39 protein-coding genes and 1 rRNA gene are annotated in these 42,406 nt (G+C 37.1%); 19 read left to right on the top strand and 21 right to left on the bottom strand.

What is annotated here, in order from left to right; translation table 11 throughout:
* Both M3627_RS18355 and M3627_RS18350 read right to left on the bottom strand, forming a co-directional pair.
* Window positions 1-125, bottom strand: a 16S ribosomal RNA gene (locus tag M3627_RS18355); the annotation flags it as partial.
* Between the two features lie 467 nt (window positions 126-592).
* Window positions 593-1,459, bottom strand: coding sequence for a nucleotidyltransferase-like protein (locus tag M3627_RS18350; protein ID WP_169360746.1), 867 nt, complete (start codon window positions 1,457-1,459; stop codon window positions 593-595).
* Window positions 1,460-1,588: 129 nt separating this feature from the next.
* Between M3627_RS18350 and M3627_RS18345 the strand changes: the two genes are divergently transcribed.
* Window positions 1,589-1,933 (top strand): YgzB family protein, encoded by a 345-nt coding sequence (locus M3627_RS18345; RefSeq protein ID WP_169360747.1) that lies wholly within the window; start codon window positions 1,589-1,591, stop codon window positions 1,931-1,933.
* A gap of 253 nt (window positions 1,934-2,186) precedes the next feature.
* Window positions 2,187-3,872 (top strand): methyl-accepting chemotaxis protein, encoded by a 1,686-nt coding sequence (locus M3627_RS18340; protein WP_251556938.1) that lies wholly within the window; start codon window positions 2,187-2,189, stop codon window positions 3,870-3,872.
* Window positions 3,873-3,910: 38 nt separating this feature from the next.
* Here M3627_RS18340 and perR read toward each other — a convergent pair whose 3' ends face one another.
* The 3 genes from perR to bcp all read right to left on the bottom strand — a co-directional run bounded on the left by perR (window position 3,911) and on the right by bcp (window position 5,897).
* On the bottom strand, window positions 3,911-4,354 hold the full coding sequence (gene perR, locus M3627_RS18335; RefSeq protein WP_169360749.1) for a peroxide-responsive transcriptional repressor PerR: 444 nt from the start codon (window positions 4,352-4,354) through the stop codon (window positions 3,911-3,913).
* A 112-nt stretch (window positions 4,355-4,466) separates the two neighbouring features.
* The gene (locus M3627_RS18330; RefSeq protein ID WP_251556937.1) at window positions 4,467-5,411 is read right to left on the bottom strand and encodes a D-2-hydroxyacid dehydrogenase; all 945 of its coding nucleotides are present in this window, start codon (window positions 5,409-5,411) and stop codon (window positions 4,467-4,469) included.
* Between the two features lie 3 nt (window positions 5,412-5,414).
* Window positions 5,415-5,897, bottom strand: a complete 483-nt coding sequence (gene bcp, locus M3627_RS18325) for a thioredoxin-dependent thiol peroxidase (protein WP_251556936.1) — start codon at window positions 5,895-5,897, stop codon at window positions 5,415-5,417.
* Between the two features lie 179 nt (window positions 5,898-6,076).
* Between bcp and M3627_RS18320 the strand changes: the two genes are divergently transcribed.
* Window positions 6,077-7,378: a glutamate-1-semialdehyde 2,1-aminomutase gene (locus tag M3627_RS18320; RefSeq protein WP_285841744.1), complete on the top strand. Its 1,302-nt coding sequence runs from the start codon at window positions 6,077-6,079 to the stop codon at window positions 7,376-7,378.
* A gap of 24 nt (window positions 7,379-7,402) precedes the next feature.
* Window positions 7,403-8,482, top strand: a complete 1,080-nt coding sequence (locus tag M3627_RS18315) for an FUSC family protein (protein WP_169360753.1) — start codon at window positions 7,403-7,405, stop codon at window positions 8,480-8,482.
* A gap of 185 nt (window positions 8,483-8,667) precedes the next feature.
* On the opposite strand, the gene M3627_RS18310 is transcribed toward M3627_RS18315, so the two are convergent.
* From M3627_RS18310 to mutY, 10 genes are all read right to left on the bottom strand, one after another.
* Window positions 8,668-9,561: an ABC transporter permease gene (locus M3627_RS18310; protein WP_251556939.1), complete on the bottom strand. Its 894-nt coding sequence runs from the start codon at window positions 9,559-9,561 to the stop codon at window positions 8,668-8,670.
* Window positions 9,562-9,584: 23 nt separating this feature from the next.
* Entirely contained in the window at window positions 9,585-10,589 is a 1,005-nt protein-coding gene (locus M3627_RS18305; RefSeq protein WP_169360755.1) for an ABC transporter permease, read from the bottom strand.
* A gap of 87 nt (window positions 10,590-10,676) precedes the next feature.
* Window positions 10,677-12,284 (bottom strand): ABC transporter substrate-binding protein, encoded by a 1,608-nt coding sequence (locus M3627_RS18300; RefSeq protein ID WP_251556935.1) that lies wholly within the window; start codon window positions 12,282-12,284, stop codon window positions 10,677-10,679.
* Window positions 12,285-12,308: 24 nt separating this feature from the next.
* Window positions 12,309-13,292, bottom strand: coding sequence for an ABC transporter ATP-binding protein (locus tag M3627_RS18295; RefSeq protein ID WP_251556934.1), 984 nt, complete (start codon window positions 13,290-13,292; stop codon window positions 12,309-12,311).
* On the bottom strand, window positions 13,267-14,286 hold the full coding sequence (locus tag M3627_RS18290) for an ABC transporter ATP-binding protein (RefSeq protein WP_251556933.1): 1,020 nt from the start codon (window positions 14,284-14,286) through the stop codon (window positions 13,267-13,269). Before M3627_RS18290 ends, M3627_RS18295 begins: the two co-directional genes overlap by 26 nt.
* Before the next feature lie 190 nt (window positions 14,287-14,476).
* Window positions 14,477-16,228: an ABC transporter ATP-binding protein gene (locus M3627_RS18285; RefSeq protein ID WP_251556931.1), complete on the bottom strand. Its 1,752-nt coding sequence runs from the start codon at window positions 16,226-16,228 to the stop codon at window positions 14,477-14,479.
* A 58-nt stretch (window positions 16,229-16,286) separates the two neighbouring features.
* Entirely contained in the window at window positions 16,287-16,826 is a 540-nt protein-coding gene (gene ntdP / locus M3627_RS18280) for a nucleoside tri-diphosphate phosphatase (protein WP_251556930.1), read from the bottom strand.
* Window positions 16,827-16,961: 135 nt separating this feature from the next.
* Entirely contained in the window at window positions 16,962-17,171 is a 210-nt protein-coding gene (locus M3627_RS18275) for a gamma-type small acid-soluble spore protein (protein WP_169360761.1), read from the bottom strand.
* A 466-nt stretch (window positions 17,172-17,637) separates the two neighbouring features.
* Window positions 17,638-18,381 (bottom strand): enoyl-[acyl-carrier-protein] reductase FabL, encoded by a 744-nt coding sequence (gene fabL / locus M3627_RS18270; RefSeq protein WP_169360762.1) that lies wholly within the window; start codon window positions 18,379-18,381, stop codon window positions 17,638-17,640.
* Entirely contained in the window at window positions 18,378-19,448 is a 1,071-nt protein-coding gene (gene mutY, locus M3627_RS18265; protein WP_446740156.1) for an A/G-specific adenine glycosylase, read from the bottom strand. The genes fabL and mutY overlap by 4 nt, the downstream gene beginning before the upstream one ends.
* Window positions 19,449-19,575: 127 nt before the next feature.
* Here mutY and M3627_RS18260 point away from each other — a divergent pair, with 127 nt between their 5' ends.
* Window positions 19,576-20,556 (top strand): metal-dependent hydrolase, encoded by a 981-nt coding sequence (locus tag M3627_RS18260; RefSeq protein ID WP_169360763.1) that lies wholly within the window; start codon window positions 19,576-19,578, stop codon window positions 20,554-20,556.
* 32 nt (window positions 20,557-20,588) lie between these two features.
* Here the strand turns inward: M3627_RS18260 and M3627_RS18255 are convergent, their stop codons facing one another.
* The 3 genes from M3627_RS18255 to recX are packed head-to-tail and all read right to left on the bottom strand — an operon-like array spanning window position 20,589 to window position 21,979.
* Window positions 20,589-20,843, bottom strand: coding sequence for a YfhJ family protein (locus M3627_RS18255; RefSeq protein ID WP_169360764.1), 255 nt, complete (start codon window positions 20,841-20,843; stop codon window positions 20,589-20,591).
* A gap of 1 nt (window position 20,844) precedes the next feature.
* Window positions 20,845-21,174 carry a YfhH family protein gene (locus tag M3627_RS18250; RefSeq protein WP_169360765.1) on the bottom strand — a complete coding sequence of 110 codons (330 nt, stop codon included), beginning with the start codon at window positions 21,172-21,174 and terminating at the stop codon, window positions 20,845-20,847.
* Window positions 21,164-21,979, bottom strand: a complete 816-nt coding sequence (gene recX / locus M3627_RS18245; protein WP_169360766.1) for a recombination regulator RecX — start codon at window positions 21,977-21,979, stop codon at window positions 21,164-21,166. The genes M3627_RS18250 and recX overlap by 11 nt, the downstream gene beginning before the upstream one ends.
* A gap of 99 nt (window positions 21,980-22,078) precedes the next feature.
* Between recX and M3627_RS18240 the strand changes: the two genes are divergently transcribed.
* From M3627_RS18240 to M3627_RS18200, 9 genes are all read left to right on the top strand, one after another.
* Window positions 22,079-22,978: a TIGR01777 family oxidoreductase gene (locus tag M3627_RS18240; protein ID WP_251556929.1), complete on the top strand. Its 900-nt coding sequence runs from the start codon at window positions 22,079-22,081 to the stop codon at window positions 22,976-22,978.
* Between the two features lie 202 nt (window positions 22,979-23,180).
* A complete protein-coding gene (locus M3627_RS18235; RefSeq protein WP_169360768.1) occupies window positions 23,181-23,990 on the top strand; it encodes a polysaccharide deacetylase family protein in 810 nt (269 codons plus the stop codon).
* 123 nt (window positions 23,991-24,113) lie between these two features.
* Complete coding sequence (gene rlmD, locus M3627_RS18230; protein WP_169360769.1) at window positions 24,114-25,487, top strand: 23S rRNA (uracil(1939)-C(5))-methyltransferase RlmD; 1,374 nt, start codon at window positions 24,114-24,116, stop codon at window positions 25,485-25,487.
* A 133-nt stretch (window positions 25,488-25,620) separates the two neighbouring features.
* Window positions 25,621-26,142 carry a YehS family protein gene (locus tag M3627_RS18225; protein ID WP_251556928.1) on the top strand — a complete coding sequence of 174 codons (522 nt, stop codon included), beginning with the start codon at window positions 25,621-25,623 and terminating at the stop codon, window positions 26,140-26,142.
* Between the two features lie 738 nt (window positions 26,143-26,880).
* Window positions 26,881-28,401: an acetaldehyde dehydrogenase ExaC gene (exaC, locus tag M3627_RS18220; protein ID WP_169360771.1), complete on the top strand. Its 1,521-nt coding sequence runs from the start codon at window positions 26,881-26,883 to the stop codon at window positions 28,399-28,401.
* A 23-nt stretch (window positions 28,402-28,424) separates the two neighbouring features.
* Entirely contained in the window at window positions 28,425-28,784 is a 360-nt protein-coding gene (locus M3627_RS18215; RefSeq protein ID WP_169360772.1) for a DUF779 domain-containing protein, read from the top strand.
* 284 nt (window positions 28,785-29,068) lie between these two features.
* A complete protein-coding gene (locus M3627_RS18210; protein WP_169360773.1) occupies window positions 29,069-30,484 on the top strand; it encodes an alanine/glycine:cation symporter family protein in 1,416 nt (471 codons plus the stop codon).
* A gap of 521 nt (window positions 30,485-31,005) precedes the next feature.
* The gene (locus tag M3627_RS18205) at window positions 31,006-31,599 is read left to right on the top strand and encodes a DNA-3-methyladenine glycosylase I (RefSeq protein WP_251556927.1); all 594 of its coding nucleotides are present in this window, start codon (window positions 31,006-31,008) and stop codon (window positions 31,597-31,599) included.
* Between the two features lie 133 nt (window positions 31,600-31,732).
* Window positions 31,733-32,053: a hypothetical protein gene (locus tag M3627_RS18200; protein WP_169360775.1), complete on the top strand. Its 321-nt coding sequence runs from the start codon at window positions 31,733-31,735 to the stop codon at window positions 32,051-32,053.
* A 276-nt stretch (window positions 32,054-32,329) separates the two neighbouring features.
* Here the strand turns inward: M3627_RS18200 and M3627_RS18195 are convergent, their stop codons facing one another.
* A complete protein-coding gene (locus M3627_RS18195) occupies window positions 32,330-33,025 on the bottom strand; it encodes a hypothetical protein (protein ID WP_169360776.1) in 696 nt (231 codons plus the stop codon).
* Between the two features lie 95 nt (window positions 33,026-33,120).
* On the opposite strand from M3627_RS18195, the gene M3627_RS18190 reads away from it, so the two are divergent.
* Window positions 33,121-33,630 carry a DUF421 domain-containing protein gene (locus tag M3627_RS18190; protein ID WP_169360777.1) on the top strand — a complete coding sequence of 170 codons (510 nt, stop codon included), beginning with the start codon at window positions 33,121-33,123 and terminating at the stop codon, window positions 33,628-33,630.
* 82 nt (window positions 33,631-33,712) lie between these two features.
* Window positions 33,713-34,852, top strand: coding sequence for a zinc-dependent alcohol dehydrogenase (locus M3627_RS18185; RefSeq protein WP_169360778.1), 1,140 nt, complete (start codon window positions 33,713-33,715; stop codon window positions 34,850-34,852).
* A 256-nt stretch (window positions 34,853-35,108) separates the two neighbouring features.
* Here the strand turns inward: M3627_RS18185 and M3627_RS18180 are convergent, their stop codons facing one another.
* Window positions 35,109-36,017, bottom strand: coding sequence for an EamA family transporter (locus M3627_RS18180; protein ID WP_251556926.1), 909 nt, complete (start codon window positions 36,015-36,017; stop codon window positions 35,109-35,111).
* Between the two features lie 165 nt (window positions 36,018-36,182).
* Entirely contained in the window at window positions 36,183-37,358 is a 1,176-nt protein-coding gene (locus tag M3627_RS18175; protein WP_169360780.1) for an MFS transporter, read from the bottom strand.
* Window positions 37,359-37,732: 374 nt separating this feature from the next.
* Between M3627_RS18175 and M3627_RS18170 the strand changes: the two genes are divergently transcribed.
* The 3 genes from M3627_RS18170 (at window position 37,733) to M3627_RS18160 (ending at window position 41,618) form a co-directional block, all read left to right on the top strand.
* Complete coding sequence (locus tag M3627_RS18170; RefSeq protein WP_169360745.1) at window positions 37,733-37,918, top strand: SE1561 family protein; 186 nt, start codon at window positions 37,733-37,735, stop codon at window positions 37,916-37,918.
* A gap of 117 nt (window positions 37,919-38,035) precedes the next feature.
* Window positions 38,036-39,565: a fumarate hydratase gene (locus M3627_RS18165; protein ID WP_277347133.1), complete on the top strand. Its 1,530-nt coding sequence runs from the start codon at window positions 38,036-38,038 to the stop codon at window positions 39,563-39,565.
* Window positions 39,566-39,716: 151 nt separating this feature from the next.
* Complete coding sequence (locus M3627_RS18160; RefSeq protein ID WP_251556924.1) at window positions 39,717-41,618, top strand: heavy metal translocating P-type ATPase; 1,902 nt, start codon at window positions 39,717-39,719, stop codon at window positions 41,616-41,618.
* Window positions 41,619-42,406 lie beyond the last annotated feature (788 nt).

Raw genomic sequence — 42,406 nt, 5'->3', positions numbered from 1 at the left:
CCACGTGTTACTCACCCGTCCGCCGCTAAATCAGAAGAAGCAAGCTTCTTCATCATCCGCTCGACTTGCATGTATTAGGCACGCCGCCAGCGTTCGTCCTGAGCCAGGATCAAACTCTCCATAATAGTCGGCTTCCGATACACGTCGCATTGCGTCGTCAACTTCAGTCGTTCAATCGGTCACGTACGTTAGTACGCTCCCTCACTCACTCCTTCGTTTCCTAGCACTGCTCGTGTCTCGAAACCCTCTAAATAGAACTAGTTTAAAAGCTCATTTTGTTTCGCTGGCATCATCATTAAATGATGTCAAAAATTGTTTTGCGTCAATCAAGCCGAAACTTGTTGATGCTGTATGTCTTAACGTTTTGCATGTTCAGTTTTCAATGTTCATTTTTGCGTTGTCGTTTTTTGCGACTTCTCTAATTTATCACCATTCAACCGGCTAGTCAAGAAGTTTTTTAAAAAACATTTTTTATTAAGTTTCTGCTGTTTTTTAATTCGTTTTTGACGACGCTTATTATAATACCGCACAATTAATACATATGTCAACAAAAAACGAGTATTTTTTTAAAACGTTTTTTGTTGACTCATTTTCACCCTTTAACTTTGTAGTATCTATGCTCGATATGGCTACTTTTCGTCGGTTGTTTTTCGACTATAATTAACCCTTTGTCCACTAAGAATTCTATAAATACTTCTAGGTCTACAGAATAGTTTTTCAATTCCTCTTGTTCATGAATCTCTTGAATGGTCCAATACTCTTTAGTAGAAAGTACTTCTACTATATGACGTGCCCCATCCTTTGTTCTAGAATGAATTAGAAAATCGCTAGCTAAAAATAATAGTTCTAATCTCTTCTCTAATGTTTCTCGACTTGATACTAGCTCATCGTACAATTTATATATAGAAGGATCTAATTGCTTTACTTGCTTCCACACCATAACCTCTGGGTGCATTCCCTTTTCAATAATAGCTAATCTCGCTAAATGATGAAGTGAGTTTACAATATGAGTATAAGCATCTAGATAATTTAGTTGCTCAAAGAACACCTTTGCTTGCATATAACTTCTACTTAACTTAGCAAATTCAATTCCCATCCTTACGTTCCGACCATTTATCGGAAACTCTTGTAGTTCCCTTTTTAGGTTTTCTACATATTCATTTCTATCAAAAACAACTCGGCCGTTGATCATCCAATCTACTAGCTTAGGGTTGGCTCCAACTATAAACCATTTTCGTATTTGTTTTTCTGTAATTATATGCAGGGCAGCTTTTTTGTCGCTATACGTATAATGCTTTGTAAAAACAGGATTAGAGGAATCTTTTGTTATTATAAATAGTATAGAGTCAAAGGTATCCGTAATTGGACTGACCTCTTCTATTTTTTCTATCAATATGATGCCTAAAGTATTTGAATCACTTGCTCTTTCTTGATAAATAGGTCTTAACAATGCTTCCAATGTGAAAGCCTCCTTTTTAAACTTATGTATTATTCTTCGACAATTATTTGATATTTCCTCTTTAAACTTTTAGGACATTCCTTTATATAAAAATATGTTATAGTGTATGTACAATTAGGAGGTAAAAATATGAAACCCTATAAAAACAAAATAAATCGAATCCGTTCCTTTGCGCTTGGCTTAATTTTCTTTGGCTTTATCATTATGTACGGCGCTATATTTTTCAGAGAAAACCCAATCCTAGTAACTATTTTCATGACACTTGGGTTACTTTCTATTATAGGAAGTACAGTTGTTTATGGCTGGATAGGTTTACTATCTACTAGAGCCGTTCAAGTAGTCTGCCCCAATTGCGGAAAACATACGAAAGTTTTAGGTAGAGTAGATATGTGTATGTATTGTAAAGAACCACTTACATTAGATCCTACTCTTGAAGGCGAAGAATTTGATGTTAGCTACAATAGAAAGAAATAAATTTCTGCACTTTGCTTTTAGGCAAAGTGCTTTTTTATATTAACATAGTTCCTATAAAGTAAGATAACTTAAGGTTTAAATTCCCCATGTCAAGCTACTATGAGAGTAAATATCCTCTGAGCATACATAGCATTACGCAAATTATCCAAAAGGCAACTTCAATATTTTTTATCAAAAAAAGACAATAATATTTCATTTGACCTACAATCACACCTACTTTAGACTTAAGTTATAAAGAAGGGAGTGCAACAATATGTCTATCAGAAAGAAATTGAATTTTTCATTACTGTCTATTTTCTCTTTACTACTTATCTCAGTAGTAGTCACTCTTCTCCAATTGCTAACTATAGAGGATAAGTTTGATTACGCATTGGACAACCGTGTTCAGCAACAAATTTTATCAGATGAGATTCAAATAGAACTTGGTATGCAAGGTCTTTACTTAAGGAGTATGATTTTAAATAACACTGAGCAAACAAAAGAAGCACTAATTCTACACCAAGATTTGCTTGATGAGGCTATTCTAAAATTAGATAAGCTCGCCTCATCTGAAACTATGAAAACCTATTTAAGTGAGATTAATAAACATAATGATGCATTTAATGATGCTGCCGATGAAGTTTTGACCAATTTAAATTCCGGTAATAAGGATAGAGCATTGCAGGTGGTTAATAATGAAGCACATCTTGCAAATGAGGGTATATTAGCTGTAGCTCTCGAAATCAATGAATATCAAAAAGATCAATTAAAGATTATTACTGCTGAAACTAAGGAAATCGTTAAAAATACAATTCGAATAGGACTAGCTATACTGGTCGTAAGTATCTTGCTTACAATAGGTATTTCCTTATTTATAAAAAGATCTATTACTAACCGTCTAAAACACCTAGTAGTTACAACTGAAATTATATCAAATGGTGACTTAACAGCATCTGATATTAACAATCAAGTAAAGGATGAAATAGGCGATGTAGCTAGGTCCTTTAATAAAATGAAAGCAAATCTAAAAGATCTAATTATTAGCTTACATGAAAATGCAAACCATTTGTCTAGTGTTTCCGAGGAACTTTCAGCTAGCACAGAAGAAGTTACCGCTGCATCTACCGATGTAGCAAAGCGAGTGGAAATGACATCTGAAGGTGCCCACATTGCATCTATATCAGCAAAAGATAGTGCTACTGCAATGGATGAAACTGCTGCAGGAGTTCAGCGTATTGCTGAAGCTACACAGGTTTTACAGAGCAATGCAACCAACACCTTAGAGTTTGCTAGCAAAGGTGAAGAAGTTTTAAAAACAGCAAAAGGACAAATGAATCAAATTTATAACTCCTCTAGCGAAACAAATCAGTTAATAAAAAAATTAAGTGTTAAGTCTATTGAAATTGAGAATATTACTAAGGTTATTACTGGGATTTCTGAACAAACAAACTTACTAGCCTTAAATGCAGCTATTGAAGCTGCTCGAGCAGGAGAACACGGGAAAGGATTTGCGGTAGTCGCCGATGAAGTAAGGAAGCTAGCGGAGGAATCCAAGTATTCAGCAAATCAGATAGTAGCCCTTATTACAGAAATTCAAAAGGACACAAGAAATGTTGAAGAGTCTGTTCTAATAGGTCTTCATAATACAGAAGAAGGTGTAAAGGTAATAAATGAAGCGAATATCTCTTTCCAATCCATTGCATCCTCAATTGAGCAAGTTTCCTATCAGATTGAAGATATTTCAGCAACCTCGGAGGAAATTGCTGCTAGCGCAGAAGAAGTAGCTGCATCTGTAGCTGAAATTGTAAATCAAACTATTGAAGCTTCTTCGCAAACTACAATGATTTCAGCGGCTGTCGAGGAACAGACAGCAACCATGCAGGAGATTAACAGTGTAGCACAGGACCTAACCCAAAAAGCAGTAGAATTAGAAGAATTAATTTATCAATTTAAAATTTAACCATAAGAAAAACCGAGCGAATAAACGCTCGGTTTTTCTTATTGGACTTTAGTTGCTTGTTCTTTACAGGTAGGACACGTACCGTAGATCTCCATTCGGTGAGAGCTAACATCATATCCGGTCAAGTGAGAGGCAAGATGCTCTACTTCATCTAATCCTGGATAATGGAAGTCAACTATTTTACCACAAGAGTTACAAATCATATGGTAGTGATCATTTGTGATAAAATCAAAACGGCTTGAATTATCACCATATGTTAATTCCTTTACTAGGCCAGCTTCTCTAAACACACGTAAGTTGTTATAGACTGTGGCAACGCTCATGCTAGGAAATTTACTTTCAAGCGCTTTATATATATCGTCCGCGGTGGGATGGGACATAGATTGAATAATAAATTCCAGAATCGCATGGCGTTGAGGCGTTATACGTACACCGGTTGATTTCAATGTATCTAAAGCGTCTCTTAAATGTACTTCCGTCATCGCTATGCACCTCTCTTTATAATCATTATTAAATGATAAGTTTATAATTATTATAAAGAGGAACTGTCCTTAATGTCAAATTTTTCGGCTATTAACATAGTATTATACATTTTTAGTATCCTCGTGTAGCATCTATTACATTCTCAATATCATTCTCTTGTTTTAGAAACGCCACTAAATTTCTAGAGAAAATTTCAAGCGCTCTCACTACGTATTGTGAGGAATGACTAGAAATGTGTGGGGAAACAATCACATTTGGCATACGCCAAAAAGGATGGTCACTTTCTAACGGTTCCTGCTCGAACACATCTAACACTGCGTAAGCAATGCATTTGTCTTCTAGTGCTTTTAATAGGTCCAGTTCTTTCACTAAATCTCCGCGTCCGTAATTCATAAAAATAGCACTCTCTTTCATAGACTGAAAATGCTTATATGTCAGCAGCCCTCTTGTTTCCTCCGTACTTGGCAGAATAGATACTACTATATCTGCTTGAGGTAGCACTTCTTTTAAAGACCCAAAAGATATCATCTCGTCCATGTAGGAAGCAGTATTTCCACTTCGATTACAACCGATTGTCCTAACCCCAAAGGCCTGCAATAATCTTCCCACTTCTTCACCTATTGCTCCTGGCCCTAATATTAAGGCAGTCGAGCCTAAAAGCTCCGAAGAAGGAACTCTTTTTGACCAATTTGCATTGCGTTGATTTTCTGCGACTACTGGCAACGATTTCTTTATAGAAAGTATATGAGCTAAAACGGATTCAGCCATCGGAGTTTTATGGATCCCTCTAACATTTGTGAGTAAAATATTGCGGTCTGCTATTTCCTTTAAAGGCATCTTTTCTAAGCCTGCAGAGGCAACCATAATCCACTTCAGCTCTTTTGCACTGTTTATATGGAAGGCTTTAAGGTCTTCTCCATATGTGACAACAATATCGGCAGTTTCTAACTCTTTTTCATTTAATCCCTTTTGAAAGATAAAATCTATTTGTGGAAACTGATTGGTTAACTTTAACTGTTGCTCTTCCTTTGGTAAAAAAGAAAAAAGTACTTTCATCAATCATTCACCATCTTTTATTAAGGATTTTAATGTATGTAACACTTCTTCTACATGATCTTTTACTTTAACTTTTCTCCATTCCTTCACAACAGTTCCGGTTGGATCTATTAAAAAGGTTGTTCGTTCGATGCCCATATATTCTTTTCCGAAGTTTTTCTTCAATTTCCAAACACCGTAAGCCTCAGAAATTTCATGAGTATCATCTATTAATAATGAAAACGGAAGTCCATGCTTCTCTATAAACTTAGTGTGCGCCTTCTCATCATCTGCACTTACTCCCAGAATAACTGCATTTAAATCCGAAAAATCAGCATTTGCGTCTCTGAATTCACAAGCCTCTGTAGTACATCCAGGTGTAGAGTCTTTAGGGTAAAAGTACAGAACAACATACTGTTTTCCAGCAAAGTCATCCAGCGATATAATTTCACCCTTTTCATTTTTTAATGAAAACTTTGGGGCAACCATTCCTTCTAATTTTTCCATCAATATCCCTCCTCGATTAATTAGTTATATCGTAACTAACTTTATAAGTATGTTCAATTTCTTTAGCCTTTTTCCTCTTTTTTGTCTAAAATATAAAAATACCCAACTATTACTAGAAGTTTTAGGATAGACAAGTTATAATTTTCATCTTACATACATTTATAATGGAGGTAATACATTTGAAACATACACAATCTGAACAAATTCAAGTACAAGCATTAGAACATATCGTTGGTGGGGTAAATAGTCCTTCACGTTCCTATAAAGCCGTTGGTGGCGGAGCACCCGTTGTCATGGAAAGAGCGGAAGGTGCATACTTCTATGATGTGGACGGCAATAAATATATCGATTACCTAGCAGCTTATGGCCCTATCATTACCGGGCATGCCCATCCGCACATAACTGAAGCTATTACAAAAGCAGCACAAACGGGTCTATTATATGGTACTCCTACAAAGCATGAAGTGGTTTTTGCTAAAATGCTAAAAGATGCAATCCCTTCTATGGATAAGGTTCGCTTCGTGAATTCAGGGACGGAAGCAGTGATGACTACTATACGGGTGGCTCGTGCATATACCGGAAGAACAAAGGTAATGAAATTTGCTGGCTGTTATCACGGGCACTCTGATTTAGTGTTAGTAGCTGCAGGTTCAGGTCCTGCTACTCTTGGAACTCCAGATTCTGCAGGCGTGCCACAATCTATCGCAAAAGAGGTTATCACGATTCCGTTCAATGATCCTCAAGCCTACAAGGATGCGATGGAAAAATGGGGAGAAGAACTAGCCTGTATATTAGTTGAACCGATCGTAGGAAACTTTGGAATGGTGGAGCCTAATGAAGGGTTTTTATCTTTAGTTCATGAAATCGCTAAAGCTAAAGGAGCTCTTGTGATTTATGATGAGGTAATTACTGCGTTCCGCTTTCACTACGGGGCAGCATCTACTTTACTTGGTCACACACCAGACTTAACCGCATTAGGAAAAATTATTGGTGGAGGTCTTCCCATCGGTGCATATGGCGGCAAAAAAGAAGTTATGGAGCAGGTGGCACCACTTGGACCTGCCTATCAGGCTGGAACGATGGCAGGTAATCCGGCGTCCATGCAAGCAGGCATCGCTTGTTTAGAAGTACTTCAAGCTCCCGGTTTATACGAAGAACTAGATAGACTAGGTGAACTGTTAGAGGCAGGAATTTTGGATGCTGCTAAGGAAAATAATATTACGATTACAATCAATCGCATAAAAGGTGCACTTTCTGTTTATTTTACCGATGTTAAAGTAGAAAACTACGAGCAAGCAGAGGCTAGTGATGGTGAAATGTTCGCTAAATTCTTTAAGTTTATGCTTGAACAAGGCATTAACTTGGCTCCTTCTAAGTATGAAGCTTGGTTTATTACTACCGCTCATACAGAACATGATATAGTAGAGACAATTAAAGCGGTCAATAATGCTTTTGCCCAATTAAATAATTCAATGAAATAACCGTTAACGAAGGGATAGGATGGAATGAAATTAGGAGCACGTATATTTAAGACTGGAGTGGCTATAGTATTTGCCTTATTTATAGCTGAATTACTTCAGCTTCCTAATCCTGTCTTTGCAGGAATAGCCGCTATTTTTGCACTTCAACCATCTATCTATAGATCTTACTTAACTGTAATTGAACAAATACAGTCTAATCTAATTGGAGCAGCCATCGCCGTCTTGTTTGCATTAGTATTTGGAAACCATATTATTGCCGTTGGATTCGCAGCAATTGTGGCTATTTCTATCATGCTAAAGTTTAAATTAGAAAAAACGGTTTCCTTAGCATTAGTAACTGTAATAGCTATTATGGAGATTCAAAGCGACGAGTTTTTAACCTTTGCATTAATTCGTTTTTGCACGATTCTTGTTGGAGTGATTTCGGCCTTTATCGTAAATCTTGTATTTATCCCACCTAAGTTTGAGACAAAGCTTTTTAACTCCATCCATTATACACAGGACGAAATAATTAGATGGATTCGGATTGCCTCTAGAAATGCTGGTGACCATCAGTCTACCAAACAAGCTATTACGCAGCTGAAGGATAGATTAGAACGTATTGACCAAATATACTCCTTTTTTAAAGAGGAAAGAGTTTATACCAAAAAGGCTACCCATTCAAAGGGCAGAAAAGCCGTCGTTTACCGAGAGCTTATCGAAATCTCCCATAATAGCCTAGAAGTATTGAATAGATTACACCTTCATGAAAATGAACTAAATGATCTTCCTGAGCATTTTAGAATGATGATCACGGAAAGACTTGATCTGCTTTTAACTTACCATGAACAGCTCCACCTCAAGTTTATTGGTAAGCTAAAAACAGACCATACAGAGCTGCATGGTCCCGACGCATTTATCCAAAGGCAAGAGGTTATGAATATTTTTGTTCAGCAGATTGCGATAACACAAATAGATGAGGAATTTTCTACCTACCACCTTCTCCATCTACTATCCTCTATATTAAAGTATGAGGAACAGCTGGAGCATGTGGATAGACTGATTACCTCGTATCAGAACTTCCATAGTAATGAATTAACCGTTCAAATTGAAGAAACATACTAAATCGATTAAGACTCACAGAAAAAATGAAACCCTGAACATTTACATAATGTGAATGCTCAGGGTTTCATTCATTAAAAGGCTCTATTTCAGATTTCTCTTTCTTTAGGTATACTCGCCATGTTCGTCAAAAAAAGTGAAATCGCCTAAACGATTTCACTTTTTATTTTTGGAGCTTTGTTTCTATCTTAATTTTTCATCCGAGGATCCAGTGCATCTCGAAGCCCATCGCCCATCAGGTTAAAGCCTAAAACTGTCAGCATGATTGCAAGCCCAGGGAAAATCATTGTCCACGGAGCAGTTCTTAGGTGATTTCGAGCATCCGCCAGCATTTTACCCCATTCTGGAGTTGGAGCCTGGGCCCCTAATCCAAGAAATCCTAATGCAGCAGCTTCTATAATAGCCGATGCTATGGCCAATGTGCCTGCTACGATTACAGGTGCCATAGAGTTAGGTAAGATGTGCGAAAAAAGGATACGAACATCCTTCATACCAATTGCCTTGGCGGAGGTTATGTATTCCTCTTCTTTTATACTTAACACTTTTGATCTTATCAAACGTCCAAAGTTAGGGATGTTGATAATTGCTATCGCAATTAAAGCATTTTGCAGAGATGGTCCTAGCACAGACACGACTGCAATTGCTAATAGAATACTTGGAAAAGCAAGAAGAATATCAAATAGGCGAGATATAATCATATCAACACATTTTCCATAATAGCCCGCTATAATCCCCAATATACTCCCTACAATGACAGAACCAATTACAGAGAAAAAGCCTACCCATAAAGAAATTCTTGCCCCATGGACGATTCGTGAAAAAATATCTCTACCAAAATCATCTGTGCCAAACCAATACTGGCTAGACGGCGGTAGGAGTCTTTTGTCTGAAATAGATTGTTCATCAATGCCCTGCGGGACTAGAAAAGGTCCTATTAACGCTACTACTATAAAGAACAATACGATAAAAGTGCCAATAAGCGCCACTTTGTTTTTACGGAAACCTCTCCACGCTTCTTTCCAAGGACCAGCTGATATGTCCTTTTCGGTAGCCAATAAATTATCCGGTGCTTTTGGAACCATTTGGGTCATCATCATCTCTCCTTTTAGTCATACTTGATGCGTGGATCAATTAATCCGTATAAAATATCAACCAATAAATTAATCATAACGAATATAAAAGCAACTACTAATATTCCAGATTGTATAACGGGGTAGTCACGATACTGAATAGCATCATAAATGTATCGACCAATTCCTGGCCATCCAAAGATAGTTTCAGTTAAAATAGCGCCTCCTAAAAGTAATCCCATTTGAAGCCCCACTACTGTTAAAACTGGGATGATAGCATTTTTCAATGAATGCTTGTATACTACCCAAAACATTTTTTGTCCTTTAGCTCTTGCTGTTCGTACATAATCTGCTCTCATAACTTCAAGCATACTAGATCTTGTCATACGAGCGATAATGGCCATTGGAATTGTTGCCAAAGCAATGCTAGGTAATATTAAATGTTTAAGCACGTCACCAAGCTGATCAAAACGACCATTCATAATCGTATCAATCACATATAAGTTTGTTACTGCCGAAACTGGATCTCTTGCATCGTCTCTTCCACCTGGTGGAAGCCACTGTAATTCTACAGAAAAAATCCATTGCTCCATCAGCCCTAACCAAAAGATTGGCATGGACACACCTATCAAAGCTATTACCATCGCTAAGTAATCGAACCATGAATTTTGAAACCATGCAGATATAATTCCTGCATTTACTCCTATTACAACAGCTATTAGGATAGCGAAGAAAGCTAGCTCAAACGTAGCAGCAAGGTATGGCCAAATTTCGGTAGCTACTGGCTGAACAGTTCGCATCGACTCCCCAAGATCTCCTTGAAGTAATCCAAATAAGTAATCAAAATATTGCACGTACCAAGGATTATCTAAGCCTAGGCTTGCTCTTAGTGACTCAATTGCCTCCTTAGAAGCTAATTGTCCTAAAATAACCTGTGCTGGATCACCAGGAATTGCACGTATAATCATAAAAACTAAAAAAGTCATACCAAGCAATACCGGTATAAGCTGTAGCAGCCTCTTTCCAATATAGTGAAGCATGTTTCTTCACCCTCTTTATTCTAAAATATGAAATAACCTTATCTTTAAAAGAGGAGGGAATCCATAAGACCCCCTCCACTCTATTCCTTACTTAAATTCAACGTTCCCTAGTTTGTCTGAACCTGTTGGATGTGGTGTAAATCCAGTCAATTCTGCTTTACCAGCTAATAATGGTGTTGAGTGAGCAAGTGGTACCCATGGTGCATCTTCAAATATTATTTCTTGTGCTTGTTTATATAATTCAATACGTTTGTTTTCATCTACTTCTGATTGTGCTTGGATAAGAATCTCATGTAATGGGTCGCTACTATAGTACGTATAGTTATTGCTTCCGATATTATCTTGGTCTAGTAAAACATAAAGGAAGTTATCTGCATCTCCATTATCACCAGTCCATCCAAGTAAGAAAGCGTCTGCTTCTCCTAAACGAGCTTTTTCTAAATAAGTAGCCCACTCATAAGAAACGATTTTAGCATTGATGCCTACTTTTTCTAAATTATTTTTAATTGCTTCTGCAACTTTAGCTCCATCTGGCATATATGGTCTTGGAACTGGCATTGCCCATAGCTCCATTTCAAAACCATCTGCAAATCCTGCTTCTGCTAAAAGTTCTTTTGCTTTTTCTGGATCATATTCATATCCAGGAATCTCATCATTGAATCCACTAATAGATGACGGAATTGGATTTTTAGCTACCTCTGCTCCACCTTCAAAGAAAGCATCTACAATTGCTTGCTTATCGATTGCATAGTTCATTGCTTGACGTACTTTCACATTGTCAAACGGAGGTCTTGTAGTTGTTAAGCCTAAGTAACCAACATTCATAGAAGGACGCTCATACAATTGAAGAGCAGCCTCACCTTCTACTGTCGAACGATCGGACGGGTTCACACCATCAGCCAAGTCGATAGTTCCAGATAGTAGCTCATTAAGGCGACCTGCGTTGTCTGGTATCGCTTTGAATACGACTTTATCAAGCTTAGGCATACCATCTACCCAATAATCTTCATATTTTTCGATTGTAATAGTTGCATTACGTTTCCACTCTACGAATTTGAATGGACCAGTTCCTACTGGATTGTCACCAAATGCTTTTTCATCTTTTTCAAATGCAGTTGGACTTGCAATACCAAATGGACTCATAGCAATATTTTTTAAGAAAGGTGCTTGAGGGCGCTTAAGCTTAAACACTACTTTGTAATCACCGTCAGCTGTAACAGATTCAATTACGTGTCCTTCGTCACCAGCATAACCTCCGAACATAGAACCGTAGTAATAGAATTTTTCCTCTGATCCATTAGCCCAGCGTTCAAAGTTTTTCACGACTGCCTCAGCATTAAAGTCTGTTCCGTCATGGAACTTAATTCCTTCTTCTAAAGTAAATGTATACGTTAATCCGTCATCAGACGGTTCCCACTCTTTAGCGAGTCCTGGCTGAATTGTAGTATCTTCCTCGCCAAAGTTTAATAGTGTCTCGAAAAGGTTTTGTGTTACCTTGAAAGATTCACCATCTGTAACTGTAGCTGGATCTAGAGAAACGGAGTCTCCTCCACGACCAAATACTAATGTTTTATTCTCTGATGATGACGATTCTCCTTTTTTATCTCCATCAGATTCATCACTTGAACAAGCAACGATTGTAAATGCAGCAAGTATCATTAAAAACATAAATGACAATAATTTCTTTTTTCTCACATGGACCCCTCCAAATTTATATTATCAATGCTGTACTGCCTCGTTATATAGATGGCAGGCAACAAAATGACTGTTCTTAACTTCCTCAAGCTTCGGTTTAACGGTTGTACATACATCCATTTTAAAAGGACAACGTGTATGGAATGTACAACCTGTAGGTGGGTTAGAAGGGCTTGGGATATCTCCCTCTAATATAATTTGTTCCCTTTGAAATTGTGGATCTGGTACTGGCACAGCAGAAAGAAGTGCTTTTGTATAAGGATGGAGCGGCTCCGCATATAAACTTTCACTAGGTGCAAGCTCAACCATTCTCCCTAAGTACATAACTCCAACCCGGTCGCTGATGTGGCGTACTACCCCCAGGTCATGAGCGATAAATATATAGGTTAGTTTCAATTCTTTTTGCAAGTCCTGCATCAGATTTAAAACTTGAGCTTGAATAGATACATCAAGTGCTGAAACTGGCTCGTCTGCTATAATCAGCTTTGGATTAGTCATAAGAGCTCTCGCAATACCAATACGCTGCCTTTGCCCTCCGCTGAACTGGTGAGGATATCGTTTTGCATGATAGCTGCTCAATCCTACAATCTCTAAAAAGTCATGAACCTTTTGTTTGCGAGTTTTTGGATCTCCAATTTGATGAACAATCAGTGGCTCCATCAAAATTTTCTCGACCGTGTGCCGAGGATTTAATGATGCATAAGGATCCTGAAACACCATTTGGATATCTCTTCTAACCTTACGCATAGCAGAGTCAGAGATTGACGTTAATTCTTTTCCTTCAAAGGTCACTTTACCTTCTGTAGGTTCTAGTAATCTCATAAGCATTCTTCCTGTAGTAGATTTACCACAGCCAGATTCTCCAACTATCCCTAGAGTTTCTCCCTCGTTTACAAAGAAAGAAATATCGTCTACTGCTTTAACATAGCCGACTTTTTTTGACAACAAACCGGAACGAATGGGAAAGTACTTTTTCAGTCCATCAACTTTTAACAGCGGCTCTGTCATAATCTGTTACCTCCTTTGAATCGTATAAGAAACATCTAGTTTTATGTCCCTCCGATGTTTCATACAGAGGAGGATTTTCCTGAACACAGCGTTCGAATGCAAATTCACATCTAGCTGCAAAGCGACAGCCTGTTGTTATAGTTCCTGGCTTCGGCACATTACCTGGGATGGAATATAATCGTTGCTTTTTATATCTCATGTCAGGAACTGATGCAAGCAGTCCTTTTGTATAGGGGTGTTGTGGATCTTTAAAGATGGTTTCCACTAGTCCTTCTTCTACTACTTTACCTGCGTACATGACCACTACTCGTTCGCATGTCTCTGCTACTACTCCAAGATCATGAGTGATTAAGAGCACTGCTGTGTTTAACCTTTTATTCAAATCTCTCATTAACTTTAAAATTTGAGCTTGAATGGTTACATCCAATGCCGTCGTTGGCTCATCAGCTATCAATACTTCTGGGTCACATACAAGGGCCATCGCAATCATGACTCTCTGACGCATCCCTCCAGAGAGCTGGTGTGGGTAATCCTTCATAAGTGCCTCTGCTCTCGGAAGTCCAACAAGCTTTAGCATCTCAATCGCTCTATCCTTAGCCTGCTTCTTGCTCCAATCCTTTTTATGTAGGGTTATTGCTTCTATCAGCTGATTACCAATTGTAAATAATGGATTTAAAGAGGTCATTGGCTCCTGAAAGATCATTGCAATCTCATTTCCTCTTATTTTCCGCATCTCTTTTTCCGAGAAGGTTGTTAAATCCTTACCTTTAAATAGGATTTCTCCATTGGTGATTTTTCCCGGTGGACTAGGAACTAGCCCCATGATAGATAGAGAGGTAACACTTTTACCACAACCCGATTCGCCAACGATGCCTAAAATTTCCCCTTCTCTAACATGGAAATCTACATAATCGACAGATGGAATGACGCCATCATCTGTAAAAAAGGAAGTTTGAAGCCCTTTTACTTCTAGCACTTTTTTTCCTTGTTCCATGATAACTCTCCTTTTTTACGAGATTATTTAAAATTTTCTTTATATTTGTTCATATTGATATTTTACACATACATACTTTTTATGCAATACTTTTTATATTTTTTGAAACATTTGTCATATTTCAACTTTTTGTAAAATAGGTAAATAAAAACACCCAATAAGAACAGAATCGCCTTATAGGGTGTGTGTGTTAGTCCACAGTATCTAGTTGTTGTATTTGAAATAAATTATAATATACACCTTTACTCTTCATAAGTTCAGAATGAGAACCTTCTTCTGCTAGCTCTCCATTTTCTATCACGCATATTTTATCTGCATGCGTTATAGTGGAAAGTCTATGTGCTACGATAATAGTTGTTCGATTTTGAGCCAAGCGCTCCAAGGAATCCTGAATTAATGATTCGCTTTCTAAATCTAATGCTGAGGTTGCCTCATCTAGAACTAATATTGTAGGATTTTTCAAAAATACACGCGCTATTGCTACACGTTGCTTTTGACCTCCAGAGAGCTTAACTCCCCGCTCCCCAACCTTTGTTTCATATCCTTCAGGTAGCTCCATAATGAAATCGTGTGCGTTGGCAGCTTTTGCAGCCTCTATTACTTCTTCATCACTCGCTCCTGGTTTACCCATTAAAATGTTCGATTTTACAGAGTCACTAAACAAAATATTATCCTGAAGGACAATCCCTATTTGTTGTCTCAGTGATTCAATCGTTACATCACGAACATCCTTACCATCAATTTTCACACTGCCCTTTGACACATCGTAAAATCGTGGGATCAAACTAATAATAGTGGATTTCCCTCCACCGCTCATCCCAACAAATGCAACTGTTTCTCCGCTATTGACTTGGAGATTTATATTGTTAAGGATTGTTTGCCCACCTTTTTCATATTGGAAGGAGACATTTGAAAACGTAACTTCCCCAGAAGTATTTCCTAAACTTTTCGCACCAGGCTTATCGATAATATCGTATTTTTCATCCATCAGCTCAAATACTCTGTCCATCGACGCGAAAGATTGCGTTAATGTCGTGGATGAATTAACTAATCTTCTTAAAGGGCTATATAATCGCTCTATGTAGGCGATGAAAGCAGCCATTGTCCCAACAGATAGTCTTCCATGAATTGCTTCATATCCTGCGTAGGCAATAACTAACAGTGGTGCTATATCGGTAATTGTATTAACGACCGCAAACGCTTTTGCATTCCATATCGTTTGGTCTACAGCCTTATCCAGAAATTCTCCATTCGTCTCATTGAACAGCTTTTGTTCATGCTTTTCGAGTGTAAAGGTTTTAATAATACTCATCCCCTGTACACGCTCATGAAGATAGCTTTGTACTCCTGCTAATGCTTGCGATCTCTTTCTAGTTAAGTCTCGAAGCTTTCCGAAAAAGTACTTTACACTGAATGCATAAAATGGGAATGCGATTAAAGTGACAAGTGTAAGTTTTACATTCATCGTAAGCATTATTCCAATTGCTATAAGAATTGTAGCTAAGTCGAGCCAAACATTCATCAAGCCAATCATGACAAAATTTTTCGTTTGCTCTACGTCATTGATGACTCGAGAAATGACCTCTCCAGCTCGCGTGTTTGAATAATACTTTAAGCTTAGCTTTTGAAGATGTATGTATAGCTTTTGACGGATATCATACAAGATTTTATTACTGACTAATTGTGCTAAATATTGTCGATAATACTCAATTGGTGGTCGAACGATTAGAAACACTAATGCAGTTCCACCTAACCAATAAACAAGCTGTTGAATTTTTTCATCTGTTGCCATATCCTCACCGATAATATCATCTACGACAATTTTAATCAGAATGGGTATAAACAATGGAATTGCGAATTTAATAACCCCTATAATAATCGTCAAAAAGATTTGCCAATTATAAGGTTTTACGAATTCCATATATCTTTTCATGGTGCTCATAAAACTACTTCCTTTCTTAAAACGGAAGAACCTGTTGCAAATTCAACAGGTTCTCCTACTACTCGTTCAGCTGTTTATAAAAATGATAACGACTTGTCCAAGCCTCGATAAAATCCGGGGCAAATGGACCTCTTCTTTGTTTAATCCAAGAAATAAGTTTTTCTATATTTCGATCAAGAATAGAATCCATTTCATCTGGATAATTCATTTCCCTTTTGTGCTGTTCGTATTCATCTTCATCCAAAATTGTGTAGGTCATGTCTGGGAAAACCTTCACATCTAGATCATAATCAATATATTTCAGAATTTTATTGTTATAGACAAATGGCGAACTAATATTAATGTAATAATACACACCGTCTTCTCTTAGCATACAAATAATGTTAAACCAATGTTCAGCATGAAAGTAACAGATTGACGGTTCTCTAGTAATCCATGTTCTACCATCCGATTCGATTACAAGAGTTCGTTCGTTCGCTCCTATTACAATATTCTTGGTCCCCTTTAAAACCATCGTTTCCTGCCAGACACGGTGGATACGGCCATTATGCTTGTAGCTGTGAATTTGAATAATTTCTCCTTCTGTTGGAATCGCCATGATTTAGCCACCTTTTCATCAAGCGCAAAATTGAATATTATACTTATTTTCATATTATAGCAATCCATAGGAAAAAACTGTAGTAAAAAAATCAGCGAGAGCAAAATGCCCTCGCTGATTTTTGGTGAATCCATGTTATTTTGATGGGTTATAAGAACTTTTTGAAAACTTCCCGCTTGCTTGTTGTTTTTTCATTTCAGCTTGACGGTTTTGCTCTTTAACTTGTCGAATTACAGTTTCTGAAGCAAATTCTTGACTTCTGTTTGATGATTGACTGTTATTCTTTTTCATGGATTTCACCTCCGTACAAAATATATCTTGTGCACTTTCGGAGATAATATTCATAAAAAATAAATTTGTGTGTTTTGGTTAATTTGAAATCATTTATTGAAGCACAGACAAGGAAAATTTGGGGCATGTTAAAGAATAGGGTTGATATATGCTACCAAATCTCTAAGTCAGAATGTAGAATTGATTTCCACGCCAGCCGGACGCTTTCCGTGGGGTGAGCGTTAAGCCATCACCCATCGCTTACGCGCGTGGTTGTGATGTCTTAACTGTCTCACTCATCCCACAGGAGTCGCCGTCTGTCGCTCCAATCAATAAATGTGAACATATTTATTTCATACATAAATTTCTATTTATGAAATTAACTCATAAAGAATGATAATGAAAATTAAACAAATACGGCAACCTCGATATTATTTGGGATTGCCGTATTTTTATTTAGTTTAATTTTTTATTAATTAATGTCAAACATTCATCTTTAACATTGTATTGCTCTTTAAAAAGAAATTATTATTTATGAAAACTACATTTTAATCGAACGACCGCCATCTACAATGATAGTTTGTCCTCGGATCATGCTGGCATCATCTGAAAGCAGGAACATAGCTGTTTTTACCATATCCTCAATTTCAACCATTCGTCCTGCCGGAGTATTTACACGCGCATCCTCTAATAATTGTTCTCTATTTGGGAAATGCTTTAAAGCATCAGTATCTAATGCTCCACCAGAAACAGTATTAACGGCAATCCCTTTTTCTGCTAGCTCTACCGCCAAATATCTTGTAATGGATTCAATAGCAGCTTTAGAAACTCCTACTGTCGTATAGTTTTCCAAATATCGAATAGACCCTAATGAACTGATGCCTAATATCTTCCCGCCACTCGGCATTAGCTTTGCCGCTTCCTGTGCTCCAAAAAGCATTGCTTTTGCGTTAATGTTCATCGTCCAGTCCCAATGAGACTCCTCGAGCTCCATGATTGGTCGAAGAACACCGGATGCAGCATTACTCACGAAAATATCTAAACGACCGAACTCCTCTTTTATCGTTTGAAACATTGCCCGAAGCTTTTCTACATCACCAACATTTGCACGAACAAGTAAAGCTTTTTGTCCTAATGCCTCTATTTCTGAAACCGTTTCTAATGCAGCCGTTTTACTGCGAGCATAGTTCACTACAATATCATAACCACTTTTTGCAAGCTCAATGGCAATTGCTTTTCCTAGTCCTCTGCTACTGCCTGTTACTAATGCTACTGGATTTGTCATGTGATGTTCTTCCTTTCCTTCCACGCATTCCATATTTTTAATACTGGAATAGGCATAGGTTGATTGTTCACTTCTTCTATAGAATACCACTGGCTATTCAAGGATAATTTTTTTTCATTTATAAGCTTTGCTTCAAAACTTTCAACTTCCCATACTAGATGTGAAAAAACATGCTTAAAAGAAAGTAATTCATTTCCTTTTTGAATTTCTATTCCATAGTCCAACTCCACTACCTCTTCAACAGTGTGAGTCGCTGTTGGAAGCTCAACCATTGGAAATTGCCACATATTAGCAAGTAAACCTTTAGAAGGTCGCTTCTCTAAAAGAATCTTACCGTCATCTCGTTGGATCACTATTGCCTTCATTTTATGTAATTTTGTCTTTTTGTTAATTGTTTTAACCGGAAGCTCTTCTTGAACTCCTTCATAAAATGCTGAACAAAATTCTCTTACTGGACAAAGTAAACATTTCGGCTTTTTTGGAGTGCATATAATAGCACCAAGTTCCATTAAACCTTGGTTAAAGGCAGAGGGATTTTCCTCATACATCAAGCTCATCACGGCATCTTCAAATATCTTTTTCGTCTTTGGTTTAGCAATATCCTCTTTTATCAGTAAAATCCGAGATAATACTCTCATAACATTCCCGTCTACAGCATGCTCTGGAACACCATAAGCAATACTTAGCACCGCTCCAGCCGTATATGGTCCAACGCCTCTTAGCTTAGATATTTCCTTTCGGTTGTTCGGTATGATGCTATCGTATTGTTCTACAACTTCTTTTACTCCAGCTTGGAGATTGCGTGCTCTAGAATAATAGCCCAGACCTTCCCACTCTTTTAGCAATTCTCCCTCATTAGCTTCTGCAAGAGATTCAAGCGAGGGATATTTAGAGACAAATCTCTCATAATAAGGGATAACTGTATCAACTTTTGTTTGCTGTAACATTACTTCGGAAACCCAAATTTTATAGGGATCCGTGGTTTTTCTCCACGGTAAATCACGTTTTTCTTCTAAAAACCAGGAAACTAATGCCTCGCTCATTTGCTTATTGTATAATTCGTTCACAGTTAGAATCCTTTCTGGCGATTATTGTATGCGATAATAGGGTATAACACTAATAATTGCTTTGTTAATTTATATACTTTATCTTATGATTAAGATAACTTGTTTCCTTAAAAGGAGCTGGTCACACATGGATACAGGCACACATATAGTCATGGGTATTGCACTTGGTGGTTTGGCAATGGCAGATCCTGTCGTTACAAGTAGTTCTTTGACTACTACTGCTGTTATTGCAGGTACTATCATTGGTTCTCAAGCCCCTGATATAGATACTGTTCTAAAATTAAAAAATAATGCCATATACATACGTCATCATCGTGGTATAACTCATTCTATTCCAGCCGTTTTACTATGGCCGTTACTTATATCTGGAGTATTGTGGCTAATTATTCCAGAGGTGAATTGGCTTCATCTTTGGCTTTGGACATTTTTAGCGGTATTTCTTCATGTTTTCGTGGATATATTTAATTCCTATGGTACCCAGGCATTACGACCCTTTTCTAAGAAATGGGTTGCACTAGGTGTCATCAATACATTTGATCCGATTATCTTTGGCTTTCATGTATTAGGATTATTACTATGGATGTTTGGCTTTAACCCAGTGCCTACATTCCTAACCATGTACGCTATTATCGCCATTTATTATATACTACGCTTTGCAGTCCAAAGTGCGGTTAAAAATAGCGTGAGAAAAACAATTCCGGATACCACAGAAATTATTGTGGCTCCAACTATTAAGTTCTTTCAATGGAGGATTGCCGCAAGCTCCGAGACGCATCATTACGTTGGCCGAGCATACGGGCGTTCCATAACGATATACGACAAGTTTGAACGAGAGGAAATTCCAGACTCTCCTTTAGTAAAAGCTGCCTTAAAGGATACAAATCTAAGTGCCTTTACTTCGTTCTCCCCTATTTACAGATGGGAAATAACTCAATTCGATCATATCCATGAGGTTCGGTTAATCGATCTGCGTTACAGAAGTAATGATTACTATCCTTTTGTAGCAGTTGTACATTTGGATGAAGACCTTAATATCATCAACTCTTACACTGGTTGGATTTTCAGCGAAGATAAGCTAAGAAAAAAATTAGACTTTTTACCACATTAAACAGAGACGCTAGGAATTTAAATTCCTAGCGTTTAGTCTGTTTCCAATAAATGCTTGTACTTTTCGTTAGTACCCGCAAACTCGTGTAGTTGTTCACCATATCCATCTATCCACTTTTTAATAACCATCTCTGTTACTGCAGCACCTTTATATTCATAGCCTGCACGTGCATAGGATGATTCAAAGTCAGACCAAAGTAATTCAATCCATGCTCTTGCCTTTTCAAAGGAAAGCTTGTCGTTTTTTTCAAGTAATAACTCTGTTAGTTCATTTATTTTAGTTTCCATATTATTTTCCCTCCTCTAACGGCTGTAGTATAGAAATTGGTAATGCTTCCTCGTACTTGTCTCCACCTAAACGGTAGCCCCAAGCAAATTTTCCCTTTAAGTATTCGACTTGAAAAAACATCCCAGGATCACCGCTAATTCTATACATTTCACCAGGTTTTATAGAATTTACATCTGTTAGAAATGACTGAGCCATCATTGCTTTTCGTTCATATACTGCATACTCATTAACAATGCCTAGTTGCTCAGCCTTTCTTGCTTTTTCCTTTAGGTTAGCAATTTCAGTTCTAAGCTCTTGCTCCGTCATCTGACTATATTTTTTATTGCTCATTTTGTAATTCCAGCTCCTTATTTTCTATATACATATCTATGTGCTCTGACGGGAAACCTTTTATATAAAGGGCCTGTTTCACACGATTTTTCAGATCATAGCCGCTATATTTTGCAGAATACTTTCTCCAAATCTTTTCTCCTTGTGCAGCAATTATTTCAAGCCATTCGTCTTCCTTTTTCTCTAAATCAAAAGATTCGATTGCCTGAGAAATGATGCCAAAGTTATACCCTTTTCTTTGAAGATTCTCCTGGACCTTTTGTTTAATTTGGCGTGGAGTCTTATTTTGGTTTTGATTGATAATTTTTTCTGTAAGTGTTTTAGCAATAGAAACTTGTTCTTCCTCCGAGTAAGCGGCAAGTACTTCCTCTTGAAGCTCTTTTTCTATTCCCTTCTTTTTGAGCTCCTGTCTAATTGCAGCAGGGCCTTTTTTACTGCTATTTTTTTGAGTTTCTACTAAAGCCTTCGTAAAGCTAGCATCATTCAAAAATCCATGCTCATATAGCTTTCGAATTGCCTCTAAAATGACCGCTTCTCCAAACTCACTTTGTAGTAATTTTTGCTTTACCTCATGCTCACTTCTCATCCGAAAGCTCAAATAATTAATCGCCTTATTATATGCTTTTCTTACTTCATCATCAAAAACAATTTCATCTAAGGTAAAGGCCTCTATTACCTTACCCTTTGTAAGCTGATATTTTATCAGTACTGCCTCATCCACACTAAAGGCATACTTTTCATCTAAATATAAATTATACCGTTCATTATTTTTTTTTTGACGTCCTATTTTTGTAATAACCGGCATTTTGTTAATCTCTCCATTCGCTTTCCTTAATTATAGCGTAAAAATTAATATGTGATAAATGATTGAACTGGTATTATTGTGTTAAGGAGGCTGATTTCGATGAGAGTAGCAATTACTGGTGGAACTGGTTTTGTAGGTAGGGCTTTGACTGAGCTACTGCAGCAAAAGGGACATGAGGCTATTATTTTATCACGGTCGAGCTCGCACTCAGCAAACAATGTTACTTATATTAACTGGCTTACAAATAATTCTAAACCTGAGGTATATTTAGAAGGTATTGATGCAATAGTAAATCTTGCTGGAGAATCTATAAACAACGGTAGATGGACAGAAAAGCAAAAAGCAAAAATTTATGATAGTAGGATGGAAGCTACTGATGAAGTCATACGTATTATCCAAGTATTAAAGAAAAAACCCGAAGTTTTGATCAATGCAAGTGCTATTGGAATTTATCCAGCTTCCAATACAGAAGTTTATAATGAACAATCAACACAACAGGGTCATGATATTCTAGCCAAAACAGTTGCAGATTGGGAGCAAAAGGCATTAACTGCAGAGCAGCTTGGAGTCCGCGTAGCTTTAGGTCGATTTGGGATTATATTAGATAGAAAAGAAGGAGCACTTCCCTTAATGGCATTACCTTATAAAATGTTTGTAGGTGGTCCAATTGGAAAGGGAGATAATTGGATGTCATGGGTTCATATCCAAGATGTTGCTAGTTCCCTGTTTTACGCTATTGAAAATAATATTCAAGGACCTTTTAATATAGTTGCACCAGATCCTCGAAGGATGGATGAATTTAGTAAAACATTGGCTAAAGTATTAAATAAACCTCATTACTTCCCAGTACCTGCATTTGCTTTGAAGCTAGTGCTTGGTGAAAAAAGTCAGCTTGTCTTAGAAGGGCAAAAAGTAGTTCCAGACGTATTAATAGCTAATGGCTTTTCCTTTAAATACCCAGAACTTACGAGCGCATTGACTAATATATATAGTCAGTAATCGAGCCAATTTCCACAGACGATGGCTTATTGCTCACCCTATCCTTTAATATAACCTTTTCTTAAAAGGGAATTATGAAATTGCTTCATATAGTAAAACTAACCAACGAGCAAAAATGAATAAATATCAAACCCAAGTGCAATCTACTTTTAAGTTGATTGCATTTTTTTATGCAAATATATAATAAAAAGGAGCAAAAATCATGTGGAAGCATCATGTAATAGGAATTATTATAGCAGCCTTTATTATAAGCCTCGGCTTTTCCTATGAGCCATTTACCGCGGAAGCAAAAGAAATTCACTGGGGTTTTAAAAAAGCCAGAGATGAGGTACCACCAGAGGCCGGAGCAGAGCTGGATGCATTATTAGAAAAGCATGGAGCCATTTATAAAGGGCCAGCTAACAAAAAGGTTATTTACCTGACATTTGATAATGGCTATGAAAACGGCTATACGGAAAGCATTTTAGATACATTAAAGAAAGAGAACATTAGCGCCACCTTCTTTTTAACTGGTCATTACCTCGAAAGTGCCACACCACTAGTAAAACGGATGATTGAAGACGGACATCAAATAGGTAACCATTCCTATGGACATCCAAACCTAGCTAAGCTGTCAAAGGATGAAATAAAAAAGGAATTACAAAAATTTGATAACCGACTAAAAGAGCTCACTTCTTTAGAAAGAACAACTGTCACGAGACCACCGGAAGGAATCTTTGATGAAGATGTGCTAGCAGCTGCAAACGAAATTGGTCACCAGCATTTTTTCTGGTCTGTTGCTTTTATCGACTGGCATAGGGATCAAAAAAAGGGTGGACAATATGCTTATAATGAGCTTATTACACAAATCCATCCTGGCGCTATTATTCTTATGCACACGGTTTCACCTGACAATGCTGAGGGTCTTCCGGCATTTATCAAAGAAGCGAAAAAACGCGGATATTCCTTTGGAAAGATCAATGACCTCAATATATCCAAATTGGATATACCTGAGTATTCTCTTCCACAGTAATTTCCTTTATAATAGATATAATGTAACTAAGGTGCCAGTTTTTAACTGGCACCTTTTGCTTGCAACCAACCCCATAAAAAAGTTATACTGTTTTATTGGTTGATAAAGGACGTGAAGGAAATAATGAAAGAACAAACAGCAATACAGGTGGGACAACAATTTCCACTTACTATAAAAAGACTTGGTATTAATGGAGAAGGAGTTGGCTTCTTTAAACGAAATGTAGTTTTCGTTAAGGGAGCACTTCCTGGAGAGGTAGTAACTGCTGAAGTAACTACTGTAAATCCAAAGTATGCGGAAGCAACGATAAAAAAAATTCGTCAAGCTTCTCCAGACAGAGTAAAACCACCATGCCCTGTTTATGAGGCATGTGGAGGTTGCCAGCTTCAACATATGACCTATGAACGAGAGCTTATTGAAAAAAGAGACATAGTCATTCAAGCCCTTGAACGTTATGTGAGAGACCTTGCTCCGTCAATTGAGGTAAAACCTACACTTGGAATGGAAAATCCTTGGCTGTATCGAAACAAAAGCCAATTCCAAACAAGACAGCTTGGTAATGATGTAATTGCTGGTTTATATGCAGAAGGATCTAACAAGTTAATTGATATTAATGAATGCATGGTTCAACATCCTGCTACCACTAAGATTACAAATGAAATTAAAGCCTACTTAAAAGAGCTTAAAATACCTATATATGACGAGAAAAATCCTCAAGGTATTGTTCGTACTATTGTTGTGAGAACTGGGATGAAAACTGGACAAATTCAAGTAACATTAGTTACAACACAAAAGAAAATGCCCAACAAAGAAGACCTTGTACAAATGATTCGTAAAATCGATTCTAATATCGTATCCATTAGCCAAAATATTAATCCTGGAAAAACATCGTTAGTATTCGGTGACACAACTTTTAATTTATTTGGTAAAGAAATTATTCATGAGAAGCTTGGAGAATTAGCTTTTGACCTATCGGCTCGCGCCTTCTTCCAGCTAAATCCGGAACAAACTGAGCATTTATATGATGAAATTGAAAAGGCAGCCGAATTAACTGGTAAGGAAACTGTCGTTGATGCTTATTGTGGTGTCGGGACAATCGGACTTTGGTTAGCTAAAAATGCTAAAGAGGTTCGTGGTATGGATATTATCGAAGAGTCCATTAAGGACGCTAAGAAAAATGCGAAACGCAACGGCTTTGATAACACAAAGTATGTTCATGGCACTGCAAAGAAATGGTTGAAGCAATGGCAGAGTGAAGGCTTTGTACCTGACGTGCTAACAGTAGATCCTCCTAGAACTGGTTTAGACGAGGAGCTACTAAAAACAGTATTAGAGATAAAACCAAAACGCTTTGTTTATACTTCCTGTAACCCTTCAACTCTTGCAAAGGATCTGCAGGAGCTAACGAAGCTTTATGATGTTCAATATATGCAGCCCGTGGACATGTTCCCTCAAACAGCCCATATTGAAGTAGTTACACTACTTACACTTAAATAATTGCACATTATGTAAGAAGGATCCGAGAATCTGAATGATTTTCGGATTTTCTTCTAATCGTTTATCCCTTTACCGGGAAGGCTATTACATAACTGAGGATGTATTTTGATATTGCTAGGAGGATTCATATAAAATGGAAAATAACGACATATTAGTACGTTTGCGATACGCTTTAGATATCAAGAACAAAGAAATGGTAGAAATCTTTAAGCTTGGTGGTATAGAAATTTCAAAAGAAGATGTGTTGAAGCTTTTAACTAAATCCAAGGATCACTTTGATAATGAATATGAAGATGATATTGAGGATGATGACAATCAAATCAAGTGCAACAATAAAACGTTAGAAGCCTTTTTAAATGGTCTTATTACTTTTAAAAGAGGACCCCAGGAGCCAAAGCCAGGACAACCAGTGGCCCCTCCCTCTACATCTGGTAGTACAGAAAGTGTTAATAACATGCTTCTAAAAAAAGTAAAGATTGCACTTGCTTTAACAAGTGAGGACATGATTGATATCTTGGAGGAAGCTAGAGTGGCTATCACGAAAAGCGAACTAAGTGCCATCCTACGCAAGGAAGGCCACCGTAACTATAAAGAATGTGGCGATAAATTTGCCCGGAATTTCTTAAAGGGATTAGCTATTAAATATAGAGGTTAACTATTGGGGTACGGACAACCAACACTCCGAAAAGAAACAGCCTCGAACATTTTACGACCTGGTAAAGTTTTCGGAGCTTCTATTCCAGTGATCTGTAATTGTTTTCGAGTTGCAGGGGGCGAAGCTTCAATCTCCTCGGCTTGCTCCTGCTTAGGCTTTTACGCTCACGCTATTCCTGCAGTAGTCTCCACCTCCTCTTCAAACAACTAAAGTAGAAAGTTTATGGACTTGCTCTATAAATGAAAACGTGAAATCGGAAATATTCGATTTCACGTTTTTTAAATTGTGAGACTAGTTATGTCTCTCACTTTTCAAAAGAATATTGCAAAATATTTGTGCCAAGGTGGCTGTTGTTGATCTTATGAAATGGGCGAACGCTCGACTAGGGGAAAAAACCTACTTTATGGAATGATTCATTGGCTCATTAGAAACAGCATTAGGAATTAATTAAACTGTATAAAAATACATGTATATTCATTTTTCAACTGTTATAAAACACATATACTCTCCCTTATCTTATTAGCTTAATCTTGTTATAGACCAACTACTTATGGCAATTTGTAGTAATAAAACCAATTGTATATTTTCAATATTAAAAAGAAACTTTTATTTTAAAATGTGAATAAAAATTGAAAATTCATCTTGCATTCTTTTTTTAATTGGTGCATGATTTGATTATTGCTACAACGTCGTCTGACGTCTAGCAAATCGCACTATAAAAATTTGGGGGTAAGATATATGATTTATGCTAATCCTAATACTGCTGGTGCAGTAGTTGATTTTAAAGAACGTTATGATAACTTTATCGGTGGAGAATGGGTAGCTCCAGTTAATGGAGAGTACTTTGATGTAGTTTCACCACTTACCGGTAAAGTATTTACTCAAGCAGCTCGCTCCACTGAAGCTGACATTGAGCTTGCATTAGATGCTGCTCATGCTGCTAAAGGTGCTTGGGCTCAAACATCTGTAGCTTATCGCGCAATTATTTTAAACAAAATTGCAGATCGCATGGAACAAAACCTAGAAAAAATTGCAGTTGCTGAAACTTGGGACAATGGTAAAGCAGTTCGTGAAACATTGAATGCTGACATCCCACTAGCAATTGACCACTTCCGTTATTTTGCAGGAGCTATCCGTGCTCAAGAAGGTAGAATCAGCCAGATCGATAACGATACTGTAGCATACCACTTCCACGAGCCAATCGGTGTAGTTGGACAAATTATTCCTTGGAACTTCCCATTATTAATGGCTGTTTGGAAAATCGCTCCAGCTTTAGCTGCTGGTAATACAATCGTTATGAAGCCTGCTGAACAAACACCTGCTTCATTAATGGTCCTTTTAGAGCTTATTCAAGATATTTTACCAAAAGGCGTTTTAAACGTTGTAAACGGTTTCGGTGCAGAAGTTGGGAAACCACTTGCAACTAACCCACGTATTCAAAAAGTAGCATTCACTGGTTCTACTGGTGTTGGTCGTTTGATCATGCAATATGCAACTGAAAATATTATCCCTGTAACATTAGAGCTTGGTGGTAAATCACCTAACGTATTCTTCGAGGATGTTATGGATGCAGATGATGAGTACTTAGACAAAGCAATCGAAGGTTTAGTATTATTCGCACTTAACTCAGGTGAAATTTGTACTTGTCCATCTCGTGCACTTGTTCAAGAATCAATCTATGAAAAATTCATGGAGCGTGCATTAGAACGCATTAAAGCAATTAAAATTGGTAACCCACTTGATACAGAAGTTATGATGGGTGCTCAAGCTTCTAACCAACAATTACAAAAAATTCTTTCTTATATCGAAATAGGTAAAGAAGAAGGCGCTGAATTGTTAATCGGTGGAACTCAAAATAAATTAGAAGGTGACCACGAAGGCGGTTACTATATTGCTCCAACAGTATTTAAAGGCGACAACAAAATGCGTATTTTCCAAGAAGAAATCTTTGGACCAGTACTTTCTGTTACAACATTCAAAGACTTTGACGAAGCAATGGAAATTGCTAACGATTCTGAGTTTGGTTTAGGAGCTGGTGTTTGGTCTCGTAACATTGACACTGCTTACCGTGCAGGTCGTGCAATCCAAGCAGGTCGTGTTTGGACAAACACATATCACCAATACCCAGCACATGCTGCATTTGGCGGTTACAAACAATCAGGTATCGGTCGCGAAAACCACTTAATGATGCTTGAGCATTACCAACAAACAAAATGTATGTTAGTAAGCTACAATAAATCTGCAATGGGCTTCTTCTAAGAAGTTAGAAATGAGATGACAGAATGGTAGAACGCATCGTAGCAACGGATAAAGCTCTTGATCTAATTCAAGAGCTTGAGGCAAAGCATGGGGCAATTATGTTCGTACAGTCTGCTGGCTGCTGCGATGGTTCTGCTCCAATGTGCTATAAGCAAGGTGACTTCTATATAGGAAGTCGTGACTTGCTTCTTGGTACTGTTGGAAATGCACCATATTATATGCATCAGTCCCACTATACTTATTGGCAGCATACACAGCTAATATTAGATGTTGTTGATGGCATGGGAGCTGCCTTTTCTCTTGAAAGTACAGAAGGAATTTCATTTCATATTCATTCTCGTGTATTTACAGATAAGGAAAGAGCAGAGCTATCTCCTCTTTAACTAATTTATGGATAAAAAGAGCTATCTTTTTATCCATATTTTTTTATATCTCCTGTACATATAATATATTTACGCTTTCCTCTTTGATTTTTTTGTTATAAAATTATTAGTAATTGTAATATTGCAGTTAGTAAATAAAGAGTTGGTTTTTATAAACCAGCTCTATTTATTTATCCAGCACATTTCACTTTATTCTTGTGAGGTGTTATAGAATAGCGTAATAAAAGCAATCTATATATCAAGATTACATAATAAGCGTTACCGATTTTTAGGAGGAATTAATAATGGATTTGTTTGAAAGCATGTTACAGGATGTGAATAATGCTTTATATTCCTACATCCTGATCGTACTCTTAGTAGGAGTGGGATTGTTTTTTACAATAAAAACTAGATTTATTCAGATTAGATTAATACCAGAAATGTTCCGTGTTGTTTCGGAAAAAGCCACGATCGATAGTACAGGAAAAAAAGGTGTTTCCTCCTTTCAGGCATTTACAATATCAGCTGCCTCTCGCATAGGGACTGGTAACATTGCTGGGGTTGCAACAGCTATTGCACTTGGTGGTCCTGGAGCTATTTTTTGGATGTGGATGATCGCTATTATCGGTGGAGCATCTTCTTTAATTGAAAGCACTTTAGCACAAGTATATAAAGTAAAAGATGGTAGAATGTATCGCGGTGGTCCAGCCTATTACATGGAAAAAGGCTTAAACAAGCGGTGGATGGGAATTCTCTTTGCAGTGGTTATCTCCCTCACCTATGGCTTTGTATTCAACGCGGTACAAGCTAATACAATTACTATTGCATTTGAAGAAAGCTTCGGATCAAGCCGAGTAGTAGTTGGAGTTATTTTATCTATTATTACTGCTGTCATTGTTTTTGGTGGTCTTAAACGTATAGTTAGCGTTACGCAAATTTTAGTACCAGTTATGGCAATAGCATATATTGCAGTTGCTCTTCTTGTAGTATTTTTGAATATTAGTGAGCTACCAAATGTATTCATCCTTATATTCAAATCTGCTTTTGGCTTCGAAGAGGCTTTTGCTGGTATGGTCGGAGCTGCTATCATGAATGGGATTAAACGAGGGTTATTCTCAAATGAAGCTGGTATGGGTTCTGCGCCAAACGCAGCTGCTACTGCGTCAGTAACTCACCCTGTAAAACAAGGGCTTATTCAAACACTCGGTGTATTTATCGATACAATCATTGTTTGTACATCAACTGCTGCTATTGTTTTAATGAGCGATGCGTACCTTCATTCAGAAGCTGCCTCGGTCAACCTGACACAAGTTTCTTTAGTTGATAATTTAGGTGGCTGGGCAGGTACATTTTTAGCTATAGCTATATTCATGTTTGCCTTCAGCTCAGTAATAGGGAATTACTACTACGGGGAAACGAACATCGGTTTTATCAAGGAATCTAAAACTATGCTGCTTATTTTCCGTGTGCTAGTAGTGGCTTTCGTTATGTTTGGTTCTGTTGCAAAAGTTCAGTTAGTTTGGGACTTAGCGGATCTCTTTATGGCTGTAATGGCAATCATTAACCTGTTAGCTATTTTAATGCTTTGGAAGATTGCTAAACGTGTTATTAATGATTATGTATCACAACGTAAAAAAGGTTTAGATCCTGTATTCTACAAGAAAAATGTTCCTGACATTGGAGAAGTAGAGTGCTGGGGCGATGAAGATAAAGATCGATAATATGGAATAACAAGAGCTTTGAAAATACTACGAACAGTAGAATTTTCGAAGCTCTTTTTCTCAAAGGCTATGTTATAGGGTTGGGCTGATTTATGGTGCAAAGAAACCACTAAATGAGAAAGTAGAATTAATTTTTCGCACCAGCCGGGCTCTTTCCTTGGAGTAAGCAATTAGCAGCCATCACCCCGAGGAAAGCGCGTGGTTGTTTTGTCTGATCTGTTTCCCCACATCTAGTAGGAGTCGCCGTCTGGTGCTTTATAAATTTACACTCCTAAACTAAGCCAAAAACTGTCATTACCCAATTCATAACCTACTTATGTTCTTAATAGTCATTTGAATCATCACTTTTGTAATGTTTATAGTCACATAAAAAAGAATTCTTTAATCAAAATCAACCATTAACTTTAACAAAGCTATTTCAAAAGGCTTTTTTCATATACACTCTAGTCTATATATATTGCTATTTTTCTGAATTTACCTTACAATAAAAATAGAATATACGTTCCCTTTTAGAAAGGTTGATGACATTGGTTACTAGATGTGCGTGGGTGGTTGGAAAAGATCCTTTATACTTAGACTATCATGACAATGAATGGGGCGTTCCTATTTATGAGGATAGGCTATTATTTGAGATGTTATGCTTAGAAGGAGCTCAAGCTGGTTTGAGTTGGTGGACAATTCTACAGAAACGAGATAATTATCGTCAAGCATTTGATCACTTTGATGCTCATAAAATCATTCAATACACTGAGGATAAAATTCAATCTCTCCGAGAAGACAGCGGGATCGTCCGAAATCGTTTAAAAATACTTAGTGTGTTGACAAATGCACATGCATTCCTCCGAATTCAAAGAGAACATGGATCTTTTTCTAATTACATTTGGAGTTTTGTAAATGGAACCCCTATCCTCAATCATTGGACTTCTATAAATGAAGTCCCTATCTTCAATGAGCTAAGCGATACAATGAGTAAGCGTCTTAAAAAGGATGGCTTTGTATTTGTAGGAAGTAAAGTCTGTTATTCATATATGCAGGCAGTTGGAATGATTAATGACCATACAACTGACTGTCACTGTCATCCTTCTATGAAGTTGGAAAAAGATGAAGCACTATAGAATTATTTATCCTCTAAAAAAGCTTACGAAAAATAGGTTTGAGAGCTTAGTTTTATATTTTTCAGGAGGGAACTTTTTGGTGACATGATACAAACTATAAATAACAAATTAATTGATTTAAGGGAGACAAACAATGAAAATTAAAATGCTCATTTTTCTAACATCTTCGAAAGAACAAATAGAAAATAATAGGACGCAAATGGTAATGAAAACATTTGAATCCACGATTCGTCCTGTTAAAGGAGATATAATTGATGACCCCGGATTTGACGCAAGATTTCATAATGGATATGAAGTTGTGAAAGTTACTATAAATTATGAGACAAATGAATGCTATGTATCTCTACATCCACTTGCAAGTAATTTAGAGGAAATTTGTATCAATGACTATATAGACAAACTTGCAGCAAATGAGTGGCGTATTGTTTCAAAAGAAGAATTATTAACCTACTAAAAGAGACAGACTTACCCCATTACCATTTCTGTCGTCGAGTGCGATTATTCAGCTGAGTAAATTCATTTATAAATTCTCTCTGTTTGGATTGTCCCGATTTCAGTGAGTTTTAGGGGATGAGTGAAACAGATAACCCATCACAATACGAGCGTAAGCTATGGGTGATGGCTTATCGCTCCCCCTTCCCCGCGAAGAAGCGTCCGCCAGAGCGGAAATCAATTCTACTTATTCATATAAAACTCAAGTAATTGCGAAATTGACTCAATTAGTATTCTCTTATACATCATAGAAGTCATTCGTGAGTCTATTCATATATTCTACTTCGCTTTCCCCAACAGCCTGGGGATGCTTTTCCATTAGTATGGGAGTAAGCTTAGACCATAGCACGTCCATTATATAGATGTCCCTATCAAAAACGTTGTCTAGTTCCTCTAAAGTGATCCCTATACTATTCGCATATAGCTTCTTCTCTTCTGGCACTACAGCTTTTACATTTTCCTCTATAAAACTTGTTACCTCTGATTTAGTAACTTCAATATTATACTTTTTCTTAGCGATATCAATTGCTAATAAGTTCTCTTCCACATAGTATTCGGCATATGCCTTTAGTTCTTCACTATTATACTCCTGATTGCCTATAACACGCTCTACCTTTAAGCGAAACTCCATTTTATCTGCATTAAAATAGTTAGCAAGATCTTCTTTTGTACCTCTCTCTATTTCACTTTGAACTGAGAAGCTCGGAATCTCATTTAGGACTTTTGCAATTGCTTCATCTAATTTTTTATAATCTAATTCAACAATATCTTCTTCGTGGTCATGGCCCTCGTGATCATCGTGATTGTGGTCGTGTTCCTCATTTACTTCCTCCGTTATATCAGTTTCAGTTTTGGTACTATTCTCTTTCTGACTACATGCCGCTAATATACAGGAAAGTATTAAAATTAACAAAAACATATAAAATTTTTTCATGAATCCACTCCTATTCTTTAAGTTGTTAGCATTCTTCATGTTTTATTTATATAGATGGTGGTAAAGAAAAATAAACATTTTAAGGAGGCTAATAATTGTTTGATTTAAACTGGATGGAAATTGGACGAATATTCTTGTTAGGGATAATGGCTTATATTTTCTTGATTATCTTATTAAGGGTAGCTGGTAAACGGTCACTTGCTCAGCTAAATGCTTTTGATCTTGTTATTACTGTTTCTATTGGATCCGTATTAGCTACTATCATGCTCGATAGTAAGATTTCCATTTTTGATGGGATAGCTGCATTATTTGTATTGGTAGCCTTACAATGGATTTTTTCTTTTAGTAGTAGGAAAAGTAATACATTTGATGATGTAGTTACTAGCGATCCAGCATTACTCTTTTACAATGGTAATTTTTTCGTTAAAACGATGGAGAAGGAACGAATTCGTAAAGATGAAATGATTCAAGCTGTTCGTTTAGAAAGTAATTTATCTATGGAAGAAGTCCGTGCTGTCATTTTGGAGCCAAACGGAGAGTTATCCATTTTACCTAATAATGAGAATGGAAAAGAAGATACTCTTAACAAAATAATAAAAGACTGATTCTTTCAAAAAAGAGTTTTTTTTACCTTACTTAGGGTAATAATTATTATAGAAAAAGTACTTATTAATAGGAGGAGATCATTTGAAGGCTGTTACTTATCAAGGTGCAAAAGATGTTCAAGTAAAAGAAGTACCAGATGCAAAAATTGAAAAAAGCGATGATATTGTCGTGCGTATTACTACTACAGCTATTTGCGGGTCCGATTTACATATTTACAGAGGTGCAGTGCCAGCTCGTAAGGATTATGTAATTGGTCACGAACCAATGGGAATAGTTGAAGAAGTTGGCCCCTCTGTTACAAAAGTTAAAAAGGGTGACCGCGTTGTAATTCCTTTTAACATTTCCTGTGGTGAATGCTTTTATTGTCAAAATGAAATGGAAAGTCAGTGTGACAATTCCAATGAAAATCCGGTAATAGATTCCGGAGCATACTTTGGATTTACAGAACGATACGGTGACTATCCTGGAGGTCAAGCAGAGTATTTACGCGTACCATACGGAAATTATTTACCATTTAAAATACCTGAGTCTTGTGAGCTAGAGGATGAATCATTATTATTTCTCTCAGATGTTCTACCTACAGCTTACTGGAGCGTAGAGCATTCAGGTATGAAAGAAGGCGATACGGTCGCTGTTTTAGGATCAGGACCTATCGGATTAATGGTACAGAAGTTTGCTTGGATGAAAGGTGCTAAGCGTGTTATAGCTGTCGATCATTTACCATATCGTTTGAATCATGCTGTAAAGATGAATAAAGTTGAAGCGTATAACTTTGAAGAGTATGATCACATGGGAAAATATATTCGAGAAATCACAAATGGTGGTGTAGATGTTGTAATCGACTGTGTAGGTATGGATGGTAAAATGTCTACATTAGAAAAAGTTGGGCAAAAACTAAAACTCCAAGGTGGTACTTTAAGTGCCCTTGATATTGGAATTGATGCTGTACGTAAATTTGGTACAATTCAATTAACCGGTGTATATGGATCGAATTACAATATGTTCCCTCTTGGAAATATTTTCGAGCGAAATATTAATATTAAAACAGGACAAGCGCCTGTAGTACACTATATGCCAAAGATATATGAAATGATTACAAAAGGTGACGTTGACCCTACACAAATCATTACACATAGCGTTCCACTTGAGCAGGCTAGTGAAGCATATAAAATATTCCATGACCATGAAGAAGAAAGCATTAAATTTGTTTTAAAACCGTAATACAAACAAACGAGGCTGGGACATAAGCGTAATTTTCAAAAACAAGTAGCTTTTATCCCTAGTAAGCATCTGATAATCTTTAAATTGATTGCAGTGAAGGGGCGACTCCTGGGGGAACAGCACGAGTGAGAGACTACAGACTCGAGCCGTGCCCCCGGAAAGCGTACCCGGAATGGAAATCAATTTTCTTTATGCAAAAAAACACTATTTTCTCGATGAGAAAAATAGTGTTTTTTTAGTCTTGTCCTAGCATCTTTTATAGTTCATCTGCAATTCCTAATAGTGCAATTCCGACAATCACTACAATAATTACAGCATATTGCTTTTTCGTGAGCTTCTCCTTCAAAAAGATTCTGGAGAGTAGTACTGAAAAAATACTATATGAAGCAATGATTGGTGCTGCAATAATTGCATTTGAAGACATAGCAAATACATAAAAGAATTGACCTATTGTTTCTAAAATGGCAGCGCTTGTTTTATCTCGCTCTTTAAATATATTAAATGGAACCTTCTTAATAGCTTTTAGGTAGACAAAAGCAACAACAGCACAAATAAAGAATGTAAACTCATAAGCAAGTAGAGCTGCATCCTCTCCTATTAGACTAAGCTCATCTAAATACACAGCATCTGCAAAAGTGCCTAGCCCATCAATCAAGGCATATAAGATTGGGAAAATAATAGCCATAAAACCAATCGTGTATTTCGTATCTATCGTCTTAGGGTTTGCTTGAAGCACTTGTTTTTCCATTTGTTTTTCAAAGACGGCAAGTCCAATTACTCCTAGAGTAATGATAATAATTGAAATTATTTCTAATGCACTTAACGAATGCGTAAAGAAGATAAATAATAGAATGGTTGTAATAGCTCCGGATGAGTTTTGAACAGGCGATGCTATTGATAATTCTAAATATCTCAATCCTATATAACCAATAGCCATTGACAATATGTAAAGGGCCGACACAGGTAAGTATAACAACATATCCATTGGATTAAATTGAATACCCTTTAAGAGCATATAAAATGTTCCGTGGATTCCCATAACCAAGCCTACCATAACAACTATTTTAAGATGACTAAATTTATCCTTAGGGTCTGTTCCCTTTTTATAAAATAAGTCTGCTCCTCCCCATGCAAGGGCAGTTACTAGAGCAAATATAAACCACATAAATTGTTCTCCTTTTCTTTAAAAATCAAATGTAAATGAAGCTTTACAATTATAATAAATGAAACTTGAATGTCAATAGAATTGGGAGAAGTTAGAATAATAAATAAAATTAGACCACCATAGCTCCGTGAACTTTGGTGGTCTGAATCCATTTTTTGAAATTGGTTATACTGTATTGGAACGATTAGTTTTAGTAAAAAATATAATGATAGCCATTACGCCTAATAGTAGCGAAATAAGTAACAAAAAGCTGACTCCCTCAAATAATTGAATGAACAACCCACCAAAGAAAGGACCTGATAGACTTCCTAAGCTAAAAAATATACCACAAATTAAATTACCTGTTGGTAAAAGCTCTTTTGGTGTGAGGTCGGTCATATATGCAATTCCAAGAGAAAAAGTAGAACCTACAAAAGTTCCTGCTATGAAGAAAAATGTACCTACAATTATAGCAGAAGCCTCAAAAAAGCTGGCTAATCCGAATGTGATAGCACCCAATCCAAGCATACTATATAGCACCTGTCTTCTTCCTAGGCGGTCACTCAGCATACCAAGCGGTAATTGAGAGACTACACCACCAATAGAGAATGCAGCTAGAATATACGATAGATCACTAATTTCTATCGAATTTCGTAGCGCATATACAGGATAGATCGCATTTAAAGATGATTCTAAAAAGCCATAGCTAAACGGAGGGATAAAAGCTATCCATGCTACTCCAAAGGCTGCACCAAATCGTTTCCAAGTTCCATTTGCGGAGTTTGAAGAGGAAAAGGCTTCGGGCTTCTCATTCTTTATAAAAAACACCAATACCCATGCACATAAACATAAAAGTCCAGAAACGATAAAAGGAAGTCCTTCAAAAATTTCTACCAATTGAACGAACAAAGGACCAACTGCAAAGCCAACTCCAAAAGATAATCCATAGATGGCTATATTTCTTCCCAAACGATGCTGAGGAGAGAAACTTGTTATCCATGTTTGAGTAGAAAAATGAAGAGCATGATCACCAATTCCTATTAACAGCCGAAGGACAAACCAAAATGCAACACTTTTCCATAAAGGAAAAAGTAGAAGTGAAACGATAACTATAAGACCACCGACTACAATCATCGGCTTATATCCGTATTTCCGTAAGGGAAGCTCAATGAAAGGTGATATTAATAAAGTACCTATGTATAAACCTGTAGCACTTAACCCATTTAATGTAGCGCTTACCCCATCCTGCTCAAAAATTACAGAGATTAGTGGTAAAAGCATTCCTTGAGAAAAACCTGAAATTGAAACAATAATAACTAAAATTTTAAATCGTCTGCTCTCTGTAGCTGTAAATTGTTGCATAAGATAACCTCTTCACTATTTAATTTTCATACAGGTTATCATAACAAAAATTAGCTTTTCTATAAACAACAAAAGGCCCAGTCAATATCGTTTAAGATTGACTGAGCCTTTATATATTACTTATATCCTTGTGAGTATTCATAACTGCATTTGCGGCTATTTTGCCGGTGAAATGTCTGAACCGCCTCCTTCAAATGGTTAATTGGTTTTCGACTCTTCACTACGGCCTCCTTTCGTATAACTTAATGTTACTTTATCATATAAACTGAATAGTGTAAATATTTTAAATACACTAATTTATAAAATAACTCTTTTTACCTATCTTTTAAGTTCATCTTGTTATATTCTTATCTTATAAAGTGAGGTGTTTTTCTGTGGGCAAACAAATATCAAATTCAGAACAACAAGTATCTTATTTAAAAGACCGACTTCAAATGTTTTTAGAAGTACTTGATTCTATTGAACCTGAGACGACTAATTTAGAAGATATAGACAGACTTATTCAAATGATGGATGACTTAGAACTAAAAATGGAACAATTTAAAGACTCTAAGGAGTAGTATTTAAAGGCATCGGAAAATTATATTTCTGATGCCTTTTATACTGCTCTTTTTTTCATTCTTGTAAAATAGTATACTTGTTAATGTTTGTAACTACATTTAAAGGGGCATAACTAAATGCAAATGAGACAATTAGAGAAAAGTATCTACGAACTGATTACCGAAACTTCTACCAACTTACCTAAGGATGTAAGAAGAGCCATTCAAAAAGCAAAGGCTGCTGAAAATGAAGGCACTCGCGCTGCAATGAGCTTAGATACCATTACAAATAATATTCAAATGGCAGATGAAAATATTTCTCCAATTTGCCAGGACACTGGACTACCTACCTTCAAGGTAAAAACTCCAGTTGGGGTGAACCAACTAGAAATTAAGGAAGCTATTAAACGAGCTATTGTTGCTGCTACAAAAGACGCTAAGCTACGTCCTAACTCTGTAGACTCTATAACTGGAAAAAACAGTGGAGATAACTTAGGAGAAGGTGTTCCAGTAGTTAAGTTTGAACAATGGGAAAAAAATTACATAGAAATGAAGCTGATCCTTAAGGGTGGCGGATGTGAAAACAAAAACATACAATATAGCCTACCTACTGAATTAGAGGGGCTTGGTCGTGCAGGGAGAGACTTGGATGGTATACGTAAATGTATTCTGCATTCAGTGTATCAAGCTCAAGGTCAAGGCTGCTCAGCAGGCTTTATAGGCGTCGGAATTGGTGGAGATCGTTCTTCAGGATACGATTTAGCAAAGGAGCAGTTATTCCGCTCTGTAGATGATATAAATCCAAATGAAGATTTAGCAAAACTAGAAGCTTATATCGTAGAAAAAGCGAATACGTTAGGAATTGGAACAATGGGCTTTGGTGGGGAGGCAACTCTACTAGGTTGTAAGATTGGTGTCATGCACCGTATTCCTGCAAGCTTCTATGTATCAGTAGCATACAATTGCTGGGCTTATCGCCGTATGGCCATCAATATTGATCCTTCTACTGGAGATATTACAGAATGGCATTACCAAGATGGTGAAAAAATTGAGTTTAAAGATGAAGCTCAAAATGAAACACCAAAAAGAGTGGTCGAGCTTTCTGCTCCTATTACAGAAGAACAAATTCGCTCACTTCAAGTAGGCGATGTTGTTTCTATCACTGGACGTATGTACACAGGGCGTGATGCTATCCACCATCATTTAATGAGCCACGATGCTCCAGTTGATTTAGATGGCCATATTATTTATCATTGTGGTCCAGTTATGCAGAAGGACGAGGCTGGAAAATGGCATGTCCGTGCTGCAGGCCCTACCACCTCTATTCGCGAAGAGCCATATCAAGGTGACATTATGAAAAAGTTTGGCATACGCGCAGTTATAGGTAAAGGTGGAATGGGACCAAAAACACTAGCAGCCCTTCATGAGCATGGTGGTGTTTATTTAAACGCAATCGGCGGTGCGGCTCAATACTATGCAGACTGTATTAAAGACGTAGAAGGTGTTGATCTGATGGAATTTGGAATTCCTGAAGCAATGTGGCATTTACGTGTAGAAAACTTCACAGCTGTTGTTACAATGGACTCTCACGGCAATAGTCTTCACGCAGATGTAGATAAATCCTCATTAGAGAAATTAGCCTTGTACAAGGAGCCAGTATTCGCTTAAATCAAATGGTTGACAGTTAAATTTCTCTAGATTATAATAATTATAAAGTAATACTTAATTTAATTAACTGGGTTTTCCTTAGTGAAAATCCAGTTTTCCTTTATTTTAGAGAGAAATAATAATGAAAATCAATATCAAGAGGAGGATTTAAATGTCAACTATAGAAGAAAAAAATACATTTTTATCTAAAGTAATGCCCCATATAGAACTAGTTGCAGCACTATTTTCTGGTCTTTTAATATTAATCGCTTGGCTTATAGGCAATTCAGGTTTTGAAATGGCCTCCATCATCTTCTACCTGTTAGCTTTTTTAATTGGTGGATTCGCTAAGGCTAAAGAAGGTATTGAAGCAACGATAAAAGAAAAAGAATTAAATGTAGAAATGCTAATGATTCTTGCAGCCATTGGTTCATCCATAATTGGCTACTGGACTGAAGGTGCGATTCTCATTTTTATATTCGCAGTAAGTGGTGCCTTAGAAACGTATACAATGAATAAAAGCAAAAAAGAAATCTCTTCGTTAATGGAACTCCAACCTGAGGAAGCATGGAAGCTTCAAGCAGATGGAAGTACTACACGCGTATCTATAAAGGATTTAATACTCGGTGACAAGCTTGTTGTGAAACCAGGAGAAAGAATTCCTGCTGACGGTATCGTCATTAATGGCTTAACATCAGTTGATGAAGCAGCTATAAGTGGTGAGTCTCTTCCCCTTTCCAAGAAGCCGAACGATACACTTTTTGCCGGCACAGTAAATTTAAGTGGTGCGATTACGATGGAAATGACTAAAACCAATGAAAATTCCTTGTTTCAAAAAATAATCGATCTTGTCCAAACGGCTCAAGATGAAAAATCTCCAGCCCAACAATTTATCGAACGATTTGAAGGATCTTATGTAAAAGTAGTTTTAATTGCTGTTGCAGTGATGATGGTTCTCCCTCATTACTTACTTGACTGGGATTGGACCACTACTTTTTATCGAGCAATGGTTTTATTAGTAGTTGCTTCCCCTTGTGCCCTTGTAGCATCCATCATGCCAGCTACGCTAGCAGCAATTTCAAACGGTGCAAAAAGCGGCATTTTGTTTAAGGGTGGAATGCACTTAGAAAATATAAGTGAAATGAAAGCTATAGCTCTAGATAAAACAGGTACCTTAACTCAAGGTAAGCCAGTAGTGACAGACTTCTTTGTACGAGATGACTTAGACCGACTATCAGCACTTAAATTGCTTGCTACCATCGAAGCACAATCGAATCACCCGTTAGCTCAAGCAATTTCTACATTCGCATTTGCGGAAGGAATCAGCCAGCTACCAATTATTCCTATTGAAGACAAACCAGGATTTGGGCTAAAGGCTACTATAAATGACGAAGAAATCTTAGTCGGTAAACCTGAGTTTGTAAACAAAGACGAGGCTTTTGCATTCCAAGGAGGAGTTGCGGCTGCTCTAGCGGAGGAAGGAAAGACTGTAATCTTTATGCGTGATAGTAAAGGAATAGCTGCCGCAGCTGCTTTGAAGGATACAGTTCGAGAGGAAGCTAAAGAAGCTATTAAGCTGTTACAATCACTAGGTATTAAAACAGTCATGCTAACTGGGGACAATGAAAAAACGGCAAATGTAATTGCTAAAGAAGCGGGAATTGACCAGTATATTGCGGAGTGTCTCCCAGAAACTAAAGTACAACACATGAAGGAGCTTTTAGCAGAGCATAAATTTGTTGGAATGGTAGGCGATGGGATTAACGATGCGCCTGCCTTGGCAACAGCAACAACTGGATTTGCAATGGGTGAAGGAACAGACGTAGCATTAGAAACTGCTGATGTCATTCTAATGAAAAATGATTTAAGCAAAATAGCATACGCTGTGAAAATGTCTCGAAAAATGCAACGAATCGTCAAACAAAACATTTTCTTTTCTATCACAGTAATCGCTCTTCTGATCATCTCCAACTTTTTGCAAGTAGTAGACTTGCCTATGGGTGTCATTGGACATGAAGGAAGCACCATTCTAGTAATCTTAAATGGATTGCGAATGTTAAACCGCAACATTTAAAGTTGTTCATCAAGTATCCGACCTTTCTAGGTTGGATACTTTTTTTATAGCTAATTGTTTGAAACACTTAGGATTGTAGGGGGCCATCACATAAACACCTTCTATGGGGAGAGATTTGGCTTTATGGGCGGCTTATCACTTTTATGGGACATTTTCCACTAGTTTATGGGCCACCTTCTACGCTTTATGGGACACTTAGACTCTTCTTATGGGCGAAACTTCTCTTTATGGGCGACTTGCTCCTTTTTATGGGACACTTCCTGCTAGTTTATGGGTCAATTTCTACATTTTATGGGACACTTATGCTCCTCTTATGGGCGCAAACCCTCTTTATGGGCGGCTTATCACCTTTTATGGGACATTTTCCACTAGTTTACGGGCCACCTTCTACGCTTTATGGGACACTTAGGCCCTTCTTATGGGCGCAACCCTCTTTATGGGCGAATTATCACCTTTTATAGGACACTTCCCGCTAGTTTATGGGACACTTCCTGCTAGTTTATGGGTCAATTTCTACACTTTATGGGACACTTAGGCTCCTCTTATGGGCGCAAACCCTCTTTATGGGCGGCTTATCACCTTTTATGGGACATTTTCCACTAGTTTATGGGCCACCTTCTACGCTTTATGGGACACTTAGGCCCTTCTTATGGGCGCAACCGATTAAGTCCGTATAATTGTGTAAAAAGTAAAAGGGTCAAATTAATCCCTCTTGGGTACAATGTTTTCAACGACGATAAACAATGTGGAGGAATTAAGATGACCCAATTAAAGTTTAACCTAGATAT

Source organism: Psychrobacillus sp. MER TA 171, from assembly GCF_023713305.1.
Lineage (GTDB): Bacteria > Bacillota > Bacilli > Bacillales_A > Planococcaceae > Psychrobacillus.
This window is presented reverse-complemented; position numbering and strand designations above follow the sequence as displayed.

Bases quoted from the DNA above. Each gene is read 5' to 3' on its own strand.
- M3627_RS18345 (WP_169360747.1), top strand. From the start codon at position 1,589: ATGAAACCCTATAAAAACAAAATAAATCGAATCCGTTCCTTTGCGCTT.
- M3627_RS18340 (WP_251556938.1), top strand. From the start codon at position 2,187: ATGTCTATCAGAAAGAAATTGAATTTTTCATTACTGTCTATTTTCTCT.
- perR (WP_169360749.1), bottom strand. From the start codon at position 4,354: ATGACGGAAGTACATTTAAGAGACGCTTTAGATACATTGAAATCAACC.
- M3627_RS18330 (WP_251556937.1), bottom strand. From the start codon at position 5,411: ATGAAAGTACTTTTTTCTTTTTTACCAAAGGAAGAGCAACAGTTAAAG.
- bcp (WP_251556936.1), bottom strand. From the start codon at position 5,897: ATGGAAAAATTAGAAGGAATGGTTGCCCCAAAGTTTTCATTAAAAAAT.
- M3627_RS18315 (WP_169360753.1), top strand. From the start codon at position 7,403: ATGAAATTAGGAGCACGTATATTTAAGACTGGAGTGGCTATAGTATTT.
- M3627_RS18310 (WP_251556939.1), bottom strand. From the start codon at position 9,561: ATGGTTCCAAAAGCACCGGATAATTTATTGGCTACCGAAAAGGACATA.
- M3627_RS18305 (WP_169360755.1), bottom strand. From the start codon at position 10,589: ATGCTTCACTATATTGGAAAGAGGCTGCTACAGCTTATACCGGTATTG.
- M3627_RS18295 (WP_251556934.1), bottom strand. From the start codon at position 13,292: ATGACAGAGCCGCTGTTAAAAGTTGATGGACTGAAAAAGTACTTTCCC.
- M3627_RS18290 (WP_251556933.1), bottom strand. From the start codon at position 14,286: ATGGAACAAGGAAAAAAAGTGCTAGAAGTAAAAGGGCTTCAAACTTCC.
- M3627_RS18285 (WP_251556931.1), bottom strand. From the start codon at position 16,228: ATGAGCACCATGAAAAGATATATGGAATTCGTAAAACCTTATAATTGG.
- ntdP (WP_251556930.1), bottom strand. From the start codon at position 16,826: ATGGCGATTCCAACAGAAGGAGAAATTATTCAAATTCACAGCTACAAG.
- M3627_RS18275 (WP_169360761.1), bottom strand. From the start codon at position 17,171: ATGAATATTATCTCCGAAAGTGCACAAGATATATTTTGTACGGAGGTG.
- fabL (WP_169360762.1), bottom strand. From the start codon at position 18,381: ATGACAAATCCAGTAGCATTAGTAACAGGCAGTAGCAGAGGACTAGGA.
- M3627_RS18260 (WP_169360763.1), top strand. From the start codon at position 19,576: ATGGATACAGGCACACATATAGTCATGGGTATTGCACTTGGTGGTTTG.
- M3627_RS18255 (WP_169360764.1), bottom strand. From the start codon at position 20,843: ATGGAAACTAAAATAAATGAACTAACAGAGTTATTACTTGAAAAAAAC.
- M3627_RS18250 (WP_169360765.1), bottom strand. From the start codon at position 21,174: ATGAGCAATAAAAAATATAGTCAGATGACGGAGCAAGAGCTTAGAACT.
- recX (WP_169360766.1), bottom strand. From the start codon at position 21,979: ATGCCGGTTATTACAAAAATAGGACGTCAAAAAAAAAATAATGAACGG.
- M3627_RS18240 (WP_251556929.1), top strand. From the start codon at position 22,079: ATGAGAGTAGCAATTACTGGTGGAACTGGTTTTGTAGGTAGGGCTTTG.
- M3627_RS18235 (WP_169360768.1), top strand. From the start codon at position 23,181: ATGTGGAAGCATCATGTAATAGGAATTATTATAGCAGCCTTTATTATA.
- rlmD (WP_169360769.1), top strand. From the start codon at position 24,114: ATGAAAGAACAAACAGCAATACAGGTGGGACAACAATTTCCACTTACT.
- M3627_RS18225 (WP_251556928.1), top strand. From the start codon at position 25,621: ATGGAAAATAACGACATATTAGTACGTTTGCGATACGCTTTAGATATC.
- exaC (WP_169360771.1), top strand. From the start codon at position 26,881: ATGATTTATGCTAATCCTAATACTGCTGGTGCAGTAGTTGATTTTAAA.
- M3627_RS18215 (WP_169360772.1), top strand. From the start codon at position 28,425: ATGGTAGAACGCATCGTAGCAACGGATAAAGCTCTTGATCTAATTCAA.
- M3627_RS18210 (WP_169360773.1), top strand. From the start codon at position 29,069: ATGGATTTGTTTGAAAGCATGTTACAGGATGTGAATAATGCTTTATAT.
- M3627_RS18205 (WP_251556927.1), top strand. From the start codon at position 31,006: ATGACATTGGTTACTAGATGTGCGTGGGTGGTTGGAAAAGATCCTTTA.
- M3627_RS18200 (WP_169360775.1), top strand. From the start codon at position 31,733: ATGAAAATTAAAATGCTCATTTTTCTAACATCTTCGAAAGAACAAATA.
- M3627_RS18195 (WP_169360776.1), bottom strand. From the start codon at position 33,025: ATGAAAAAATTTTATATGTTTTTGTTAATTTTAATACTTTCCTGTATA.
- M3627_RS18180 (WP_251556926.1), bottom strand. From the start codon at position 36,017: ATGTGGTTTATATTTGCTCTAGTAACTGCCCTTGCATGGGGAGGAGCA.
- M3627_RS18175 (WP_169360780.1), bottom strand. From the start codon at position 37,358: ATGCAACAATTTACAGCTACAGAGAGCAGACGATTTAAAATTTTAGTT.
- M3627_RS18165 (WP_277347133.1), top strand. From the start codon at position 38,036: ATGCAAATGAGACAATTAGAGAAAAGTATCTACGAACTGATTACCGAA.
- M3627_RS18160 (WP_251556924.1), top strand. From the start codon at position 39,717: ATGTCAACTATAGAAGAAAAAAATACATTTTTATCTAAAGTAATGCCC.